The organism is Paenibacillus sp. CF384 (assembly GCF_900106745.1).
Classification (GTDB): Bacteria; Bacillota; Bacilli; order Paenibacillales; family Paenibacillaceae; genus Paenibacillus_Z.
In genome coordinates this window covers 1-57,148 of sequence record NZ_FNNV01000029.1, presented here as the reverse complement: position 1 = coordinate 57,148, position 57,148 = coordinate 1, and the positions used below count along the sequence as shown (strand labels likewise).

Genomic DNA, 57,148 nt, shown 5'->3' with positions numbered 1-57,148 from the left:
TTCCTGAATAACACTGTTCCCTGATAGCTCAGTTGGTAGAGCACTCGACTGTTAATCGAGTTGTCACAGGTTCGAGTCCTGTTCGGGGAGCCATTATGCTCTCATAGCTCAGTCGGCAGAGTGCATCCATGGTAAGGATGAGGTCACCGGTTCGATTCCGGTTGAGAGCTCCAGTGATTTTTTGCAAGAAGGCCCGTTGGTCAAGTGGTTAAGACACCTCCCTTTCACGGAGGTAACAGGGGTTCGAGTCCCCTACGGGTCACCATTTTTCTCACTATCCCGGAGGCTTAGCTCAGCTGGGAGAGCATCTGCCTTACAAGCAGAGGGTCGGCGGTTCGATCCCGTCAGCCTCCACCAGTATACTGGGGATTAGCCAAGCGGTAAGGCAACGGACTTTGACTCCGTCATCCCTAGGTTCGAATCCTAGATCCCCAGCCATTTTAGTTTGAGTCATTAGCTCAGTTGGTAGAGCACCTGACTTTTAATCAGGGTGTCGTAGGTTCGAATCCTACATGACTCACCATTTTCACCTAATGAGAATGGAATTGCATATGCGCGCGTATGGCGGAATTGGCAGACGCACCAGACTTAGGATCTGGCGGGCGACCGTGGGGGTTCAAGTCCCTCTACGCGCATCACAAACAGAAGACCCTCGTTGAGGGTCTTTTTGTGTATAACTCTGTAGATAACTATGGCATAATCGGCGAAACACTTGCTATGACTGCATTACTTATCCACAATTTCGCCGAATGTTGTGACAATTTGCACGATAATAAACGTTACTTCACAGAGTTGTGCACGGTGCGGGGATATAATTTCGATGAGCGCACGCTAACACTTGACGGATCAAGTGAGAATGATTATCATGGTATAGTACCATAATGAGAAATATTATCAGAGCAGGACAGTTTGTTCTGCAAGGAGCTGTAAATAGATGAATTCATTCATGACATCCAAACTCAATATTGGCTATGAGGAACGGCTCATTGTCGAGAATCTAAATATAATCATTCCTAAAGGTAAAATCACTGCGCTTGTGGGAGCCAATGGATCCGGTAAATCGACGATTCTAAAGACGATGGCTCGTTTGATGTCCCCTTCCGCCGGTACTGTGCTTCTGGACGGCAAATCAGTTCATAAACAATCCACGAAGGAAGTGGCGAAGCAGCTTGCAATTCTGCCCCAGAATCCTACGGCTCCGGATGGACTGACAGTGGCTGAGCTTGTCTCTTACGGGCGTTTTCCTTATCAGAAGGGTTTTGGCTCGCTCAGCAAGGAAGACCGCTCTGTAATCCAGTGGGCGGTTGAGAAGACGGGGATGACGGAATTCGCCGATCGGCCAATCGACCGTCTATCGGGTGGTCAGCGTCAACGTGCCTGGATTGCGATGGCATTGGCTCAGCAGACAGATATGCTGTTCCTTGATGAGCCTACAACATTCCTTGATATGACGCATCAGCTTGAAGTATTGGAGCTCTTGCAGCAATTGAATGAAACGGCCGGCAGAACCATTGTCATGGTCGTTCACGACTTGAATCATGCATCGCGTTATGCCCATCATATGATTGCCATCAAGAACGGTAACGTGGTTGGAGAAGGTACACCGGTTGCCGTTATGAACAAGGATGTCCTCCGTGAGGTGTTCAGCATCGAAGCGGATATCATTCTTGATCCTCGATCCGGCGTGCCGCTGTGTTTGCCGTATGCACTGGCTCGTACAGGAGTCCCAGCGGCGGTTCAGCAAGAGATTCCACAGCCGCTGAGTATGTCGGTATAGTAGCCGTTAGAGCAGCGTCACTAGCGCGATTTATCGCCGGTCATAGCAGTATGACCGGCGATTGCAAAGGTATCATATTTTTTTTGGGAAAAGGGTTGCTTTTCACAATTCAACATGATATATTATTACTTGTCGCGCTTGAGAAAAAGCGACTGAGATCATGCGGAAGTGGCTCAGCGGTAGAGCATCGCCTTGCCAAGGCGAGGGTCGCGGGTTCGATTCCCGTCTTCCGCTCCATTAGTGCCCTTAGCTCAGCTGGATAGAGCATTTGACTACGAATCAAAAGGTCGGGAGTTCGAATCTCTCAGGGCACGCCATTCTTTAATTGCAGTATTACATAACGGGATGTAGCTCAGCTTGGTAGAGCACCTGGTTTGGGACCAGGGGGTCGCATGTTCAAATCGTGTCATCCCGACCATCTTCTTCTGCGGGTGTAGTTCAATGGTAGAACTTTAGCCTTCCAAGCTAATAGCGTGGGTTCGATTCCCATCACCCGCTCCATACAATTGATAATCAAAGCCTTGGTACTCCAAGGCTTTTTATTTTTATATAGTTTCACCCTTATTCTTCCATGCTCGAAAAAGCTTCAACCGATTGTTAATTTGTAGTATGATGGTTAAAGTTAAAAACCGACAAAACGGGTTAAATAGGCTTATGTTGATGATTTTACGACCTGAAATCTGAGAGTAAGTCGTATAAATACACATGGCAAGTAGAATTCATGCGTTAAATCCGAAGATTTGCTTACGAGTGTTTTTGCTCCGTTACACACAAAGACTATGCTACGAGGTGGTTTTGCATCATGCGAAACCTGGAGGAGGATTAGGGAATGTCGGAACATGCTGGAACGACTGTCACAAGCACAAGGCCGCAATCAAACAATTTACTTCGCCGAGACGTTCGATTCTTGGGGAACATTCTTGGGGATGTACTTGTCCACCAAGGCGGTCATGAGCTGCTGGAGAATGTAGAGAAAATCCGTGAGATGAGTAAAGCGCTGCGTGCGCAATTCCTGCCAGAGCTGTATGAAGAATTCACTGCAGTCATTGATGCTTTGAATCCGGAGACGCGTCATCAGGTCATTCGTGCGTTTGCGATTTATTTTCAACTCGTTAATATTGCGGAACAGAATCACCGTATTCGCCGTAAACGCGATTACGAGCGTTCTGCCGGAGAAACGGTACAGCCCGGATCGATCGAGAGCGCCATTCAAGTGCTTAAAGATCAAGGTATTGATGTAGACAATGTTAGAAGCATTATTGAAGATATTTCTCTTGAGCTCGTCATGACGGCTCATCCAACAGAAGCTACTCGCCGCGCCGTGCTTGATATTCATCAGCGCATTGCAGAGGATGTCGTTGAGCTGGACAATCCAACGCTGACTTACCGTGAGCGTGAGAAATTGCGTGAGAAACTGCTTAATGAAGTACTTACGTTATGGCAAACCGATGAGCTTCGCGATCGTAAGCCTACGGTTATCGATGAAGTTCGTAATGGCATGTACTATTTTGACGAGACCTTGTTCGAAGTGCTTCCAAGTGTTTATGAAGAGCTTGAGCGCTGCTTGGACAAGTACTACCCTGAAGAGCGCTGGCATGTGCCTACGTATCTCCGCTTTGGATCGTGGATTGGCGGCGACCGTGACGGCAACCCTTCGGTAACGGCAAAAGTAACTTGGGAGACTTTAACGCTGCAGCGCGGACTTGTACTGGAAAAGTATGAAGAGCTGCTGAAAGAAGTTATGAGCCAGCTCAGCTTCAGCACGAATATCATTGAGGTTTCACAAGAATTGCTGGATTCCATCAAGAGTGATCGCGAGAAGATCGACACTCGCAGTGTGGATCTATGGCGTAACGATAAAGAACCTTACCGGGTTAAACTCGGCTATATGCTGGAGAAGCTCGCTAATACATCGAAGGATTCGCTTAAAGGCTCGGTTAAGCGCTATAACAGCGCGGATGAGCTGAAAGCGGATCTGTGTATCATCGACAGAAGCTTGCGTAATCATTTTGCCGATTATGTTGCGGATACGCACATTCGTAAACTGATTCGCCAAGTTGAATTGTTCGGCTTCCATCTAGCTGCACTGGACGTTCGTCAGCACAGTAAAGAGCATGAGAATGCGATGACGGAAGTGCTCGCGAACATGAACATCGTGGATAATTATGCGTCTTTGACTGAAGACGAGAAGATCGAGCTGCTGCATAAATTGCTGAACGATCCGCGTCCGCTTACTTCGCCGCATTTTGAATATTCCGAAGGCACTCGCGAGTGCTTGGATGTTTATCATACGATCTATCGTGCGCAAGCGGAGTTCGGTGTGAACTGTATCTCCAGCTACCTGATCAGCATGACGCAAGGCGCGAGCGATATGCTTGAAGTAATGGTGTTTGCCAAAGAAGTCGGTTTGTTCCGCAAGGAATCGAACGGCAACGTTCGCTGCACGCTGCAGGCAGTACCTCTATTCGAAACCATCGACGATTTGCATGCGGCACCTGGCATTATGGAGCAGCTGTTTGCACTGCCAATCTACCGACAAGCTGTTGAAGCGCGCGGGAATCTGCATGAGATCATGCTCGGATACTCCGACAGCAACAAAGACGGCGGCGTGGTTACGGCGAACTGGGAGCTGCGCGTAGCGCTTAATGCGATTACAAGTGCAGCGAAGAAATTCGACGTGAAACTGAAGTTCTTCCACGGTCGTGGCGGAGCGCTCGGACGCGGCGGTATGCCGCTGAACCGCAGTATTCTTGCACAGCCTCCGCATACGGTTGGCGGCGGTATTAAGATTACGGAGCAAGGGGAAGTATTGTCGTCCCGTTACTCGATGAAGGGTATCGCTTACCGCAGCTTGGAGCAAGCGACTTGGGCGCTGGTTACCGCTTCCCGCTTGGCGAAGTATCCGGAGCAAGAAGCCGGAGCAACAGCAGAGTGGGAAGAGATCGCACGCGGGATTTCGGAAACGGCGCTGACGAAGTATCAGGATCTGATATTCCGTGATCCGGATTTCATGACGTTCTTCAAAGAATCTACGCCTCTTCCTGAGGTTGGCGAGCTGAACATCGGTTCCCGCCCTGCCAAACGTAAAGGTAGCGACCGTTTCGAGGATCTGCGCGCTATTCCGTGGGTATTCGCTTGGACGCAAAGCCGCTACTTGCTGCCTGCATGGTATGCAGCCGGAACGGCGCTGCAAGGGTATGTCGCAGGTGACGAGAAGCGGATGAACACGCTGCGCGTCATGTACGAGAAATTCCCGTTCTTCACCACATTAATTGACAACTTGCAAATGGCGCTTGCGAAAGCCGACCTGCAAATTGCCAAAGAATATGCCTGCATGATTTCAGACACGACGATTCGGGACCGCATCTTCACTCAAATCGAGGAAGAGTATGCGATGACATCTTCGTTCATTCTGCAAATCACAGGCCAAGCGGATATTCTGGATAACGTACCTGTTATTCAAGAGTCTATCCGTCTGCGTAACCCGTACGTAGATCCGCTGAGCTACATGCAAGTGCAGCTCCTGAAGGAACTGCGCGAGAAACGTGCCAACGGCGAAGCCGATGATCCGGAGCTGCTGCGTGAAGTGCTGCTCACGATCAACGGAATTGCAGCGGGACTTCGGAACACGGGTTGATGGCGCTTGCCCGAGCCTTCGGCTTGGGCAGCATTGGTCGAGATGCTTGTCCCCCTAAGGGGGACAGTAGCATCCCTTTGCCAGATCGTGCATAACATTCATAAAAGGGGCTGGACGCCCGGACAGTTGTTGTCCGCCCGGGGTCCGGCCTTTTTTCGTTGTTATCCGGTCATCTGGTAGGGAGGCGGCTGCGCATGAAGCGGGATCCGTTGTATTGGCTGTCCTTACTTTGCGTACTGATGGGCGCTGCGAGCTATGGGCTGCTGCCGGTATTTATTAAGAAGGCGTATGAGGATGGCTTTACGCAGGGGCAAGTGACCGTTCATCAGACGGGTATAGCGATGGTGTTGTTATGGCTGATTGCACTGGTACGGTGGAAGCGGTGGCAGAATCCTCTGCAAGGTTCGTGGCTGAAGCTTGTGCTTATCGGTACATGCGGACTCGCGATGACGACGATTCTATATAATGCGGCGCTGCAGCGTTTGGACGCTTCGCTTGCGATAGTATTGCTTTTTCAGTTTACATGGATTACCATCTTGCTAGACAGCATTCAGAAACGGACATGGCCCGGCAAGCTGCGCTTGCTTGCGATTGTTATCGTTATGATCGGTACCGTGCTTGCCGCCCAGCTGCCGGAGAACGGGCTGACCAAGGTGAGTGTCACCGGTGTGCTGGCCGGATTCTTATCTGCCGTGTCTTATAGCTTGTTTATTTGGTGGACGGGGCAGCTTGAGGGGCAACAGGATACGGTTATACGCTCCGCTGTCATGGTCAGTGCGGGTTTTATACTCATTACGCTTCTCTATGGCTCTGGGGCCTTCTCAGCAGGGCGAGAAGCAGCGCTGGTTGGCTGGGGATTGCTGCTTGGTACATTGGCCCAAGTGGTACCCACTTTGCTGTTTAATATCGGGATTCCCCGCATTGGCAGCAGCTTATCTGCCTTGCTTGGCGCTGTAGAGCTGCCGGTCGTGATCTTGACGGCATGGGCTATCCTTGGAGAGCCGCTCAGCGTAGGGCGGGTAGTTGGTATCTTGCTTATTGTAGCAGGGATCGGAATAGCCGAATTGTCGACCGGTAAACGGAAGGGGAACTCGGCGCGTTTGGAGGAGAAGCATTGAAATCAGTTGAGGCGAGATTAGCCAAATTAGCTTTGAAAGGCGACCAACGGGCTTTTGCAGAGCTCGTGGAGCTTTATCAGGACAAGCTTTATCATATGTCTTATCGTATGCTGTACAACCGTCAAGAAGCAGAGGATGTCGTACAGGATGTGTTTCTGCGTGTATACAAGAATCTAGAGCGATACGATGATACGATGAAATTCTCCACCTGGATCTATCGGATCGCCACGAATTTATGTATCGACCGGTTGCGCAAGAGGAAGCCGGTATATTCCTTGGACGCAGAATCAGGTGAACACGAGGGTCTTGATGGTTACGCCATGATCCCTAGTGATAACCGCACGCCAGAGAGCGAGATGCTGCTATCGGATACACAGCGAATCATTCATCAAGCCATTGAGACGCTGCCGGCTAAGTATAAGTCGGTTATGGTGCTTCGCTACTTAGAGGAGCTGTCCTTGCAGGAAATCGGGGATGTGCTGGATATGCCGGTAACGACAGTGAAAACCCGTGTTCATCGCGGACGGGAGTTCCTTCGTAAGAAACTGGAGCATAAGTTGTAGGCAGAAGCGGATGGCGTTATAGGGAAATTTTGGTCAAGCGCGGATATTCAAAAAAAGTGAAACATCGCCGCCTTGCACACGTAACGTATATTACTGTAACTAATGAAGAAAGGAATGGCTGCTATGAATTGCAACGTCGCCGTCATGCTGATGCATGATTATTTGGATGATGAGCTGCCTCACGATGATCTGGCTGAATTGAAACTTCATATAGATTCCTGTGAATCATGCCGCGTAAGGCTTGAGCAACTGGAACGGACGGAAGCGCTGACACATTCGATGATGGACACTCGCGTCACGATTTCGCCGCACCAATCCGCGCAGCTCACGAGTCACATTATGAGCTCGCTGCCCGTGAAACGCCGCAGAATCGGTTTTGCCAACTGGATTCGGAATCATCCTGCCGTGTCGGTTGCCGCCGTATTCGCCCTTGTGATGTTCTCAAGCTTCCTCGCCATGTGGCAGCAGGATAACGATCTCACCGTACGCGGTGCGGATCTCGCACATGTTATTATTGAAGGGGATACCGTTACTGTACCGGAAGGCGCCCAAGTGAAGGGAGACCTTACGGTTGAGAACGGCAAAGCAAACGTACTCGGCGATGTAGAAGGCGATGTTACCGTGATTTCAGGTAAGTTGTATCAAGCCTCTACCGCACATATATCCGGAGAAGTGAAGCAGATTGACCAGGCGCTGGACTGGTTTTGGTACAAAGTTACGCATTCCATCAGCAGTTTGGCCTATTGATTTATGACTGCCTCCTCTTGCGGGAGGTTTTTTTGTGAAAAAAAAAGGATTTGCATCCCCGGTTCTAGAAAATAATAAAGTTAGAAATCCGATAAAAGAATTAAAATGCCCAGGCATTTGGTCTTTGGGGGTTGGCAGATGAACTATTTTGCAGATTTGACTTGGAAAGAATGGATCAAAGATCTCATTGATATTTCCGTCGTTAGCTACATTATTTATAAATTGATTCTGCTTGTCCGAGGAACAAGAGCAGTTCAGCTGTTGAAGGGGATCATTGTCCTGGTTGCGACATGGGCCATCAGCACCTGGTTCAATTTGTATACGCTCAAGTGGCTTATGAATCAAATGTTTACGTTCGGGGTCGTTACGATTCTGATTATTTTTCAGCCGGAGCTTCGCAGAGCGCTGGAGCAGCTTGGACGGGGCAGTCTGTTTAGCCGGTCCTCTGTAGTGGAGCGGGATATTAGTGATCGGATCGGCGAGATCATTAAGTCGCTTAATTATATGGCCAAACGCAAAATCGGCGCTTTGATTGTCTTTGAACGCAATACCGGGTTATCCGACTACATTGAATCCGGCATTCAAATGGAATCGATCGTGAGCTCGGAGCTGCTTATTAATATCTTCATCCCGAATACGCCGCTTCATGATGGAGCCGTTATTATTCGAGGCAGTCAAATTATGGCGGCGGGCTGCTATTTGCCGCTGTCGGAGAATCCTTTTATCAGCAAGGAATTAGGGACAAGGCATCGTGCCGCAATCGGCGTGACCGAGGTGTGCGACGCCGTGTCGATCGTCGTCTCGGAGGAGACGGGGCAGATTTCGCTTGCAGTCGGCGGTATGATTGTTCGCGACATTAAAGAAGAATCCCTGATTTCGAAGCTGTTCGAGGAGCTGAACCCGAACTCCAAAGCGCGCGAGCGTCAAGGGGCGAAGAAACCTTTCTGGAAACGGAAAGGAGGCAATCAGCATGGATAAGTGGTTAAGCCATCCGACGGCGATTAAGATTCTCTCATTGATGATCGGAATCCTGATGTGGGCGGTTGTCCATTTCGATTCGGAAAAAACGCCCAATACGGTGGCTAATCTGACGGAAACACAGGAAATTGATGCGGTTCAGGTCACGCCGATCGGGATGGATGATAAGAATTATGCGCTGCGGTTGCTAGATCCGGAAGTCGTTCATTTGACGGTACAGGGGTCGAAGTCGGATTTTCTGATCGCTTCTCGCAACAATGATTATCAAGTCACGGTCGATCTTAGCCAAGCAACGGAAGGGCGGAAGGTGCTTCCGGTTAAGGTGAATCTGCCTCGCGGACTGGATCTTATTGAAGTGCGGCCAAGCAACGTGACGGTCGTATTAGAACGTATCGTTACGAAAGAATATGAGGTAACGGTTAAGACCGATGGTGTTCCGGGTAAAGGGTACAAGGTCGGACAGCCTGTTGTCAAACCGAACAACCGCGTCCATGTGACACTGCCGAAGGATCAGATGGATTTGGTCGCGTCCGTCGGAGGCACGGTATCGGTCGAGGGTGAAGAAGAGACGGTTAACGATAAGAAGATGAAGCTTATCGCTTACGATAAGGAAGGCAATGAGCTTACAGACGCTGTCATCAGCCCGAGTGTGGTCGAAGTGGAAATTCCAATAACGAAACCGTTTAAGAAGCTGCCGCTGCAGATCGGATTTAAGGGCAAGCTTACGGACGGTTACGCGATTTCCTCCTTTAAGCAGAGTGTGGAACAGATTACGGTATACGGACCGCAGGACGTGCTGGACAAGTATGATTATTATGACGGCATTACAATTGACTTGTCGAAGCTTACAAAATCAGGTACGATGGAGCTCGATGTTCCACAATTAGAAGGAATTGCCACAGTAGATCCGCTGACAGTCACGTTCGAGTATGTGATTGTGCCTGCCGAGACGAGAGTCATGTCGCATTTGCCGGTGAAGATGATTGGTCTGTCGGAGGGCTTGAACGCCAAAGTAACTTTGCCTCCAAACGGCATGGTGGATGCGATTGTGAAAGGGGCTTCGAACGTTCTGGCTCAGCTGGAGTCTAAGGATGTTCAGCTCATTGCAGACTTAAGCGGTCTGGGACCAGGCAGCCATGATGTTCCGCTTGAGGTACATCTGCCGCGGTTTGTTGATCAAGCACCAAATACGCCGATCACGATTACGGTAGAGATAACAGACAGTACGGAGACGATTACGGATCCCGGCGGGGGAGACACCGGAGGAAATCCGGCGACGAATACGCCTGATTCCGAGGCTGTGAACGGCGGAGAAGAGGCTATAACCGGAGATGAATCTGCCGGTGAGGCTACAGGCAATAATGGCGGCGCTACGAATTCGAATGCAAACTCGAATACAGGAGCATCGGTGCCGTAGTGTGGTCGATTGTTGAATATTGGTTATTTGAGAATAGATAAAGGGGATTTAAATAAAATGGGAAAATATTTCGGAACAGACGGTGTACGCGGTGTAGCTAACCGCGAGCTCACGCCTGAGCTTGCTTATAAAATCGGTCGCTGCGGCGGCTACGTTCTTGCCGGTCAGGCCGAGAAGCCGAAGGTTGTTATCGGTCTCGATACCCGTATTTCAGGTCCAATGCTGGAGGCGTCGCTGATTGCGGGCCTGCTGTCCATTGGGGCAAGCGTTGTACGAATCGGCGTTGTATCGACGCCTGCAGTGGCTTACTTAACTCGCGTGCTGGGCGCGGATGCGGGTGTTATGATTTCCGCTTCGCATAATCCGGTTGAAGATAACGGCATTAAATTCTTTGGCGGAGACGGCTATAAGCTCTCCGATGACACTGAGCTTGAAATCGAGCGTTTGATGGATGCGGAAGTGGATGAATTGCCGCGTCCGGAAGGCGGAGATATCGGTACGGTTACGGTGGATGAAACGGCAAAACGCCAATTTATCGACTTCTTGAAGACGACGGTTACGCATTCGTTCACAGGGTTAAAGATCGTGCTCGATTGTGCGAACGGTTCCGCGCATTCCATTGCTCCGACTGTATTCCGTGAGCTTGGTGCAGATATCATTACGGTCGGCGCTGAGCCGAACGGCCTGAACATCAATGACGGCGTAGGCTCGACGCATCCGGAATATCTGCGTGAAGAAGTACTGAAGCATGGCGCAGATTTCGGACTTTCCTTCGACGGTGATGCGGATCGTTTGATCGCGATTGACGAGACAGGCGAAGAAGTCGATGGCGATTACATTCTGTGCATCTGCGGCGACGCGATGAAGCGGGCTGGCAAGCTGAAGAATGATACGGTCGTAACGACGGTGATGAGCAACATCGGCTTCTTCAAGGCAGCTGGCAAAATCGGTCTGAACACTGCACAAACGGCGGTCGGTGACCGCTACGTGATGGAAGAGATGCGCCGCGGCGGATTTAACTTGGGCGGCGAGCAGTCCGGCCATGTGATTTTCCTCGATTACAATACGACCGGTGACGGTATTCTGACTGCTTTGCAGCTGACGGATACACTTGTCGGTTCCGGTAAGAAACTTAGCGAACAGAAAACATTGATGCGCAAATATCCGCAGGTGCTGATCAACGTGCGCGTTGCAGATAAGAGCACATACAAGGATAATCCGGCGATTGCCGCGGTTATCGCTGAAGTGGAACAAGAGCTTGGCGACAACGGCCGCGTGCTTGTACGTCCTTCGGGCACAGAGTCACTTATCCGCGTTATGGCAGAAGGCCCGGATAAAGAGCAAGTTGAGGCTTACGTAGCTCGTATCGTAGACACGGTGCGTGCAGAGCTTGGTGCAGAGTAGTAAATTACGGCATTATCGTTCATAACTTTATGTGATTAGGCAACCCTAGACACACGCAATTATTGCGAGCGTCTAGGGTTGTTTTTTGAATGGGCAAGGTTCGTGGCGGTGCTAGATAGGCTATTGGAAAATATGTGCGTTTTGTAAACGGTTACCTCAATTATTTGTTGCACCTCAGCATAAAAATGAATATAGTAGGAGAAGTATCATTCAGGAATTGAAAGTGAGGATAGAGGTTGTAAGCAAGACAAAGCGCCAGAGCTTGCAAGGTTTTGTACAACTGCTGCACGGTCCATACGGAAATGGCCATGCAGGTAGTCGGGTGTATAAAGCGGCAAGCTGACGAGGTGGAGGTGTTCGGAATGTTCGGCGGGGACCTCCCGGTATTGCATTTAACCGTAAGCCGATACTCAAATAGACCGGGCGACCGGGCTGACAAAGGGTCGGTAAAATGCTCCATAGGAATTAGAAGCACCTGCGGCAACGGAGGCCGGAGTGTGTCGATTTGAGCTTGCAGATGTACACGGGCAGTGGCAGCAACCCATATAGGGGCTGTCTCTATTGCGTTGTGTTCGGACTTCTTTCTTGTTATTTTTTCAAAACGCACGGATGGTGCGCTTTCTTTCTTATTGTCTTTTTTTGATATTTCGAACCTTAGCAGGGACGATGCCGGCGAACGGAGGCGGCTTTGTGCCGACCCATTCTGTATTCATGGCAACCGTTGAAGCGGGGTAAACTACCCAATACGGAGGTCTATTCATATGTGTGGAATTGTAGGATATATTGGTAAACGGGATTCGCAGGATATTTTGATCGAGGGCTTGAAGAAGCTGGAATACCGCGGTTATGACTCGGCGGGTATTGCTGTTTTTACGAAGAATGGTCTTGAAGTGCGCAAGTCGATTGGTCGCCTTGCGAACCTGGAGCAGAAGCTAGACGGACAGCCGCTTGAAGGTTCCGTTGGTATCGGTCATACACGCTGGGCTACGCATGGTAAACCGTCTGATGCTAACTCTCATCCGCATACGGACAACACGCATAAGTTCTCTGTAGTGCACAACGGCATCATCGAGAACTATCTGGACTTGAAGGATGAGTTGATCGCAAAAGGCTGCAAGTTCGTATCCGAAACGGACACAGAGGTTATTTCCCACCTAGTTGCCGATGAGTACGATGGCGATATCGTGAAAGCCGTACAACGTGCGGTTAAACGGATGCGTGGTGCTTATGCGCTTGGTGTATTGACGGAGTATGAACCGGAACGTTTGGTTGCTGTACGTTTCGCTAGCCCGCTCGTAATCGGTATTGGCGAAGGCGAGAACTTCATCGGATCGGATATCCCGGCTATTCTGGAGCATACGCGTAATGTGTATATTCTGAATGACGGTGAAATGGCGATTCTAACGAAGAACGGTGTCGAATTGATGACGACTGAAGGCGAATTTATTTCCAAGGAAATATTCCATGTCGATTGGGACTTGGTAACGGCGGAGAAAGCCGGATTCGATCACTTCATGCTGAAAGAAATATATGAGCAGCCCAAAGCATACCGCGACACGATGATGGGCCGTATCTCGGACGATGGTCGTTCCGTCGAATTGAACGAAATCGGCATGACAGCGGATGAGATTCGTGCAATCCGTAAGATCCATATCGTAGCTTGCGGTACGGCAATGCATGCTGGTTTGGTGGGTAAAACCGTTCTCGAGAGCCTGGCTCGCATCCCCGTTGAAACGGATGTAGCGTCGGAGTATCGTTACCGTTCCCCAATCATTACGCCTGACACGCTTGTTATCGTAGTTAGCCAATCCGGTGAAACAGCTGATACGCTTGCTGCACTGCGTGAAGCTAAGCGCTGCGGCGCACGCGTTCTAGCCATTACGAATGTTGTTGGCAGCTCTGTTTCCCGCGAAGCGGATGATGTAATCATCACGCAAGCAGGACCTGAGATTGCGGTTGCTTCGACGAAAGCCTACACTTCTCAATTGATCGCGTTCTACCTGCTTGGTCTGTTCTTGGCGGATACGCTTGGAACGAAGGACAGCGAGTTTATTGCTGAAGTCGTTGCGGCGATGCACCAATTGCCTGAGCAAGTGGAAAGCATCATTGATAACGCGCCTGTGCTGAAGCAAGTGGCAGAGAGCCTTTCGAAGCATAACAACCTGTTCTTCATCGGCCGCGGCGTTGACTTTGCGGTTGCACAAGAGGGCTCGCTGAAGCTGAAAGAAATCTCCTACATTCACTCCGAGGCTTATGCTGCAGGTGAACTGAAGCACGGTACGCTTGCTCTGATCGAAGAGGGCATTCCGGTGATCTCGCTGATCACGCAAGAGGATCTGTACGAGAAAACACTTAGCAACATTAAAGAAGTGAAAGCTCGCGGCGCGCATGTACTTGGCGTAGTGAACGAAGGCTTCGAGGAAGAAGTGGCGAAATCGGTCGATGAGCTCTTCGCGATTCCGAAGACGCTGCCGCTTCTGTCGCCGGCATTGTCGGTTGTTCCGCTTCAGCTGATTGCGTACTATGCGTCGCTGGCACGTGGGAATGATGTGGATAAACCGCGTAACCTGGCGAAGTCGGTTACGGTGGAGTAGGGGTTAAGAAGTAAAATAGTTTACATTGATAGTGAACTAATAACAGTCCCGATGATCTTTATGGATCATCGGGACTTTTTTTTGTTCTGATCAAACCAGGATTTCATTCCGGGAGCCCTTTTTTTAATTCGAATAACAAAACCTGTTGACACGCACACTACTACGTGTTACTTTATAGATGTAGTCAGTAACACTGAATACCAGTAACACTGAATACCAGTAACACTGAATACCGGTGATACAGAATAGCGAGAGGTGATCGTGTTGGATAATCTGACGGAAATGCTCAAAGGGGTGCTCGAGGGCAGCGTCCTCGAAATTATAAGCCGCGAAGAAACATACGGGTACGAAATCACGAGGCGGCTGAATGCCCTAGGTTTTACGGATGTGGTGGAGGGTACGGTGTACACGATCCTGCTCCGGCTGGAGAAGAACAAGTTGGTGGAGATCACCAAGAAGCCGTCCGATATGGGACCGCCGCGAAAATTCTTTTTGATTAATGAAGCAGGGCGCGAGGAGTTACGGAAGTTCTGGGAGAAGTGGACGTTCGTCAATTCGAAAATGAGCGAGTTAAAGGAGAGAAAACAATGAACTTCTGGGATAAAATTACCGGCAACGACATGAAGAAAGAAATGAAAGCTTTTGATTCGCGAGTCCAAAAGCTGCCGGCCGATTATCAAACGGCATGGAAAGAAATCAATGCCCATCTGTGGCCGCACACGGACTTTACCGGTCGCAATCTGATGCCTATCTTTGATGGCGTGCTAGGCCTGCTCGAAGAGACGGCGGCAGACGGCCAGAGCGTGCAAGAAGTTCTAGGCGAAGATATCAAAGGCTTCTGTTCGGCGCTGGCCGGCAATGAAGGAGCCAAGTCTTATCGCGATAAGTGGCGCAAGCAGCTCAACGATAATATCTCCAAAAAATTAGGCAAATAGGAGTGATTCATATGGGAATCCGAGAAATCATCGAAGGCAAAAAAGAATGGCGGGCGCACGTGGCGCGCGTCAAAGCGCTCCCTAAGGATTATCAGATCGTGTATAAGGAGATTCAAAAATATCTGTTCAAAGTCGGACCTGTCGATCTCGTTGAAGGGGGGCTGCTCTCGGGCATCGTCGATCTATTCGAAGAAGGCGCGGTATCGGGGAAAGGCGTGCTTGAAGTAACGGGGAGCGACGTGGCGGCGTTCTGCGACGAGCTCATCAAAGATTCGAAGACATACGCGGACCTCTATCAAGAGTCGGTTGACCAGAAGAAGAACAAGAAATAAGTTGCGGCTTATAAACTATGAGGAGGGATATCCAATGGAAAAAGCAATAGAAGTGAAAGGCTTGCGAAAGTCTTACAAGGACACGGAAGTGTTAAAAGGCGTAGACTTCGAAGTGAAGCGGGGCGAGATTTTCGCTCTGCTGGGCTCAAACGGCGCGGGCAAGACAACAATCGTCAGAATTCTTACCACGCTGCTTAGGCAAGACGGAGGCACCGCCGCCGTACATGGCTTCGACGTCGCATCCAAACCCGAGAAGGTACGGCAAGCGATTAGTCTAACCGGGCAATTTGCGGCCGTGGACGAAATCTTGACCGGCAGGGAGAATTTAGTCATGATCGCCAAGCTGCGTCACCTGCCCAAACCGCGAGCTGTCGCGGATGAGCTGCTGAATCGATTCGGCTTGAATGACGCCGCGGATCGCAAGGCGTCCACCTATTCGGGAGGCATGCGCCGCAGGCTCGATATCGCGATGAGCCTGATCGGCAACCCGCAGCTTATCTTCCTCGACGAGCCGACCACGGGACTGGATCCCGAGGCGCGCATCGAGACTTGGAAGATCGTCAAGGGTCTGGCGGAGGGCGGCACGACGGTGTTTCTGACGACGCAGTACTTGGATGAAGCTGAACAGCTTGCCGATCAAATTGCGATTTTGCATAAGGGTACAATAATCGCGAATGGCACGCTGGATGAGCTGAAGAAGCTGTTCCCGCCCGCCAAGAAGGAGTACGTGGAGAAACAGCCTTCTTTGGAAGAGATCTTCCTCGCAATCATAGGTTATAAGGAGGGTGCTTAACGATGAGTGAACATTTCTTTAGCGACATGAGTGTTATGCTCGGACGATCCATGCGCCATATTATGCGCAGCATGGACACTATCATTACGGTGTGCATTACGCCGATCGCTATGATGCTGCTGTTCGTCTATGTGCTCGGCGGAGCTATCCAGGCCGGTACGGACAACTACGTGAACTACCTCTTGCCCGGCATCTTGCTGATGGCGATCGCAAGCGGAGTATCTTATACGGCTTACCGCCTCTTCCAGGATAAGCAGCGGGGTATAATCGAGCGATTCCATTCCATGCCGATCGCACGTTCCGCCGTGCTGTGGGGACACGTACTGACCTCTCTGGTATCTAACGCCCTATCGGTTGTCGTGATCATTCTCGTCGCGCTCATCATGGGTTTCCGTTCATCGGCGGGGGTACTGGAATGGCTTGCCGTAGCCGGCATACTCATGCTGTTCACTTTGGCTCTGACTTGGGTCGCGACGATTGCCGGACTGGCCGCGAATTCGATGGAAGGCGCTACCGCGTTCTCCTATCCGCTGATCTTCCTGCCGTTTATCAGCTCGGCGTTCGTTCCGACCGAATCGATGCCGGCGGTCGTACGCGCCTTCGCTGACAATCAGCCGGTGACCTCGATCGTAGAGACCATTCGCGCGTTATTATCGAATCAACCGGTCGGCGATGAGATCTGGGTCGCTCTAGCATGGTGCTTAGGGATACTGGTAGTCGCTTATTTCTTCGCGGTGCGCGCATACAAGAAGAGAAGTTAAACGAAGAAAACAAATACCGCAATAGAAACCATGATCTAAGCAAGCGCATGTATTACATCTTAGCCGTGGCGGCTGCGCGGGAGGAATGATTTGAACATGCTGCATCCACTACTCAAGAGGTCTCACGAGTGGGAACCCGTACTGATTGGTGAATCTGGTGATTTCGTCTACCGTCGGAATGACAATCTTGCTTACGCGAAGATTACGCCACCTGCGGGTGTCGCTGACCTAGCAGGTGAACGTGATCGCCTTCTTTGGCTCAGAGACCAAGGTGTCGCATGCCCTGAGGCAGTGGAATGGAACGAGGGGGAGGAAGGGGCCAGCTTGGTGATGACAGCGATTCCTGGAATCTCCGCAGCAAATCTATCGGGAGCTGATCTGCTCCATGCATGGCCGTCAATGGTACAGCAGCTTGCTATTCTTCACACGCTGCCGGTTGATCAGTGCCCATTTGAGCGAAGCTTGTCGCAGATGTTCGGACGCGCTGTAGAAGTGGTGTCGCGCGGTGCCGTAAATAGCGACTTCTTGCCCGACGAGGATAAACACATGCCACATGATGAACTTCTGGAGCGTGTACATAGAGAACTGCCGGTTCGGCTAGATCAAGAACGCACTGATCTGGTAGTCTGCCACGGTGATCCTTGCATGCCCAACTTCATTATTGACGCCGTTAGCTTTCAATGCACTGGCTTGATCGACATGGGACGCCTCGGGACAGCGGATCGCTATGCAGACTTAGCGCTGATGGTTGCCAATGCAGGGGAGAGTTGGACAGAGCGAGAAGAGGCCGAGCGCGCGTTCGTTCTCCTCTTCGAGATTTTAGAGATCAAAACTCCAGATCGCGAACGCCTAGATTTTTATCTTCGTCTGGATCCATTGACCTGGAGCTAAGTAGGCTAATGAAATGTGGGATTTATAGTGAATTATTGTTACTGCTTAAGTCGTAGAGGATTGCAAGGAATAGAACGATGTTAAAGTAACTTTTCAGGCTGTCGAGAAAATCTCGACAGCCACTTTTTTGTTGATGCAACTTTCAATAACTCTAGCAATATTGAACGCTTAGCTAGTTTATACGAAGCGCAATTCGGTAACTCTAGTAGTAATACCAAAATGCTATGAAAGGAGCGCTAACCATTGAAATGTATCAATTGCAATTCGATTGATATTGGTAAGATTGGTCCTCATCAATATTTCTGTTGGAATTGTTGTATCGAAATGAGTCTCGTCGGCGAGAAGCTCGATGTGTATCAGGTCGAAAAGGATGGATCGCTTAGTTCGTTAAATGATTTGTTCATGGAACAAGAGGTTGTTAATCCTGAAAACACAGAAACTAAAGTATAAGATCGTTTTGTAATGGAAGTATCCCACAAGAAAAGGCCGAGGAATCGTATCCTTGGTCTTTTTTGTCATGTCCAGCCAATTGCAGCTAACCTATTGAATTAACGTTATCAATATTCAAGAAATCTTCTGTTTTCCGGGCAAGCAATCGTTTATATTCAGTAATGAATCGCGTTTTTTATTCTTTGACGGCGCCGACCACGATGCCGGTGATGAAATATTTTTGCATGAATGGGTACACGATCAGGATCGGGAAAGCGCCGATACAAATTTGCGCGGCTTTTACGGAGCGTTGGGCGATATTGGCGAGCGCCTCCGGGTTGCGGGTTACGCGGGTCAGATCCTGCTGGACGATGACCGTTTGCAGGAAAGTGGCGAGCGGATATTTGGAAGATTCGGTGAGGTAGAGAAGTCCTGTGAACCACTCGTTCCAATGAAAGACCATGCTGAACAGGGACAGCGTGGCGATGGAGGGCATCGATAAGGGCAGGTGGACGGAGACCATGGTCCGAAAGTGGCCGGCTCCGTCGATCAAGGAAGCTTCCTCCAGTTCATGGGGAACGTTCCGGAAGAAGTTGAGCATGAGCACGATCAGCCACACGTTTACGGCGGACGGGAGCACCAGCGCCCAAATCGAGTTCATCAGCCCGAGTTTCTGCATGACGATATAGGAAGGGACGAGACCGCCGCTGAACAGCATCGTGAAGACGAAGAACCAGGCGTATGCCGACCTGCCTTTAAAGCCTTTATCCTTGGATAGCGGATAGGCGCACAAGAATACAAGCGCCATGCACAGAGTCGTTCCGAGCATCGTTCTCACAACCGCCATCCATAACGAGTCGAGGAACAGCTGGTTGTTTATCGTTGCCGCGTAAGCGTCCAAAGTGAAGTCGATCGGCCACAAACCTATCAGATTCGCTTCGGCAGGAGCTTTGCCGCTGAAGGATACGGCTAGAATGTGCAGCAGCGGAAGCAGGCACAGGGCGGACAGAACCGCAAGAAACAGATAATTGAAGGTGTTAAAAAGTTGCCGGGTTGCCGAAGTATAGTTCACAGATGACCCCCACTCTAGAAAATGCGATAGCCGGCAAATGTATAGGCCAACCTGTAACCGATTACGATCAGGGCGAATCCAATGAACGATTTTAGCAGGCCGACGGCTGTGCCGAAGCTCATTTTTCCGCCTACAATGGCCATGCGGTAGACGAAGGTATCGATGACATCGCCTTTGTCGTATACGAGTGGATTATACAAGTTGAAAATTTGGTCGAAGCCGGTGTTCAAAATGGTGCCGAGCGATAAGGTGCCGACGACGATGAAGATGGGGATCAGCGAAGGAATCGTAATGTACAGCGTCTGTTTCCAGCGGCTCGCTCCGTCCATGAGGGCGGCCTCGTATAGAGTCGGTTTGATGCCCGCCAACGCGGCGAGGAAGATGATGGCGCCGAATCCGCATTCCTTCCAGACGTCGCTGATCACGATCGTTACCCGGAACCAATTCCCTTCGCCGAGGAAGAAGATCGGTTCGATGCCGAACACGGCACCGATTATGCGGTTAACCAATCCGCCTTCGATCGACAGCAGGTCGATTAGGATACCTCCAAGGATGACCCAAGGCAGAAAATGCGGCAGGTAAACCATCGTCTGCACGGTTCGTTTGAACGTGACTTGTCGCACTTCGTTCAGCAGCAAGGCGAAGAGGAAGGGAGCGACCAGGCCGAAAACCCATCTCAACAGTGAAATGACGACGGTGTTCCATATGACTTGTTTGCTGTCGGGTCTCTCGAATAGGCTCCGAAAATGCTCCAAGCCGACCCATGGCGAGTGGATGAACCCCGTCCATGGTTTGAAGTCTTGGAATGCAATGACAAGACCGGCCATCGGTAGGTACTGAAACAGGAGGACGAAGATGACGCCGGGGAGCAGCATCAGGTGAAAAGGCCACGACCTTCTGAAATTCAAACGTTGCTTGGTGAACTTCACGGTGGCCGGGGTAGGTGAAGACATCGTATACCTCCTGATAGAGCTGTAAATGAGAGGCGTGTATGTAAATGATTGTATCAACCTCCTATATTGGAGCAACAGAATAATGTCTGAAGATACATAGCGTTTTCTTAACCAGCGGACAAGCAGAGAACTGGAGGAGGGGAAAGATTGAAGCCGTTCGAATCGAATATTTTTACGAAAATCATGGTCATCATCGTTCTGCTGCTCATCCCGATATTGCTCCTGTACGGGTATTCGAACAAAGTGTCGGTGCGGGTGGTGCAGAATGAAATCAATACGTCTTACGACAACCAAATGACGTTCTTCCTCAGCCAGGTCGACGCTCACGTCGAGCAGCTCGCGAAGAATACGGTGACGCTAAGCCGGGATCCGACCGTCCGCGAATATTCGTACCTTCATCTGCTGACGGACTGGTACGACTCCAACCAGACGCAAATCACGATCCTGGATAAACTGTTCTTGCAAAGCGTATCCGACAATTGGTCGCCGCAGTATGTCCTCTACAATCCGAATTCGCAAAGGTTCCTGACGACCGAATCGAGCGGTTCGTTCGACGACACCAAGATGCAGAACGTTCGCGAAGGGTGGCAATATCGGGTGCGCCAAGCAGACGGGGTCTCCTTAATGGAAGACCGGCGAGAATTTGTCTGGTATGGGGTATCTCCCGTGAATGCCTATTCGAATCCCAGCCAGGCCGATCTCATTATCGAAAGCGCATTCGCGGAAATCAATATGGTCAAGATGCTGGACCGCTACAAATCGGGCGGTAAAGGCGATCCGTTCTTCTACGATCCGCAGCACGGCACGATCGAGAGCCGATCCGCCAATGAAGCGGTGATTGGGAAGCTTACCCGGCAACTCGAAGGTACCGATCTCGGAACGTTCCGCAGCGCAACGATGGATCTCGGCGGCAGGGAATACTTGGTCAAAGTGATGCAATCCAAGATGCTCGGCTGGTATTTGGTCGACTATGTGCCGATCGACGCGATCACTGATCCGATTATCAGCAGCCGTAACTTGTTCTACGCGTCGACCGCGCTGCTGCTGGTCATGAGTCTGCTCGCGGCATTCTTGCTTTACCGCCATGTTCGGGTACCGCTGCGCGAGCTTATGATCCATGTTCAGAAGATTAAGAGGGGAGATTTCTCGTCGCGTATCGTGTACAAGCCCAAGAATGAGTTCGTGTTTCTGATTCAGCGGTTCAATGAGATGTCGGATCAAATGCAGCAGCTGATCGAAACGGTATTCGAAGAGAAAATCCGTTCCCGCGACGCGCGGCTCAAGCAGCTCCAATCCCAGATTAATCCCCATTTCCTATACAACTGCTTGTTCTTCATCAAGAACATGGTGCGGATCGGCGATGAAGAAGCGGTGGTTCGCATGTCGATGAGTCTCGCGGAATACTACCGGTATTCCACTCGTCTGGATATTCCGGACGTCCGATTAGAAGAAGAGGTCGCACTGGTCAACAACTATTTGACAATCCAGCAGCTGCGGATGAAACGCATCCGATTCGAGATCGACATTCCGGCGAACATGTCCGGGCTGACCATGCCCCGGCTATTGCTGCAGCCGGTTGTGGAGAACGCGTTGATTCACGGAATCGAAATGCAAGAGGACGGGGGCTGGATCGGAATCCGCGGCGAGTCGGATGAGGAAGAGTATCGGATCATCGTGGAGGACAACGGAACGGGCTTGGACGAGGAGCAGATGCGGAGCATCCGGGACAAGATAGGCGTTCCGATGGACGAGACGACGGGTTTCGGGCTGTGGAACGTGCATCAGCGGCTCGGTTTCCGGTTCGGTGAAGGCGCCGGATTAAGGCTGTCCAATTCCGATAAGGGCGGGCTTAAAGTCGAATTGGTTTGGAAAAGGGAGAAAGGCTTCGAATAGGAGAGGTGACGGACGATGTATCAACTCATGCTGGTAGACGACGAAGATGCAGTAATCGAAGGGTTGGCCATTACCATTCCGTGGGATCAATTGGGGATCGAAACGGTATATAAAGCAAATTCGGGCAGGGAAGCGCTGAAGCTGCTGGAGAAACATTCGATCGATATCGTAATCACCGATATTCGCATGCCGGGCATCAGCGGCCTGGAGCTGATCGAGACGATCCGCGCGAAATGGAAGGGCACGAAGTGTATCCTGCTCTCCGGTTTCGCGGAATTCGAATACGCCAAACAAGCGCTGGAGAACGAAACTGAGGATTATTTGCTGAAACCCGTCGAGGATGAGGATCTCATTCGGGTCGTTCGCCGCGTTCAGGATAAGCTGAAGCGGGAGTGGGAGGAGGCGAGCTCTCGCCGTCGAACGCTGCAAACGGTCCGGGATCATCTTCCGCTGCTTCGGACGCAGCTTCTGAAGGAGCTGCTGACGCGCAGTCATTGGGAGGAGCGCAATCTAGCGGACCGTCTGGCGTTGCTCGAGCTGCCCTTCACTCCCGGGGACAGGTGCGCGCTCGTGCTCGTTCGTCTGGAGGAACACTTCTACGACTATAACAATCGGAGTTTCTCGCTGTTTCAATATGCGATCGGGAATATCGCCGAAGAACTATTCGCGGGTCACTTCGGCTTGTGGCACTGCATGGACGATCACGATTACCTCGTGCTGCTCGTGCAAGCCCCCGCGGCGGCGGAGAACGCAGCGGAAGCGCAGGCGATTCTGGAGCGGCTTGCGGCGCAGCTTCAGAAGAGCGTCAAGCTTTATTTGAAGGGCACCGTTTCGGTGATGGTCGGTCAATGGACGAACGCATTCCCGCAAGGCTTGCGGCTCGCCTATGAAGATGCGGTCGGGGTGCTGCTGCGTCGGGCCGGCAACGAGAGCGAGATGTTCGTGACCGGCAGCGTACCTGGGCAGCTCATCGAAGTGATGGCTCTGCACACCTTGTATGAACCGCCGCTTCTGATGCATCTGCTCGAAGCCGGACGCTGGGACGAAGCCAAAGCCAAATTGTCCGCCGTTTTCCGCGAGCTGGACGAGAGGTTCGGGGAATCCGCCGAGCACATCCGGGAAGCTTACTATACGATTGCTGCCTCCTTCTCGTACGTCGCCCACAAACATCAACGGTTGCTGGCGGACATTGCGGGTTCGGCGGAAGACGATAGCCGCGAAGGATATGCGCTGCGGACGGTACGTCAACTTCGCGAATGGGCGTTCAGAACGATGGAGAAAGTGCGGGAAGACACGATTCGGGAAGTGAAGGACGCACGAGCCGATGTCGTCAGAATGATCCAGCAATATGTTGAACGTCACCTCGACGGCGATGTTTCCCTGCAAGCGGTTGCCGATTACGTTCACTTTCATCCGGTCTATCTATCCAAGGTGTACAAGATGGAAACGGGAGAAGCGTTCACCGAATACCTGTATCGACTGCGGATGAATAAAGCGGCGTTCTGGCTGAAGTCGGGCACCTACAAGGTGTATGAAATTTCCGAGATGCTCGGCTATCAGAACACGCCTTATTTTATCAAGAAGTTCAAGAAATACTTCGGCAAGACGCCTCAAGAATATAGAGAAAGCTAATCGGCGACTGTTAGAAAAGTTAAAATACCGTTATCGATGTTGAGGATATCTTCTATCGATCCCACAAGGCATCGCTTACATTAAGAGTACCCCCAACATCTTCAGGGAGGAAAAATCAGTATGAAAGTGGCATCCCGCAAAATCATTCTGCTGTTGATTGTGCTGCTCATGACAACGGTTGTCAGTGCATGCAGAAATTCCTCGAACAACGAAGACGCGACAAGCGGAGCCAGTCCGGGGGCCAGCCAAGGAGAGGCTGCCGAACCGGAAGGGCTGACGATGGATGGCGAGAAATATTCACCCGCAGTGACGATGACTACCGCAAGAGGGGTGGGTCCGAGCGTGTCCTTCGTGGAAGGTGAATCGATCGAAGACAACGTCCATACCCGCTGGGTCGAAGAGAATCTGGGCATCAAAATCAAGTATCTATGGACAACGTCAAATGCCAACGACGCATTCAAGACGAAGCTGCGGCTCACCTTGTCGGCGAACGAACCGCTGCCTGACGTGCTCACCGTTCCTACGGACGTGGCACATGAACTGATCGATTCGGGCAAATTCCAGCCGGTAGGAGAGCTGTTCGACAACTATGCCGGAGAGGTATGGAAAGCGGCCATGGACGAAGTACCCGCGGAGTGGTACCCCTATATCCGCGAAGGCAAGAAATACGGGATTCCGAATTTGGATTACAAGATGAGCAACAACAACGTCATGTGGATCCGCGAGGATTGGCTGACCAAGTTGAATTTGCAGCCGCCAAAGACCATCGAGGAATTGGAGAAGGTGATGGAGGCCTTCCGCAACGACGACCCGGACGGTAACGGAGTCAAGGATACGGTGCCGCTGGTGCTGGCACTCAAGACGATTGCCCACTCTTGGGTCAATACCGGCTGGATCTTCGGCGCTTATGGCGCTTTGCCGGAGGCTTGGGTAAAAGACGATTCAGGCAAACTGGTCTATGGTTCCACGCTGCCGGGAACCAAGCAAGGGCTGGGCAAGATTCAGGAATGGATGAAAGCCGGCTACATTCACAAAGAAGCCGCGCTGCATGATGAAACCAAAGCCTATCAATTGTTCACGGCCGGCACCTCGGGAATCATGGTCGCACCGACTTGGGCTGATGCTTGGCCGCTTAAAGAAACGGTAACGAACGTGCCGGGCGCCAAAATAAAAGCGTATCCGCTGCCTGTCGGTCCGGGTGGAAAAGCCGGACAGCTGAGCGGACCTACCCACTATATGGTCACGCTGATCAGTAAGGACATGAAAAATCCTGAAATCTATTTCCGGTACATGAACTACTTCTACGACAACTACGCTAACCCATCGGAGGATAGCCCCTTCGTCGACGGCTTGGCCGAAGGCTACGATTATGTCATCAAAGACGGAACGCCGACGAGCGACCGGGCTGCGGTGGAGGAAGTGACGGGACACAAATTCATTAGGGTCCAAGATTACTTGCTTTCCGAACCGGCGCCGCGCATCCCGTCTTTGCAGATCAACGCGATCTCCAAGCTGCATGCCGGCGGGAAGCCGGAAACGCCGTTCGAGAGGAAAATGGCGAGCATCTACACGCCGGAAGGCGGCCAGACGGTTCAGATCGCGCTCGATCAAGCCGAATTCGCCCACAACAACGAATTTGTCGGCAATCCGACGCCTACCATGAACGCGAAACGGGAACTGCTCACGAAGCTCGAGAAAGACATCTTCGGCCGAATCCATTACGGACGCGAACCGCTCGATGCATTCGACAAGTTCGTGGAGGAGTGGAAGAGACTCGGCGGAGATCAGATTACGCAGGAAGTCAACGACTGGTATCAATCGGTTCAAGGCAACTAAAAGGCATCGCCCGAGAGAGCTGATCAACCGGATAATCGAGGAGGAGAACACCATGTATTTCGGAGCTTGCTATTATCCCGAGCATTGGCCGGAGGAACGCTGGGAGACGGACGTAAAGCTGATGCGCGAGGCGGGGTTCAATCTTCTTCGCATCGGGGAATTCGCTTGGACGAGGCTAGAAAGAACGGAGGGGAATTTCACTTTCGAATGGCTGGACCGCATTATCGGTATGTTGGGCGAGGCCGGAATCCAGGTCATCTTGGGAACGCCGACGGCCAGCCCTCCGAAATGGATCATGGACAGGCATCCCGATATGTACAAACGGGATATGTACGGCCATGTCCGGGGATTCGGCACGCGCATGCATTACTGTTTCAACAATGCGGAATATCCGCGGTACGTCCGCAGCCTGGTCGGAGCCATGGCGGAACGATATCGGAACAATCCGCATGTAATCGGATGGCAGATCGATAATGAGTTCGGCTGTGTAGATACGACGTGGTGTTATTGCGACACGTGCAAATCGGCTTTTCAAGGTTGGCTGCAAGATAAATACGGGTCGGTGGACGCGGTGAACGAAGCGTGGGGCACGGTTGTCTGGAACAACGCGTACAACGCGTTCGAAGAGATCGAGACGCCGAAGCTGACGGTTTATCCGCTGCACAATCCCGGATACCAGCTTGATTTCCGGCGATTCTCCTCCGATGCCGTGCGCAAATTCATGAATATCCAAGTTGATCTGATCCGCGGCATTGCGCCGCATCAGAAGATTACGCATAACATGATGGGCATTTTTAACGAGATCGACTATTACGAGCTGGCAAGTACGCTGGATGTGTCCGCTCTTGATGTGTATCCGAATTTTCCCGAAGGAGAGCCGGTTAATCCCTATACGCCCGCGCTTCATCACGATGCCACTCGGGGGTTCAAGGGGAGCAATTATTGGGTTCTGGAATTCCAAGCCGGGACGCCGGGTGCTCATATTCTCAAGACGCCGGTTCGACCGGGAGATTTGCGGAGATGGTCTTACCAAGCGGTCGCGCACGGCGCGGATGCCCTGCTCTATTTCCGCTGGCGCACGGCCGTATTCGGTACCGAGCAGTATTGGCACGGCATTCTGCAGCACAGCGGCGTTCCCGGCCGCAAGTATGCGGAGGTGAAGCGGGTCGGCGAAGAGTTGGCGCGGCTCGCCCCTTATCTAGAGGGAAGCGTGATCCGCCATGACGCGGCAATCGTGCGCGATTTCCAGAACGAATGGGCATTCGAGATCCAGCCGCACAATCCGGGTTACAAGTACATGCGTCAGGTGAAAAATTATCATCGTTATTTCTTCGAGAAGCATAACGGCGTTGATATCATCTCGCCGGAAGCCGATTTCGGCGCGTACCGGCTGCTGATTCTACCGCATCTGGCAATCGTGGACGAACGAATAGCCGACAAAGTTTATCGTTATGTGGAGAATGGCGGCACCGTATTGCTAGACTTCCGTTCCGGCACGAAGCTGCCCGACAATCGGATGCGCTCCGAAGTGACGCCTGGTCCGTTCAGAGAGCTGCTGGGCATCGAAATCGACGACTACGGTATCATCCCGGAGGGCGAAGAACAGCAGGTTCGATTTGCAGGAGATGCTGAGGGGAATGCGGAGAATACGGAGTATGCTGCTCGGGTCTGGTTTGACGTGATTGAGAACCGCGGGGCGGAAGTCGTGGCGACCTTCGAGTCCGATTATTTTGCGGGAGCACCTGCCGTTACCGGCAAGGCGTATGGCAAAGGCAAAGCCTACTACGCGGGAACGGAGCTTGACCGTTCGGCATTGCATCGCTTGCTTGACCGGCTTTGCCAAGAGAGCGGGGCGGTTCCGGAGTGGACGGCCGCGCATCCGGAAGTGGAAGTGGCCATCCGGAGGCAAGGCGGAAGTAATCGTTATTTCGTGATTAATCACTCGGCATCTTCGGTTGCGATCGAACCGCCGCCCGGCTGCATGGATCTATTGGAAGGCCTGCCGTCGCCGGAACGGTTCACGCTTGAGCCGGGAGGCGTCAAGGTGCTGGGCAAGGATTCTGTAACAGACAAAACAACGAGGCAAAGGGAGAGCGATAAAGGATGAGTTTGCTTAACGATATTTACAACCTCAAGGAAGGCATTCGCACCAAACGGGTATCGAGCTACGACCGCACGGGAGGCAATGCAGATTACGTGACCATTCATGCCGGCGATACGGCGGTGCTGGCAGACATTCCCGGCGCGGGCATCATTAAGCATATTTGGTTCACGCTGAACACGGAAGACAAGATGATTCGCCGCAATGCGGTGCTGCGCATGTATTGGGACGGAGAAACCGAGCCGAGCGTAGAGGCGCCTCTGGGCGACTTCTTCGGCCAAGGCTGGGGCGAGGAATACAACTTCATCTCGTTGCCGTTAGCTGCGGCGCCGGCCAAAGGCAAAGCTTTGAACTGCTACTTCCCGATGCCGTTCGGCAGCGGCGCGCGGATTACGCTGCAGAACGAGTCCGACGAACCGATCAAGGCGTTCTTTTACTACATCGACTATGAGGAGCACCGGGAAGTGCCGGCCTCGATGGGCCGCTTCCACGCCTGGTGGAATCGCGAGCTGACCGAGGTGCATCCGGAAGCCGGGGAGAACGAGTGGAGCATGATCGCGCCTGAAGGCAAGAATCGGGGCGACGCGAACAACTACTTGTTCGCCGATATCGAAGGCAAAGGCCACTTCGTCGGCGTCAATTATTACGTGGATAGTCCGGGCCCGATGTGGTACGGCGAAGGCGATGACATGTGGCTCGTCGACGGCGAAGATTGGCCGGGCTCGCTGCACGGCACGGGAACGGAAGATTTCTTCAACAGCTCCTGGTGCCCTAACGAAGTCTACATGCATCCGTATTTCGGCTACGCCCGCGTGCCGGATAAGCTGGGTTGGATGGGCCGGACGCATTGCTACCGGTTCTTGCTGGAGGAGCCGGTCTACTTCGACAAGTCGCTGCGCGCGAGCATCGAGCACGGGCACGACAATAACTTGACGCTTGATCTGAGCACCGTCTCGTATTGGTACCAGATGGAACCGCATAAGCCATTCCCGGCGCTCCCGGCGAAAGAAAAGCGGCGGAACATGCCGGAAATTAGGCCGAAGGACGTTCACCTCTGGCGCCATGAATGGCGGCAGGCGCTCGGCGGCGGTACCCGGCTGTGGGGCCATGAACCGAAGGAAAACAAGCCCGAAGACGGCCAATAGGACGGAACCTGCGATCGGAGCGGGAATCATTACCGCCTGAGTGAAGACTTGCACGGTACACCAATCCAACACTGTTATATACCGATGTATGTCGATATATCGCTTCGCAGCGGCTTTTAAAGTAAGCGCTTACATTTTAAATGTTAGTTTAAATCAAGAAAGAGGGAGGGAACGCGCATGAACCGAACGGCCATCGCCTCCGCGCCGAGAACGTCATTGCTCAAGTTTTTGTGGAGACACCGTGCGCTCTATCTCATGCTCATTCCGGGTATCGCCTACCTGTTGCTGTTCAAATACGTTCCGCTGTTCGGCAGCGTGATCGCGTTCAAGGACTACAACATATTCAAGGGCTTCTGGGGCAGCGAATGGGTGGGGATGAAGTACTTCGAACAATTCCTGAACTATCCGCAATTCACGAGGCTGCTGTGGAATACGATCATCATCAGCTTCTATCAGTTGATCTTCGCCTTCCCGGCACCGATCCTACTCGCGGTCATGCTTAACGAGATTCGCAACATCGCGTTCAAGCGGAGCGTTCAGACGATCCTGTATTTGCCGCACTTCTTGTCGTGGGTCATCATCGGCGGGCTAGGGTACATGCTGCTGTCTCCGCAGATCGGCCTTGTCAATCAATGGATCACGTCGACGGGCGCGGAGCCGATTCACTTTATCCAAGATTCCGATTACTTCCGGTCGATTATCGTCGCCTCGGGTATCTGGAAAGAGATGGGCTGGAACGCGATCATCTTCCTCGCTGCGCTTGCGGGCATCAGTCCTTCGCTCTATGAAGCGGCGAACATAGACGGAGCCGGACGCTGGAACCAGTTCAGACATATTACGCTACCCGGATTGCTGCCCGCGATTATGCTCATTCTGCTGCTCAAGATCGGACATACGCTCGACTTAGGCTTCGAGCAAATCTATATTTTCCTGAATCCGATCACGTACGAGACAGGGGACGTGCTGGATACGTACGCTTACCGCGAAGGCATCGTGCAAGGACATTACAGCTTCACGACCGCGATTGGATTGTTCAAGGCCGTCGTCGGATTCATTCTGCTCATCGTCGCGAACCGCGCAAGCAAGGCAACGACAGGGCAAGGTATTTTCTAGAGAAGGAGCATGCCGGTTATGAAAATTCGTAGATCCGCTGGGGAGCGTCTATTCGACATCTCGAACATCATCTTCCTCGCCTTGGCCTGCGTGACGGTCATCGTTCCGATCCTGCACGTTCTCGCCAGCTCGTTCAGCTCGACCCAAGCGTTAATCCATGCGAAGGTCAGCCTTTGGCCAGTCGATTTCAACGTCGACAACTACAAGGCGGTATTGAACAATGATTCGTTCTGGCGGTCGTTCGGCATCTCGGTATTCATCGTCGTTGTCGGCACTTTGATCAATATGGCCGTAACCGTGCTAATGGCGTATCCGCTGTCCAAGAGCTACCTCCGCGGCCGCAACGTCATCATGCTCATGATCGTGTTCACGATGATCTTCTACCCGCCGATGATTCCTGTCTATCTCGTCGTGAAGTGGCTCGGCATCATTAACACGGTATGGGCGATGATCCTCCCGGTTGCGCTGGCACAATTCAATCTGCTGATCTGCTTGACGTTCTTCCGTTCGCTCCCAGAGGAATTGTTTGAGGCGGCGCGCGTGGACGGGATGTCGGAGACGCGCATGGTATGGCGAATCGCCGTGCCGCTGTCGAAGCCGATCATGATGACGTTAGGGCTATTCTACGCCGTCTATCACTGGAACAACTATTATTCGGCTCTCTTATATGTGACCAAGGCATCGCTAAGGCCGCTGCAGCTGTACCTGTACAACATCATTGCCAAGTCGGAGATGAACGAAATGCTGGCCAACGTGGCCGAGACGGCGACGACGTTAAGTCCGCAAGGGCTGCAGATGGCAACGATCATCGTCGCGACCGTTCCGATCGTCATCATCTATCCTTTCATCCAGAAGCACTTCATTAAGGGTGCATTGATCGGCTCCATTAAAGAATAGCTCCTTCTTACCGGTGTTTATGGCTTAGCCATGCACATAGATCATTATCATTCTTAGGAGGTCAAAGAAGAGATGAGAAAGAAACAATGGATTGGACTTATCGGTACAGCATCGCTTGCTTTAACGATGGTAGCTTGCGGCAGCAATAATAACGGCAATGAAGGCGCGACGAAGGCTGACAGCAACGTTACGCCTGCTGAATCGACGAATGCTTCAAATGCTGAATCGGCAAACACCACGCCAGCCGAAGCGCCGAAGGAGACGCCTAAGATTAAGCTGGTTGTATCCGATCACAGTATTGCAACGCCTAAGGAAGACGATCCGCGGCTGAAATACTTGGAAGAGAAGACGGGCGTCGATCTGGACGTCGAATTCCTGCCTCATGGCACCTACCAAGATCAGTTGAAATTGAAGTTCGCTTCGGGCGAGTTCCCGGACGTCTATCAATCGTGGTCCGGACCGGAACAAGATCTGATTGATGGCGATAAGATCTTGCCGCTAAACGATCTGATCGAGCAATTCGGTCCGAATCTGAAGAAGAATATTCCACAAGCCGCATGGGATGCCGTAACGCAAAAGGGACAAATTCTCGCCATTCCGCAGCCTGCGGACACGATGGCCGGGCAAGTGATGTTCATCCGTAAGGACTGGCTCGATAAACTGAGTTTGCCGGTGCCTACGACGTCCGACGAGCTGTTGAACGTGCTGCGCGCGTTCCGCGATAACGACTTGAACGGCAACGGAGAGAAGGACGAGATTCCATTCTCGATGCGCGAGAACTTCAGCTGGGGGGAGAATATATTCGGCATGTGGGGCATTGGCTCCGCATGGACGGAGTATTTCTACAACAACGAAGTCATCATGGGCAATATTCATCCGAATATGCTGAAGTCGCTCGAGTTCTTCCAGACGATGAACAAGGAAAAGCTGATCGATTCCGAATTTCTGACGAACAACCGCTCCGTGTGGGAGCAGAAGATCAAGGCTGGTCTTGTTGGGGTATGGGATCATACGGCGGCGCTCATCCCGCAATGGAACATCGATTTAATGACTTCGATCCCAGACCAGAAGCCGGAGGTTATCGCGATTCCTACTCCTCGCGGCACGGGCTATGAAGGTCCTGTCGGCTCGCGCTGGAGTCCGATCGGCAAGACGTTCATCGTCTCCAAGGCCGCAAAAAACCCAGAAGCGATCATCAAGTACTTCGATTGGCTCATCAGCGATGAAGGTCAGATCTTTACCTCTCTTGGCATCGAAGGCGATACGTACTTCAAGGCTACGGCCGATGGCCGCATTACATTCGACGCGAAGAAGACAGCGGAGATCAGCTGGCTGGAAACGGAGTTCAGAATCCATGGCTACAATCCGGAAGTGACGAAGATCAAGCTTGCCGATGATGCGATGTTCGAGAAGCTGGACGCTGCTTACAAGATCGCGAACAGCGAAGGCTACGCTAATGAAGCGGTTGGAATGCCGCCGATTGCCGACGAGCGCAACATGACAACGATGTTCCGTGAAGCTGCAGCGAAAGTAATTCTCGGCAAAGCGCCGCTCAGCGAATACGAGAAGTTCATGGAGGCGTGGAGAAACCAAGGGGGCGACGACTTGATTAAGGAACGGACGGACTGGTATAACGCGAACCGCAAGTAAATCGGTGGAGGAATTAGGAATGATCAGCGATGCGATTGCCAGAAGAATTGCGGACTTGGAGCGGCATTCCCCGCCGCTCACATCCAGGGAAGACTTGGAGCTGTATTGGGATGATGCGTTGAAGACTTCCGCAAGCCATCCGTTACATGCGTCTCGTACAAGAGTAGAAACACCTTTCGTTGATATGGTCGTCTATAAAGTCGCGTACCATGGCTTCGATAATACGCCGATTTACGGATGGTACCTTCTGCCTCGCAGGCAAGCGGAGTCGGGGGAGCAGCTGCCTTGCGTCGTGCTTCTCCACGGTTATACGGGCAGCAGAGGGTATCCGGAGGATTATGCCGCTTATCTACTGATGGGCGTCGCGGTTTTTGCGATCGACATAAGGGGGCAGAACGGGGAGACAGGCAACCTTCTGGCTCAAGATCACGGCATGGCCAAAGGGTGGATCACCCAAGGCATTCTACATCGCGATACGTGTTATTACAAGGCGATTACGATCGACACGCTTAAAGCGATCGACTGGGCAAGTGTGCAACCGGAGATCGATCCGGCTCGAATCTGCGTGCAAGGGTGCAGCCAAGGCGGTGGATTGGCGCTAATGGCGGCGGCTTTGTCCGATAAACCGGCTATCGCGGTCGCTCATATTCCGAACATGTGCCAAATGGATTTCGGCATGCTGCACTCTAATAGCTCACTGACGGAAGCAGCGGTATTCTGTGAGAGGTTCCCGGAGCATCTCGATACGGTACTAGAGACGCTAAGTTACTACGATATTATGAATTTGGCGCACAAGATCCGAATTCCGGTATTCGTTAGCGCTGGCTTGAAGGATCTGACAACGATGCCGGAAACGATATACGCCTCCTACAACCGGATCGCTTCCGACAAAAGGATCGTGCCGTCGCCGTTCTCAGGGCATACGGTCACCGGAGACCAGAACCGCAAAGCGATGCAGTTCATCGCGGAGCGATTGGTGCGTAACTAATGATTATCCTGCAATGATTCCTGAAATAATTAATCTCATAAGGTAAAGAAGAGAAGGACGAAACCGATGCGTCCTTCTCTTCTTTATCCTTCCTATTCTAATGAGTCATATACCATTGAATTCTTCGGTTCATCGCAGCATTATCCAATAGCATGAAGGGAAGCAGATCAGGCTTATAATTGCCTTCAATGATCCAAATTCGCTGCTTCTTATCGATGCCGATATCGAAGCCAACCTGTCTTAGATGAGGGTACCGCCGTCCGAGACGTTTAGCAGCGAGTACTGCAATACGCTCGGCTTTGACGCTCAAACCCTGGTCGTAGATACAAGCTTCCTTCATCGCAGCTTTCACTGGAATAATGCGACTGGCCACATTGGTGATCAGATACCCTTTCGCGGCAACCTTCGCATACGAACCCGTTACTCTCCAAGGGGAGTAGGCGCCTTTTGTACGCTGCACCATGATTCGAATGTCGAATGGTCTGCCTTGAATTTGAGCAAGCCGGAGTCTTATTTGGATGATATAACGACTCGACCTTGTGATAGAACCGAGCTTGTTGTACAGCTGGCGGATACCTGCTGCGGTAATCGTTTTTTTCTCGCGATGAATATGATACACCTTAGCTTCTTTACCTGTACGAATAAAACGGATTTGGTGGCCGTATCGACCATCTCGCGGTTTCAGCACGACGCTCTGATAGCGACGAAGCATCTCCGATAACGTTACAGGTCTGTTTAACAGCCATGTTTGCGGGAGTCTGCCGGCAAGTATTGGCGATTCCTTTAGGATGCGGTACTGTAACCATTTGTCCCGAACAATCGACTTTGCCACGGGCCTCTCCTCGTTTCTGCAGCTCGTTCTTCTTTACTCTATTCCGGTTGTGCCGGCTTGGATAACGCTACCCAATCTTTCTCGCTCCTATCAACATATATAGTAGATGAGAGGCAAGGAGATAGCGTGCGAGAAAAGGAGAGGGACGATATGGGTTTAAGATGCGGACTCGTGCATGATTCGATCACTTTGGCAACTGGTGAAACAGCAACCCTTACTTACAGGCAGCTTGGACTAGACGTTTATGGTGTTTTATTAAATGTAACCTATGATCCGTTTTATGTTGTGGCTAGTGTTAGTAGTGACCGCCTTAAGGTTATGATAACCGGGGATTTCATCAAACATGGCAGCACAACCGTCGTTGTGAAGGCAAATGATCGTGAGCATGGAAGTGGAATCTTGATTTGTATTCCGATCGTGGAGAGAAAGACTTAAGAACGTTTAAAAGACCGCCTTTTGAGCGGTCTTTTTCGATTCAAGGATCTGATATGAATTGCAGGTATGGGAATATAGTGGTAAATGCTTGAACCTCTACAACCGATAAACAAGGTATGTGAAATCGATATCATATACTACGAATAGAATAGGACGTGTCAAATGGTCAGAAAGTTTATCGGTTTGTTGGTTGTCTTCTGCTTGCTTGTAACTACCCCGCTTGTTGCGAATGCTGCTTCTGTTAGTAAGTCGATTCAACTGGTAGTGAATAATAAACAGATTGCAGGCGTACATCCGGTCGTAAAATCAGGCGTTATGTATGTACCATTTCGTAAATTATTCGATGCTATGGGATATAAGTCGGCCAAGTATGATCCGGGTACAGGGGAAGTCTCTGGGAACGTTAACGGCGCAGACATTCGATTCTGGTCCGGCGATAATGTTATGGAGGTTGACGATGGCAGTTACTACTTGGACCATGAAATTCCTGTCTTTAACGGACAAGTGTACATCCCTCTTCGCCAGTTTGGACAAATTGCGAAGTACTCGGTTTATTATGATCAACCGAAGCTCACTGTGAATTTAAAGTCATACGGCTACGGTCAAGAGACCGCTGTGAAAGAGCTCGTTACGAAGTATTACGAAACCTTTAGCCCCAAATTACTGACATCTGACAATCTAACATTGGGCTATATGAATCTAGATTATGATTACGAAGCGAATCAAGCAGTCAGCGAAATCCCGGTCCGCGACTTCAAAGTGAACATCGATCGGATCGAATATACTTCTGACCATGAAGCAACGCTTCAAGTCACTTATATCAAGCGTACGGAAGAATTGAACCGCGAAGATGTGTTTGGATACAACCTTCGCTATGAAGCAGGACAATGGAGAATCGCGCACGAGGGCATGATGTATAGCAACATGGAATCTCCGGAGGACATCGACCAGAAAGTCGAAGCCATCATGAAGAACCGTTTTAACGAGCAGAGTGCGGTTTTGTCGGATCTAAGAACTTATTATACAGCGTATAACGCAGAGGATTTCAAACGAACGCTGCAATACACAGCTCCTTCGTTTATCAAACATTGGAACGATTATGTCATGGGTCCAGAAACATGGGAAGACAGTCTGAAAGCGATTTTTGATCATAGCGAAGAAAGGTACAAGTTATCCGATGAACGAGTCATCTTCCTTGGCAAGAAGGAGGCTGTCGTCCAAGGGATGCTCAGTTGGAGCGATGTTACAGAAGACATTAAGGATGGCGACGATATATTCGAAGCGCTTATTTATTTGGAATATGCCAACGGTCACTGGAATTATAAAGAAGATATTAGCCTCGATCAGGACTTCGATCGTCGCGATGAGGTTGTCCTGTTCAAGTGATAGGAATAGCGAAAAGAGCAGAAGTGAACTTCTGCTCTTTTTTACAATTATTTCTTCACCACAGGCACCCAGAATTCGCCGTAAAACGTGCCGTCGCCGTTATCTTTGCGATAAGTCGCATTGGGACCGCCGATGTAAGCATAATCCGTGATTTGGGCCAGGACTTCGCCAAAAGCGCGGTAAGTCAGCTGATCAAACAAGGTTTCTTTGTCGCCATTTCCTGAAACGACGATGTATTCGCTCTCTGGAAACTCGATGGTGCGCGTGGCGTCAGCCACTGATTTTCTGGCTTCCACCGCGAAATAATTCCACGGTTTTCCTTGATAGACCTCATTGACTGACCATTCGCGATCGTCCTTTGCGGCGTCTTTGAGTTTATTGAAACGTCCGTCAGCCTTAAGTTTGCCCCAAAACTCGGCTTTTTCTTGCTGCATCGCCGGCATGTCTTGGAAATTCGACTGGATGGAAAAACCATATGCGGTCAAAGTAAAAGATTTTTTGTGATCAAGCGTGTAAGCTGTCATGTGAATGCTCCTTTTTCAAGAGATTAGCCTTCGACTTTTTTAACACGAAGCCACATTTCGCCGTAGAATTTACCGTTCTCATCTGCTTTGACGAAGGTGGAGTTACCGGGACCAACGTATTTGTAGTCCGTGATTTCTTCCAACATGCCGCTGAAAACTTTGCCTGTGATTTCATCAGCAAGACGGTCTTTGTCAGCGCCTGTGCCAGGCACGACGAGGTAGTCGCCAGCTAGGAATTCAAGGACAATCGCGCCTTCCACTTCGAACTCGCCCATCACGCCGAATCCGCGCCAAGCCTTGCGGTCGATGGCGAAGTTGATTTGATATTCTTGGCCGTCTGCGAGCGCGAGAAGTTCAGCAAGCTTGCCGTTTTCGGTGATTTCAGCTTTTTTCGCTGCCGTTTTGGCTGCATTGCCTGCCCAGTCGTTGTAGTCTTCTAGTGTAACACCGAAAGCAGTCATTTTGTAGTTTTCTGAGATGGTTTGGATGGAATGGTTAGTCATATTGTATCTCTCCTTCGTGGAATGTAGTTGGTTACAAGATTGATTCTAGATGCTGAATGTATCAAAAAATGATACCTTTTATGGATGCGTTTCTGATACAATAAAAGCATGAAAAAAACAGAACGAGTGAACCTAATCATGCGCTATATCAATAACCGTGCGCATTTTACGATTGCCGAGATCCAGCGGGAATTCAAGATCTCCCGCGCGACGGCGATTCGCGACATTAACGAGATTCAGGCATTAGGTTTTCCGCTGACGACCGAGCTTGGACGCGGCGGCGGCTACAACGTGCTCCAAAACCATTATCTGCCCGCAGCGCGCTTCACGCCGGATGAGCTGAAGGCGATTTTTATCAGCTTTATCGCCTCTAAAAATTCACAGCTGCCTTATCTGCAGAATCGCCGTTCCATTACGGAGAAACTTATCGGCATCGCTTCGCAATCCCAACAAGACGAGCTAATCGAGCTGAATAACATCTTGCTTTTTGAGAATACCAATCCCGCTAATCCGAATTTGCTCGAGCTCGATGATGCGGCGCCTGCGGAGCTGAACCAGCTGATTTCGCTTGCTGTGCGGGATAAGCATTTGCGCGTGACGTATGAGCTGAGTGTTGGCTGGCCGCAGCTGCTGGATGTATATCTGCTGCATATCTTTAATGCGAACGCACAGTGGCTGGTCGAGGTTTATGATTTGGATATGGACGAGTTTCGTTATTTGCCTGTCGATATGCTGCGGGATTCGGTAATCTCGGAGCAGGAGATGAAGTTATCTGAGCAAGAGATTCTAAGTAAGAAGCTGCTTCGTGCACGCCAATCCAATCTTGTTGTGAAGCTGGATACGACCGGGATTCAACGCTTTAAGCGCATGCACCCGCCGGGGATCATTTTGTCCTTTACCGGGATGTTCCAGTCGAGCGGGATGTTCAATGTGCAGTTGGATGTGACCGATGCTGAAATGCTGGCGTATTATGCGGACTGGCTGCTCTTTCTGGGGAAAGGCGCCGAGTTTGAGCGGATTCCTGATGAACTGCGCGTGATGCTGGAAGCGCGTTTGGCGAATTTAAGATTCTCTTGAGTTGTTATCCGAGGTTGTATAAAGATCTTCAAGTCCCGATGATGAGTTAATCCTTATCGGGGCTTTTCGTGCGTCTGATGACAGGCGAAAAAGTTGAAAACCTTCGGCAACTTTTACGTATACCTATTGCACATATGTTTTTGATGGTCAGAAACTTGCGATGGTGTATAGGAGGGCGAATCAAGTTGGAATCATTATGGTTGGAGTATGCCTGGGCTTTACTCATTCTTATCGGTTTGGAAGGGTTGTTGTCGGCTGACAATGCGCTCGTGTTGGCGGTTATTGCCAAGCAGTTGCCGGAGGAACAGAAGAAACGAGCGATCAATTACGGAATCATTATGGCATTTGTCTTTCGCTTTGCCGCTCTGTTCGCGATATCCTTTATTGCGAATGTCTGGCAGGTGCAGGCAATCGGCGCCGCCTATCTTCTATACCTAGGCTTAAAGCACATTATTCAAGAGCGATTTGGCAAAAAGAAAGAAGATACGCACAAGGAAGAGAAGCAAGGAGCAGGGACAGGCTTCTGGCCAACTGTCGGCAAGATCGCGCTGGCCGATCTCGCTTTTGCGATTGATTCCATTCTCGCTGCGGTTGCGCTCGCGCTTGGTTTACCGGATTCTCCGCTGAGGGAGTTCGGCGGCATGGACGGGGGGCAATTCATAGTTGTGGTGCTTGGCGGAGTTGCCGGACTGGTTCTAATTAAATACGCTGCTGCTTGGTTTGTGCAGCTGCTCGCACAACGACCGGCCCTCGAGACAACTGCTTATGCGATTGTGGCTTGGGTAGGAGTAAAGCTTGCCGTGATTACGCTTGCTCATGAGGATATCGGCGTGTTGGATCATCATTTTCCTCATAGCACGGGATGGACGGTAGTCTTCTATGCTGTCTTGGTTGCAGTGGCCGTTCTTGGTTGGTTTGCGCCCAGCAACAAAGTTTCAAAGGCGAGCACTTCTTAATCGGTCATATGGTCACATAGTAAGGAACCGCTGCTGCCGAGAGAGGCTGCCAATGACAGCTGTATAGGAAGGAGGAGGAATGGAGTTATGCGTCATTCACCAAACGTTTCGAAGGAACTTCTGGAATTCTGCTTAAAGGAGCAGTATGAATGGACTCCGGCGACACTTGAGTTTCTTCCGCTTGGACTTGATTACAGCTCTGCCGTGTATCTTGTGGTGAGCGAGCAGGAAACCGATTATTATCTGCTTAAAGTTACGTCTAGACCTTTATACGAACCGCAATATCGGGTTCCTCGATATCTTGGCGAGCAGGGGATTACAGCTGTTGTAGCTCCCATTTCGACCAAGAGCGGTGCCTTATGGACCTGTCTGGAGGATTGGACAGTCGTGGTCTACCCCTTTATCAAGGGGGATTCAAGCTTCGATGGGATGTCGGCAGAGCAGTGGAATAAGCTAGGGACTACCTTACAACACATTCACCGGATTCCTTTACCGCCTGAAGGATTGCAATCGCTCCGACAGGAGACCTTTGATACAACGGAATATGCGCGATGGATTCGCACCTTTGAGGATCAACTTGGACGCTTCGAAGGCGGAAGTCCATTGGATCGTACACTACATGCTTCTTGGGTAGCGCATAGGATGACGATACACGCGAAGCTGGCCGAATTGGTGGAGCTGGCTGGGACGCTTCAATCACGTAAGATCCCGCATGTCATCTGTCACGCGGATCTTCATCCGGCTAATGTGATTCGGGATCAGGCGGGGGAAGTGTTTGTAATCGATTGGGACGAGGTGATGCTCGCTCCCAAAGAGCGTGATTTCATCTTTGTCAGTCATCCGCATGACCAAGCATTTTTCCAAGGGTACGGAGCCGTAGAGGTGGATGAACAGGTGCTCTCCTATTACCGCTTAGAGAGGGTCCTTCAGGACCTGATAGAGTGTGCTCGGAACGTATGGATGATGGATGAGTTAGGGGAAGAAACGAAGGCTGAAGCTCTCAAGTTGTTTCAAGCTGTCTTGGCGGCGGAGGAAACTGCTAAGTAGACCTAATGTAGTTAAAAAAGAACCTCCGGGACACCATCGTCCCAGAGGTTCTTCTTGTCTTCACCAAGTTATTCAACAGGTACCAAGCTGTCCAAAATCTCCTGAAGGCTCAGCTCGCAGGCTGCCATGGACGTATCCGCGACGCCATAATACATCTTGACGACATCGCCTTCCACAAGCGCTCCGCAGGCGAAGACGACGTCTCCGAAGAAGCCTTTCTTCTCATAGTCCGCGTCCGGCTCAAGGATCGGTTTGCCTGAGCGGGCGATTACTTTGGACGGGTCGTTCAAATCAAGAAGCACTGCTCCCATGCAATAGCGATGCTCTAGCGTCGCGCCATGGTACAGCTCCAGCCAGCCGCGTTCCGTTCTAAACGGTACGCAGCCGCCGCCGATGCGGCCGCTGTCCCACATGCCCTGGCGAAGACCGATCAGATGCTTGTGATTGCCCCAGTACAGCAGGTTGTCCGACTCGGCGATCCACATTTCCGGGTTGCCGGTGCTCTTGGTCGTCGGGCGGTGAAGTGCATAATATTTGCCGTTTACTTTCTCCGGGAAAATAAGCACGTCTTTGTTATCCGGCCCGAAAATCATGCCGTGGTAAGTGACGTTCACGAAGTCGGTCGTGGAAATCATCGACTCGCCGACGCCGACCGGGCTTACGGCTGAATAGTAAATGTAATACGTGTCGCCGATCTGCGTAATGCGCGGATCCTCAATACCGAACGTCTCTAGCGAGTTCGACGGATAATGGAACGGCTTCTCATCGACAGTGAAGTTATGGCCATCCTTGCTGCGTGCGATCCGCAGGTAAGAAATTGAAGTTAAATACTCGAAAGTTGCACTATGCAACTTGTTCCGGATGACGCGCGGGTCCGAGAAATCGTAGCGCTCGTCATCTAACCGAAGCTCGATCAGGTCCAGATCGTTCGTGGCCGTATTGTAAACCGGCGCCAGCACAGTGCCCGGAACGGGACTAATTGGACGTTCAGCCACGCGCAGCAGCATTATAATTTCATTATTGTAAGACGCGATGCCGGCGTTGAACGCGCCGATGACCTCGAAATTGTCCCGGTGCGGTTTCACGTCGAGCGGCGTAATTAATGGATTCTCTTCATAGCGGTATACATTCATAAACAATCGATAACTCCCTTATCAAGCAAATTCGTGTTCAAACCGCGCAAACGGATCCGTGATGGTTATCCGCTGCGCATCGGCGTCGCTTATACCGGCGTACAAGACGGCTGTTCCATCCCCTTGGCGGACAAGACCGCCGCTGAAGACAACATCCTGCAGGTCCGGACGCTTCGACGGGCCGGGCAGAAAGGCAGCGCGAACCGCGATCAGTTCGATATCCGAGAAGGTTCCGTCAGCTGGATCGAAGACGAACGCCATCGGGTAATAGTGACGATCCCCTTGATCGTCGAACGAGGCAATGTGGCCGAGTACGCCAACCAGGCCGTTCTTGAGCAGGTGGGCTTCATTGGCGCCGCCCCACTCGTCATCGGTGAATTGTCCGTCAAGCAGCGGTGCATCGTTGATCCGATCGACGGTTAGCTCATCCAGCGAGGCGATATGGACGTAGCCGATTTTGCCGCGGCCGCCTTTGGCGCCTTGCGGACGCGTGAATACGCCGATGGAACCGTCCGCAAGCTCGACGAGACGGATATCCTTCATGCCATCAGGTCCTTTGAAGAAAGGCTGCAGTGCGGCGATGTTCTTGCCGCGGTAGAAGACGGTCCGCCATTTCAGTGCATCCGGCTTCATGGGATCCGGGAATATCTCCACGCCGCCGAGCACGAGATCCCCGGCAATGCGCGTGAAGAAAGGATCTTGCAAGCGGAATGACGGCGCGCCGTCTCTAGGCGACCAGCTTCCGCCCTGCTGCGTGAAGAACAGGATATCCGAATGCTCGCTGTCGCGCGACTCTACGCGTCCCGCAATGACTTGTTCGCCTTCGTCCGTGAAGGGAGCGGTAATATTGTAAACGTCCTTGTCGTCAATACCAGCGCCGGCAAAGACGATCTTCTGCGCATCGCGCACCGAGGCTTCCGAGGATTGGAACGCTCGTAGAAGCTCTTCGCATGTTTTAATAGCTGTTTTGTTCAAACTCAAGCTCTCCGACTCCTCTCGCCTAATAATTGCTATTTCAAGTTAAATTGCATACCCTCTTGGAATTTCTTGCCGAAGAAGATAAACAGGATGATGATTGGGATCGTCAGCAGCACGGATGCGGCGTAGAGCGGCCCCGGGTAGGTGCCGTATGGGCCGAACATTTGCGATAGCAGCACGTTCAGCGTTAGCTTATTATCGCTGCGCACGATGATCATATCCCATAGGAGCTCTGTCCAGCGCTCCATAATGAGGAACAGGAAGATGACGGTCGTGATCGACCTGGACATCGGAAGCATGATGCGGTACATAATTTTGAAATCATTGGCACCGTCCAGCTTGGCTGCTTCGATGAACACCGACGGAACCGCCTTGAAAAAGTTCGTGTACATGAAGATAGCCCATAGGCTGACGGCTTTGGGGAGTATCATCCCCAGATAGGTGTCGTACAGGCCGACTTTCTGAACGATCAGAAAAGTCGGAATGAGCAGAATGATCGCCGGAAAGAACATATGGAACAAGACGAAGTTGTTAATCGTGTCCCGCCCGCGGAAATTCAGCTTGGACAGCGCGTACGCTACCATAATGCCCGACAGCATCATCAGCGCTGTTGATGCGATCGATACGAACACGCTATTGAAGAACGAGCTCACCCAAGGACGCGATATACCCGTCTCGCCGCCGGAGAACAGCCAAACGTACGATTTCGTAGAAAATGAAGTCGGTACGAGCTTCCGGTCGATCTGGCTCCAATCCGCGAATGAATTAAGCACCATATACAGATACGGGTAGACCATGAAGAGCAGAAGAATGGCAGCCAGCACATAGCGGAACGCCAGCTTGCTTGTACGGTTTCGGTTAGACCCAACCATTGCGTTTCCCCCACAGTTCCAGCAGTTTGCGAATGATGAAGATAGAGATGAAGGTTGCGATCGACGCAAGCAGCGCGACAGCGGATGCGTAGCCGGCCTTCAGGTTTTTGAATGCTTGATTGAAAATCTCCATCTGCCACGTGTTCGTGGCGAAATTCGGTCCGCCGCCGGTTAATTGATACACTTCCGTAAAAATGCCGAAAGTGACGCCGAACGATAAAATGAGCGTCGTATAGAACGCCGGGTAGAGCAGCGGCAGCGTAATGCGCCAGAATCGCTGTCGATCCGTAACGCCGTCTATAGCGGCGGCTTCGTAGATCTCATTATCGATGCTGTTCAGACCAGACGTTAAGATCAGGGCATAGTACCCTGTGAATTTCCATGCTAATATCATCCCGACGACAAACAGCGCCGACATTGGAGTGCCGAGCCAGTCAATTTGAATGCCCAGCTTCCGCAGAAACGTATTGAGCGGACTCGAATAGGAAAGCAGTCCTTTCACGATTAGAGACGACACAACTCCCGATGACAGGTAAGGCAGGAAGAAACCGATTAGAAACAGGCTCTTGAGCCGTGGCAGGCTGTGCACGACAACCGCGACGCACAGTGCGAGAATCGTCACGAGCGGAACGAAAATCATCATGAATTTGTAAGTTACCCAGAACGAGGCGTGCACGGCGGGCGACTTCAGCGCGTCGGTGAAATTCTTAAGTCCGATAAGATTGTAGTCCGGCGCGATCAAATCCCAGTCCGTAAAGGACAGGTAGAAAGACCAGATCAGCGGGCCGAAGAAGAATATCAACGAATAAATGAGGTAGGGGCTGGTAAATAACCAGCCCAAACGATTGTTTCTTTGATCCATTAGGTCAACTCCCTCTATTGAAGAGCGGCTTCAATGGCTTTTTTCATATTCGCCCAGCCTTCGGCCGGTGCGATTTCACCGCGTACCACTTTGTTGAAAGCTTCTTGTCCGATAAGCGTCTGTAGGTCGTTATATTTTGCATTATCCATCGGCGGCACCGCATTCGGTACATTTTCCGCGTAAGGCTTCAGTTCTGGATTCGCATCGAGTACGGTTTTGAACGATTCATTGCTAGTCAAGTCGTCACGTGCTGGTGGAAGTTTCGTTTGCTCCAGCCATTTCACGTCGTTCTTCGGATCGGAGTAGACCCACTTAATGAAGTCAACAGCTGCTTTCTGCTCCGCTTCCGAAGCTTGGGCGAAGATGACAAGGCCTTTCGTATCTGCGAACGTTTTGCTTGTAGCCGGGTCTACGCCATCAGGCACTATAGGCATGGTCAACGCGTAAGTTTCGTTCAGTTTAAGCTCAGGGAACTTCTCTTCCCACATGCTGAACGTCCAAGGACCGATATCGGTAAAGACGCCAACGCCGGTTTCAAAAGGATCGGTAACGGTTTGCGACAGAATGCCTTTTTCCTTGCGCAGGTTGTCCACGAACGTCAATACTTCTGTGCCTGCTTTGTCGTCGCCAACAAATTTGCTGCCTTCGACGAAGTGGTTGCCGCCTGACGCTGCGTTGTACAGCATGAAGAAGTCGAACCAACGTTTCCAAGCAGTCGGATCAGCCAAATCCGGCTTCGCCCATACGTATTTATCCGGGAATTTCGCTTTCAGCTTCTTAGTCGCGTCCAGCATTTCACTGTAAGTTTTCGGCACTTCGTTCACGCCGGCTTGCTTCAAGATATCGATACGCCAGCCGAACAGCATCGGGTTAGAGTAGATCGGCAGCACGTATTGGTGGCCATCGGAGAACTTCCAAGGCTCGATTGTGTTTGACATGTTACGGCCTTTGATGATGTCTTCGAATCCCGGCATCGATTCTAATGGAACTAATGCTTTGCTGTTAGCCAGCTGAGCCGCGAAACCGCGGTTTATATTCTCCGAAATCGTCGGCGCGCTCTTACCGGCAATAGCCGATTGAATGCTTGCTTCTGATGTAGGTGATTCTTTAATAGCGCTAACGTTGATTTTTACTTTGTCATTGACTTTCGCATAAGCCTTGGCTAAGTCAGTCCAGTAAGCTTGCTGAGTCGGGTTGGGAGCAGCCCAGAACTCGATTGTGGTAACGCCATTACCAGAATCAGCGCCTTGATTTTGGTTATCGTCGCTTTTGCTGCCGCAGGCAGCGAGCATCGAACCGGCTACTGCGGTGATAAGTAGGGTAGAAGCGAGCTTTTTCATTACGTGAAATTCCTCCTTTGATGTGTAAACAAAATAAGTAATGAGGTTTGTCATGACTAAAGTAACGTTACATTATTTTTGTAAGCGCTTGTGTCATCAATTATTGATTATTTGTAACGCAAAGTCAAGTGATTAATTTGATTTCCAGATGCTCTGTCAAAGGACAAGATATTTACAATGCAATTTTGTAACGTTACAATAGAAGAAAGTGCTGCGCGGTAGGGATGTCTAATCATTTGTTATGCTGCGTCGAAAGGGTGTCTTGGCCATGAAACCGAAAGTAACGATGCAGAATATAGCCGACGAGCTTAATCTATCCAAAAACTCCGTCTCGCAAGCCTTGACCGGAAAAGACGGCGTCAGCGAAGATACGCGCAAGCTGATTATCGAGACGGCCCAGCGAATGGGCTATGTATACAGCAAGGGCAAGAAGGAGATGAGCAATCTCCCGATGAGCGGCAAATTCGCGCTGATTGCCTCGGATTTTGCCTTTAGCATGCACAGCTTCTTTGGCCAAATTTATTTGAGCGTGGAGAGAGAAGTAAAGCAGCAGGGCTATGAGCTGGTCATTCAATCGATCGGCCAAGGTGCCGTTCAGGAACTCCTTATGCCGCCAATCGTGCAGAACCGATCGGTAGATGGCATGATTATCTTGTCCCATATTACGACTGATTATATTAATGCCCTTCTGGATACAGGCATACCTGCCGTTCTGATCGACCATCATCACCCGCAAATCAAGGCAGACAGTATACTTACAAACAATCGTTTCGGTGCCTATGAAGCGGTCAGCCATTTGATTAAGTTGGGGCACTCCGACATCGGATTTGTAGGCGATATTGCGTTCTCGCCGAGCTATTACGAGCGATTAGATGGCTACCGTATGGCGATGTATGAATATGGGCTTCCTATAAGGGAAGAATGGGTTCATACCTCGGCGATTGAAGAAGGTTCGTTCATTTGTTCCTATATACAAGAGTTGAATGAGCGGCCGACGGCTTGGTTTTGCGTCAATGACGGCCTTGGCTTCTTCCTAAACGCCGCGGTGCAGCAGCAAGGACTGTCGGTGCCGGAGGATGTGTCTATCGTAAGTTTCGATAACGGCTATCTGTCCCGCATCTCCACGCCGCCATCCACGACGGTGGAGGTTGACCTGAAGCTTTACGCTGTCAAAGCTGTGGATCGGCTGATAGAGCGCATTAATAATCCAGACGCTCCCTACACGGAGCTGCTCCTGCCGACGCGATTGATTGTGCGTGGGTCAAGCGGTGTGGTCCGCGCGGAGTGAGAGGTGAACGTGATGAACGATAACAACACTCAAACGATTACACTCGGAATGGGCTGCTTCTGGGGTCCCGACGCTTTGTTCGGACAACTGGCGGGTATCACGAGAACGCGTGTAGGTTATACCGGAGGAACGACCGATAACCCAGCGACGCGGCATGCGGGAGATCACACCGAAATGGTCGAAATCGAATTCGATCCGGCTGTCGTGAAGTTGGAAACGATTCTGGATCTGTACTGGAACAGCCATAAGCCGGCGAATATCAATAACTACAGAGATCGTTTGTACAATTCCTTGATTTTGTATCGTGACCAGGCACAGCTAAGTGTCATTCAAGAGGTGATGCAGAAGAGAGGGGAACAAGGGAGTGGCGTGCCGGACACCGAGTTAACTCCCTTTAGCGTTTTCTACCCGGCGGAGGATCGTAATCAGAAGTATTATTTGAAACGGTATCCGGACGCTGTAGACAAGCTGCGAACGCTCTTCAAGACCGAGGATGACCTGACGAATGCGACGTTAGCTGCCCGATTAAACGGCATTGCGAAAGGCTTCGCCAACATGGATACCATTATCCAAGACATCCGGACATGGCAGATCAGCAGCGAGGAACAAGAGGAGATCATTCAGCTCATTAAGCAAATTAAATGGTAAATGTTTGCCCCCTTAAAAGGCCTGTACAATTCGCCAGCGAATGGCTAACGAACTGTACAGGCCTTATTTGGTCGGATTACTCGTCTCCGATATTCTAACGGATCGTAGGGGCCTTATTTTGGAAAAACCGGTTATAAATCACCTCTAAATGGTGAAATTGGACCTCTACGGTTCGTTAGATTTTTTTTGAAGCTATTTGGAGGCAAATAAGACCTCCACGATTCGTTAGAGTTCTCAGCGGATGGCTAACGAACCTATTGTGTAAGAAAGCTCGCGCCAGTTGAAAGCAGTTCGCCAATAGTTCGCCATTTCTTTCACAAAATCAAGCGGTACCCCGTAATTCCATCCCGTTCCCGGAATTTCGTCAGGTCAGCGTGTAAGTGACAAACGCAGATGAAGGTCGTCTAGTTCAGCCTGCGAGGTTTCAATGTGGAAAGGCTGGATGGCTTCTATGCTCGAGTCAAGATTAATGGACTTCGTCATGTTAATTCCTCCTAAGTGTTATTGAAAGGTGTCCTCACAGCATGCGTCGTAGATAGAACTTCACGCCAACCAGAACCGCCAGCAGGAGCAACAAGCCGACGAACCGCTTGTCCGCTCTCCTTCGGCGAAGACAGAGCAGCGCTTCAATCCCCGTCACGGCCATGGCCGTGTACAGGATCGTATGAATTACCGGTACCAGCAGCAGGTAGGCTGCATACAGTCCGCCCAGTTGAATAGCCAAGAGCAGCAAAGGTAGAGTGAGCAGCGGAGCGCCCAACTTTACCTTGAGAGAGCAGCCCTTCCGGTAAGCCCACAGCTGGAATATGCCGTGGCCGAAGAAAAGTACAGCATAAATGACAACGTGGTAGGTGCTCATATAATGCCGAGGCGCTTCAAAGCTTCCAACGTGACCGTCTTGGCCGTCGACCCGCTGCTGTCTACGTTACTGGCGAACACCCAGTCGGTCTTCCCGAGCTCAACGTAACCCACATACCAGCCGAGGCCATTGTCGGACAGCCGCGTCCCCGTCTTGCCATGTACCGTGTAGTTGTCCTGGTCGTTATCGATCATCATGCGCTTGACGGTCTTCTGCGTTTGCTCTTGGAAGGGCAGTGTCTCTTCCACCAGGTCTTCTATGAAGTCGACTTGCTCCTCCGCCGAGATCTTCAGCGAGCTGCTCAGCCAGAAGGTGTCGATGCCCCCGCTAATATCCATATTGCCGTAGTGAATGCGCTCCACATAACTCTTCATCCGCTCGGTTCCGATGTCCCTGGCCATCGCTTGGTAGTACCAGATTGCGGATGCCCGCATGGCCGAGGCCAGTGAATGGTCTCGGTTCCATACCTCGAACGGACGAATGATACCGTCCCACCTCTTCACGTCATACTCGTCCCGAACCGCTCCTACCTCGAGACCGATGAGAGCGTTCGGCACCTTGAACGACGACTCCGGCGTGAACCGCTGCCGGCTGCGCTCGGCATTGCAGACATAGACTCGGTCCGTTCGCAAGTTCTTGATGATCAAGGTGCCCTGCACGTCATGGAACAGCTCTTGGCAGCCGAGCTTCGTCTCTGAGGGGGCAGCATGTACAGGCCATGCGGTAATGCCTATTGCTCCGATGAACAGTAAGATGACGAGCGCCATTACGACGTGGCTCAACTTGTTCCAAGTTCTCAAATTGAATTCCTCCTTTGGCTTCTTCATAATGGAATAACAGGAAGGCTCATGTCGACAACACTGAGTATAGAGGAATTAACGGCGTGGCTGCATCGCCGTTTACAGTGACTGTACCCATACAGTTGGCAGAGAGGAGTGCATGTGGAGATGCTGTATGAAGCGATTGTGGAACAGCTTTTGCAAGAGATGAGGGCCGGGAAGCGGAGGCCGGGGGATAAGCTGCCGTCGATCCGGGAAGGGGCGGAAGCATTCGGCTGCAGCCGAAATACGATGATTCGGGCGTACAGGGAGCTTGAGCACAACCACCGGATCTATGCCGTGCCGCAGAGCGGCTATTATGTCGCGCATCGCCGTCAAGGCGGGGAAGAGGCAAGAAGCTCAGCTGAGGTGAAGGACGCCATCGATTTCGAATGGGCGGGTCCGGACCGAAACGCCATGCCTTACCGGGATTTCCAGCACTGCATGAACGAGGCCATCGAGAGGTACCGCGAGGATATGTTCACGTATTCGGAGGGACAAGGTCTTGCTTCGCTGCGATTCCAGCTGGCCCGGCATCTAAGGGAACTTCAGGTGTTCACCATCCCGGAGCATATTTATGTGGTGACCGGCTCTCAGCAGGCGCTGCATCTGCTGGTGGGACTGCCTTTTCCGAACGGCAAGAAGAATATCGTCTTGGAACAGCCCGTGCATACCGGAATGATCGAATCGCTGCGGGGCTATGATGGCGAAGTGTACGGCATCCCGTACGAGGAAGGCGGTATGGATTTAGAGCGGTTGGAAACGTTGTTTCGGGGAGGGGACGTCAAGTTTTTGTACACCGTTTCGCGTTTCCACAACCCAACCGGGCACAGCCACACGAACGAAGCCCGCAAGCGCATGGTGGAGCTGGCTCAGCGGTATGACGTGTACATCGTCGAGGATGATTATATGGGGGACCTGGATGACGATTCGAAGAACGATCCCATGTTCGCGTACGATCCGTCCGGGAGGGTGATCTACGTGAAAAGCTTCTCCAAAGTCATGCTCCCGGGCTTGCGCCTTGGGCTGGCCGTGCTGCCGGATGGACTGCGGAAGGAATTTCTGCGGGCGAAGGCTGCAGCCGATGTGCATTCACCGCTGCTGATGCAGGGTGCTCTTGAGGTGTACCTCGAGAGCGGGATGTTCGCCGCCCACATCGGCCGGATGCGGAAGATTTACCGCCGTAAGGCGGTGCTGCTTCAGGAAGCGTACCGCAAGTATCTGCCGCCGGGAACCGCCTATACCAGATCGACTTCCGGCTTCTATACCACGATCGGGCTGCCGGCACCGCTCCGGGCGCAGCCGACGGCCGAATACTTGCTGCAGCTCGGCGTGCGGGTCAATCCTGCTCCGCACATGTACCTGCCGGAGTTCCGGCAAGACGGTATCCTAAGGCTGAGCGTCTCGCAGGTAGAGGAACGACTTATCCAGCCCGGCATCCGGGCAATTGGTGAAGGCATTCGAGAGCTGCTTCGGCAACGCACGGAAGTAAGGTTCGTGAATCAAGGATAGGCATAGTAGGAGATTCACAGAGAGTGAATCAAATCTTAACCCAATTCGACAAAACTCATCGTATTCTCGCAGATAGTATGACACTCTTTTTTCACCGGACATCATAAGATGTAGGTACGCATTAGTTCCTACTTTCTCTATGAACAACATTGGGGGGATGGGCCGGTGGACGAGCAGTTTCTGAAGAGGTTGCATACATTAAATCGTCGTGACGAGTTAAGGTCGAAACTATTAATTGATGGTGCTAAATTCACACTGGAACGAAACAAGAAGATGGGTTGGTTTGCGAGATATTTGAAAAATAAAAAGAAAGCCGCTACCCCAGCCAAGTACTAACGGGGATGGCTGTATATGGTTCAAATATAGAAACCCCGAAACGGCGGCTCATGCCGTGTTTCGGGGTTTTCTCATGCGACTTTCGTTTAAGCGCGTCCCATCAGCTTAATCGACCGTTTGATCAATTTCGCCATGCCGACGCGGAGGTTGACGGTGGAGGAAACTTCGAGGCCATAGCGCCCATTGAGGATACAGTGGCGGATATCGTCGATGGTCAGGCAATCGTCCCGCAGGATGTTGCGCACGACGCCGAATTGGACGGGGAGATGCGAATCGCTGCCGGCTACGATCGGTTTGCCAAGGCGTGCGGCGAAGATTTCAAGCTCCCGCCTTGTCCCTGTCTCACGTCCATTGAGATCGAGAAAGTCCAGTCGGCTCAGCAGCTCCACAGGCAGATGCGTAAGCGGGGTTGAGATCCGGGTCGGATGAGCACCGATCTTAATGACGTTGTATTGCTCGGCTTTATCGAACAATTCTTGTCCCGTTGGGAAATTGTCCTTGCTCGTCCGGTGTTGAAAGAACTGCTGAATCGCCCGGATGTCCGAACGTTCGCCCACTAACAGAATATGCCCTACCTCCTTGATGTCCACCTCAATGCCGCAAAAAACCTTAAAGCCGTTCACATCATAGTAGTGATGCTTGTAAGGAAATTCACGATCAAGCGTATCGTAAATCTCGTGAAAGTTACGGGTGTTGAAATGCTCGGTGAGTGCGGTGGCATGAAGTCCGGCTTTACGCGCCGCAGCGATCATTTGATGAAAATAAGGCAGGGAGAAATCTCTCTTCTTACTCAGCTTGGTATGGGTATGAAAATCAATAATCATCAGGATTCCTTCTTTCCGTGTCCATGAATGGTAGTGTCTGCAGCCTCAGCATTAAAGCGGCAAAATGGTTCCGAGCCATGCGGCAAGAGCTGCATAGCCTGCGGTTAACCCGCTGAACAAATAGTCGCGAGTCTGAATGCGCATCTTCGCGAGCTTCAGTTTTCTCGCGCTGCCGCTCTCGAGCGCATAGTTAAAGCCGCGCAGCTCAAGCGCTTCTACTGTCGTACGTACTCGTTTGGCTGTATTCAGCAGAGTAGGGTAGAAAGCGAGCACGCATAGCTTGCAGAAAAAATAGCCGACTCTCCAAGAGAGCAGCCCTTTGTTCTTCGGCGGCATGCCGCGGAGCCGGTAGGAGGCGAATACTTCTTGATATTGCTCGACGAGGAGCGGGATCATTCGGTAGCCATATGAAATGCCAAAGCTAAATACGGTCGGCGCCTTCAAGGCGAGCAGCGCGTCGCTAAGTTTCTCGGGATCCATGCTGGAGAAGACGGCGATGCTGGCCAGTGCCATCGTAAGCAGCTTCAGCGTCAGCGTCGCCAGCGCGATAAAGGCATCCAAGTCACCGCCGAGAAATAGGGCGAGAATGACGACATAGACAATGTTCATGAAGGTGCTGAATGCGAGAAGACCGAGAATAAGGCTGCTGACGCGGGACGTCAATGCCAGCCCAAGTGCCAGCACAAGAAAGGCAACCAGTACCGTCTTGTTATAAGTAAACCAAGGAATGATGGAGAATATCGCGTACCAGATGATCAGCATGCGAGGATCCATACGGCCGAGAAGGGTTTGCTTATTGCCGTAGGCCGTCCGCATGAGCGTCATTTTTAATTGTTCCAGCGTGAGCCGGGACATCCATCTCTCAATGAGTGACACCGATGTGCGCCTCCTCTCTGGTATTCGCGTTGCCATCCGGGTTGCCATCCGCCGCGAATGCTGCGACGAACCGATCAATCGTTAACCTAGGCTGCAGGAAGCCGAGTGCGTGAGACAGCTCGACCGTCTGCGGCGGCCGGAGTCCGAAGCGGGCCAGCGCATCGCGGTCGGAGAAGAGCTCGGCCGGCGACAGGTCAGCGGCGATTCGGCCTTGGTGCAGCACGATGACGCGATCGGCCCACTCGGCGACGAGCTGCATATCGTGAGTGGCGGTCACGATGGATTCGACCTCGCTGCCGATTTGTTCCAGCAGAGCGATCATTTCCTTGCGGCTCACAACATCGAGGCTTGCCGTCGGCTCGTCGAGCAAGAGCACCTTCGGTTTCATGGACAATCCGATGGCTAGAGAAACACGGCGCTGTTGACCGCCGCTCAGCAGACGCGCATCGCGTGACTGCAGCTCTCTTAGATGGAGTCTGTCAATCAATAGATCGGCGAATGCATCGGCATCAGGAAGACGGCGAGCACGACCAAAGTACGAAATCTCGTCTCGGACGTTATCGCTGATGAACATGCTCTCGGGCTTCTGATAGATATAAGCCGCACGGCCAGCCGCATCCTCGGGCCGTTTGACGGTATGCCCGAACAGGCTCACTTCGCCTCCTGATGGTTTAATGAGGCCGGTCATCATTCGCAGCAGCGTGGACTTGCCGGCTCCATTGCCGCCGACCAGCGCAACGCGTTCGCCGGGCTGTATCGTCAAATTCAGCGACCGGAACACCGTATGCGGAATCTTGTTCATGGTCGGATAGGAGAACGTAATGTCGGAGAGTTGAACGGCCGAAGCAGCTTCAACCTTATGCAGAGTCGGCGTTGCAAGAGCAGCAGCAGGTTCGGAGGAAACTGAAGCTGATGATCTCCTCTTGAGTGCTTCGATGCCTTCCTCAAGCGTTACCGGATACAAGCTCGTGTCCAGACGTAAGCCAAGTCGTTCCCCGATCTGCGTCACTTGCGGCGGGAAAATCTGATGAGCGCGCAGTTCCTCCACGCAAGACAACGCTTCTGCCGTCGGTTTCTTCCACACGACGCGGCCATCCGCTACGAGGATGACGGAATCGCAATAGTTGGCAATCCATTCCGTATGGTGTTCGATGACCACGATCGTCTTCCCCTCGTTCTCGTTCAGTTTCCGCAGCGTGGCGTATACGGTCTCCGCGTGGAAAGGATCCAGCTCCGCCGCAGGTTCGTCGACGATGAGGATCTCGGGATCCAGGGACAGCACGGCGGCAAGTGCGGCAATATGCTTCTGCCCGCCGCTCAGCTGCCAGATATAGCGGTCGCTGAGATGAGCGATACCGAGCTTCTCCATCGTCCGAGTCGCTTGCATCTCGTAATCGAGGTGTCCGAAATTCATAGGCGCGAATTCAACCTCTTGACGAACGGTCGGACGTACAAGCTGGTTCTCGAAGTCTTGGCTGACGTACCCGACTTTATAGGCGAGGCTGGATACGCTCGCTTGCCGCGTATCCAGCCCGGCCACATGAACCGATCCTTCCATATCCCCCGTGTAGTAGTGCGGAATTAGTCCGGTTAATGCTTTGCATAACGATGATTTGCCGCTGCCATTGCTGCCGATAATAGCGACGAATTCCCCTTGCTCGACTTGAACATTCAAGCCGGTTAAGGAAGGAGCTTCGGCTCCCGGATAGCAGAACACAAGCTGCTGGACGTTGATGACGGATCGGGAATCAGCCATGCGTAGTCCTTGCTCCCGCAGAAGGATTGCCCTTATTCGTACGGCGCATGATCAAGAAGATAAGAATGGCGACCAGCGCCGCAAGACCGATGCCGCCCCAGATGAAGCCCTTGCCGAATTGATCGACGAAGTCCGGTGCCCACTCGCCCGGATCATCCATCGCTGCGCTCATAAGGGAGAAAGCAGCGGAGAGGCCAATGACGATGATGCCCGTAATCATGACCGCAATGCCGGCACCGACAAGGGAGACGTCTTGCGGCTTACGTGGGCGAATGCCCATGAGAGGCTCGATTTTGCCATGCATTCTTGGAACCATATACAGCGCCGGGATGATCCCGAACAGTACGCCGGAGACGAGCCATTCGATGCTGTTCTCGATCAGTTCAAGCACGATAATACTTTGCGGGAGACCTTCGACAGCCTCGAATTCCTCAACACCGAAAGCCACCTTCATGACATCGAGCGCACCGCTAAGCGCTTGGTCAATGCCGATACCGATCAAGCCTGCTACGATGATTTGTTTGCGATTGGATGGATCCCGAACGAGCAAGCCTGCAACGCACAAGCCGAGGAATAAGGTGAGGAAACCATCGATTTCACCAAGCCCGCCGAAGTCGCCCATGAGCAAATCCCCAAAAACAAGCTCCCCGAATGCCGCTCCGAGCGCCGCGTATAACGGGTTAAACAGCATGACGAGCACGAGAGCGACGAAACCGAAATAAGGAATTCCAATTTCGACCGGCCCGATCTCCACGTCGGGAATCAGTTCTGTCACGAGGTCGGACAGACCGAATACCGCCATAGATAATACAAACACCATCAATTTTTGAGCCTGCTTCATGAGAATGTTTCCTCCTTATTAAAGTGGACTATCTCATTTATACAGATGGATTGTTTGCGAGAGATTATGTAATGATTGTCATTTTGTAAAAAAAGTTTCATAAATTTAAATTCATTAAAATTAATTTACATTGCGATCATTGCTCTCAAAATGTGCACGGTGTTATGATGAATAGCATAAATACGGCGCATGAAAGGAAAGGAACGTTAGCCTCATGAAGCCATGGCTTGCTAATCAGGACAGCTTCACCCCCAGTGAAAGGAAGCTTGCCGACTATATCGTGAAATACGAGTATCGGCTTTCATTTCAGACGGAGAGGGATATCGCAGATTTGCTGCAAGTCAGCATCGCGACTGTATCCCGTTTCTGGCGAAAGATCGGCTATGCTAATTTTAAGGCGTATAAGTTGGAGCTCGCGGACAAAGTCGACGCGTTCCCGACGCCGGCGGAGAAGCTGAGGAGTATGTTGGAAGATCCGGTAGAGGATATCGTGGTCAAGATGCTTTCTCGGGAAATCGGGTATGTGCAGCAGACGCTGCAGCGATTGGATCGCGTTGCTTTCGATCATGCCGTTCAGACGCTTGGCAAGGCGAAGCGGGTTTACGTGTATGGCTCCGGCCCTTCGGCTAGTTTGTGCGAACTGCTGCGGTTTCGGTTGAATCGTTTCGGAAAAACGGTCATCGTACTGCCGAGGTCCGGCTCCGAACTGTTCGAAGCGCTTGTCCATGCGACGGCGGAGGATGCTTTCGTCGTATTCGGCTTCTTCCGGCAATCTCCGGAGATCAAGGTTATTCAGGAAGTGGTTCGCGGGTTGGGCAGTGAGATGGTGCTGTTTACGGATTTGACGTCATCGGCCATGATCGATGCGACGACGTGCGTGCTTTATGTGGATCGCGGAGAGTCCGGGCAATTTCATTCCTTAACCGCTCCGGTTGCACTGCTGGATGCGTTAATTGTAGCGATGGCACAGCAGGAACAAGCATCGGTGGACCAGCTCAACAAGCTGTATGAGCTGCGCAAGAGATATTCGGATATTTTGCCTCATTAATTGTCTATTACGCTAATTACTTAACTGGCTGATCTATTGCAATAGATCAGCTTCTGCCTGTTGAGCAACTGCTTCTCAGTACCACAATAGTTAGCAATAGCGAAACATTTGCATTCTGCATGTCACACTCTGTACCTCGTATGCTGCAACTCACCTCTCACCCCTCGCAGCTGGCACAATGTATCTCACACTCCGCCACTCGCACTACGCAACTCTTACTTCACATGAAGCACTCCACATCTCGCACTCTGCCTCTCGCATTCCGCAACTTGTACTCCAATGTCGCACTCCGCATCTTGCACTCCATATCTCGAATTCCATATCTCACACTCCACAATTTGATCTCGCATTCCGCATCTCACAATCCACATCCCGCAATTCGCAACTCGCAACTCGCATTCTGCATCTCGCACTCTGCCTCTCACACTCTGCCTCTCACACTCTGTATCTCGCACTCCGCCTCTCACACCGCGACACTCATACTTCACATGAAGCACATCTCACACTCTACATCTCACACTCTGCGAAACTCTAACGAACCGTGGGGGCCTTATTTGGCTGAATTTCGAGACTTCGAAATTCTAACGAACCGTAGGGGTCTTATATGGGGAATAGCGGCTTCAAATGCCCCATTTCGGTCGAATAAGGCGATGTAAAATAGTTTGTGTACCAAGATTTGGAGCCTTAACAGGCAGCAAAAAAGTAGGGTATTCTCGGGGTTACCACACGCACCAAGAAGGA

At 51.5% G+C, this 57,148-nt stretch carries 51 protein-coding genes and 11 tRNA genes; 45 read left to right on the top strand and 17 right to left on the bottom strand.

All coding sequences use genetic code 11. The features are described from left to right. The first annotated feature begins 17 nt into the window (after positions 1–17). The 27 genes from BLW29_RS29680 (at position 18) to BLW29_RS31960 (ending at position 18,397) form a co-directional block, all read left to right on the top strand. A tRNA-Asn gene (locus tag BLW29_RS29680) sits at positions 18–93 on the top strand. A gap of 4 nt (positions 94–97) precedes the next feature. Continuing rightward, a tRNA-Thr gene (locus BLW29_RS29675) sits at positions 98–173 on the top strand. A 17-nt stretch (positions 174–190) separates the two neighbouring features. Next, a tRNA-Glu gene (locus tag BLW29_RS29670) sits at positions 191–265 on the top strand. Between the two features lie 16 nt (positions 266–281). Continuing rightward, positions 282–357, top strand: a tRNA-Val gene (locus BLW29_RS29665). Positions 358–363: 6 nt separating this feature from the next. Continuing rightward, a tRNA-Gln gene (locus BLW29_RS29660) sits at positions 364–438 on the top strand. Positions 439–447: 9 nt separating this feature from the next. Further along, positions 448–523, top strand: a tRNA-Lys gene (locus BLW29_RS29655). Between the two features lie 32 nt (positions 524–555). Then, positions 556–635, top strand: a tRNA-Leu gene (locus tag BLW29_RS29650). Between the two features lie 299 nt (positions 636–934). Continuing rightward, positions 935–1,777 (top strand): ABC transporter ATP-binding protein, encoded by an 843-nt coding sequence (locus tag BLW29_RS29645; protein WP_090986488.1) that lies wholly within the window; start codon positions 935–937, stop codon positions 1,775–1,777. Between the two features lie 162 nt (positions 1,778–1,939). Then, positions 1,940–2,014: transfer RNA gene (locus tag BLW29_RS29640), tRNA-Gly, on the top strand. 3 nt (positions 2,015–2,017) lie between these two features. After that, positions 2,018–2,094 (top strand) — tRNA-Arg (locus BLW29_RS29635). 24 nt (positions 2,095–2,118) lie between these two features. Further along, positions 2,119–2,195 (top strand) — tRNA-Pro (locus BLW29_RS29630). Between the two features lie 9 nt (positions 2,196–2,204). Continuing rightward, positions 2,205–2,278: transfer RNA gene (locus tag BLW29_RS29625), tRNA-Gly, on the top strand. A gap of 328 nt (positions 2,279–2,606) precedes the next feature. Continuing rightward, positions 2,607–5,414 (top strand): phosphoenolpyruvate carboxylase, encoded by a 2,808-nt coding sequence (gene ppc, locus BLW29_RS29620; RefSeq protein WP_090986486.1) that lies wholly within the window; start codon positions 2,607–2,609, stop codon positions 5,412–5,414. Positions 5,415–5,608: 194 nt separating this feature from the next. Then, complete coding sequence (locus BLW29_RS29615; RefSeq protein WP_090986484.1) at positions 5,609–6,532, top strand: EamA family transporter; 924 nt, start codon at positions 5,609–5,611, stop codon at positions 6,530–6,532. Further along, on the top strand, positions 6,529–7,095 hold the full coding sequence (gene sigW / locus BLW29_RS29610; RefSeq protein ID WP_090986482.1) for an RNA polymerase sigma factor SigW: 567 nt from the start codon (positions 6,529–6,531) through the stop codon (positions 7,093–7,095). The genes BLW29_RS29615 and sigW overlap by 4 nt, the downstream gene beginning before the upstream one ends. Before the next feature lie 123 nt (positions 7,096–7,218). Beyond that, complete coding sequence (locus BLW29_RS29605; RefSeq protein WP_090986480.1) at positions 7,219–7,842, top strand: anti-sigma factor family protein; 624 nt, start codon at positions 7,219–7,221, stop codon at positions 7,840–7,842. Positions 7,843–7,980: 138 nt separating this feature from the next. Continuing rightward, a complete protein-coding gene (gene cdaA, locus BLW29_RS29600; RefSeq protein ID WP_090986478.1) occupies positions 7,981–8,820 on the top strand; it encodes a diadenylate cyclase CdaA in 840 nt (279 codons plus the stop codon). Beyond that, positions 8,813–10,237 (top strand): CdaR family protein, encoded by a 1,425-nt coding sequence (locus tag BLW29_RS29595; RefSeq protein WP_090986477.1) that lies wholly within the window; start codon positions 8,813–8,815, stop codon positions 10,235–10,237. The genes cdaA and BLW29_RS29595 overlap by 8 nt, the downstream gene beginning before the upstream one ends. Positions 10,238–10,294: 57 nt before the next feature. Next, positions 10,295–11,641, top strand: a complete 1,347-nt coding sequence (gene glmM / locus BLW29_RS29590; protein WP_090986475.1) for a phosphoglucosamine mutase — start codon at positions 10,295–10,297, stop codon at positions 11,639–11,641. 761 nt (positions 11,642–12,402) lie between these two features. Beyond that, the gene (glmS, locus tag BLW29_RS29585) at positions 12,403–14,235 is read left to right on the top strand and encodes a glutamine--fructose-6-phosphate transaminase (isomerizing) (RefSeq protein WP_090986473.1); all 1,833 of its coding nucleotides are present in this window, start codon (positions 12,403–12,405) and stop codon (positions 14,233–14,235) included. A 282-nt stretch (positions 14,236–14,517) separates the two neighbouring features. Next, positions 14,518–14,826: a PadR family transcriptional regulator gene (locus BLW29_RS29580; RefSeq protein WP_305728493.1), complete on the top strand. Its 309-nt coding sequence runs from the start codon at positions 14,518–14,520 to the stop codon at positions 14,824–14,826. After that, positions 14,823–15,170: a DUF1048 domain-containing protein gene (locus BLW29_RS29575; RefSeq protein WP_090986469.1), complete on the top strand. Its 348-nt coding sequence runs from the start codon at positions 14,823–14,825 to the stop codon at positions 15,168–15,170. Before BLW29_RS29580 ends, BLW29_RS29575 begins: the two co-directional genes overlap by 4 nt. Before the next feature lie 11 nt (positions 15,171–15,181). Then, positions 15,182–15,502 (top strand): DUF1048 domain-containing protein, encoded by a 321-nt coding sequence (locus BLW29_RS29570; protein WP_090986467.1) that lies wholly within the window; start codon positions 15,182–15,184, stop codon positions 15,500–15,502. Between the two features lie 34 nt (positions 15,503–15,536). Continuing rightward, positions 15,537–16,295 carry an ABC transporter ATP-binding protein gene (locus BLW29_RS29565; protein WP_090986465.1) on the top strand — a complete coding sequence of 253 codons (759 nt, stop codon included), beginning with the start codon at positions 15,537–15,539 and terminating at the stop codon, positions 16,293–16,295. A gap of 2 nt (positions 16,296–16,297) precedes the next feature. Continuing rightward, complete coding sequence (locus BLW29_RS29560) at positions 16,298–17,056, top strand: ABC transporter permease (protein ID WP_090986463.1); 759 nt, start codon at positions 16,298–16,300, stop codon at positions 17,054–17,056. A gap of 96 nt (positions 17,057–17,152) precedes the next feature. Further along, positions 17,153–17,947, top strand: a complete 795-nt coding sequence (locus tag BLW29_RS29555) for an APH(3'') family aminoglycoside O-phosphotransferase (RefSeq protein WP_090986461.1) — start codon at positions 17,153–17,155, stop codon at positions 17,945–17,947. A 243-nt stretch (positions 17,948–18,190) separates the two neighbouring features. Beyond that, positions 18,191–18,397, top strand: coding sequence for a hypothetical protein (locus BLW29_RS31960; RefSeq protein WP_090986459.1), 207 nt, complete (start codon positions 18,191–18,193; stop codon positions 18,395–18,397). Between the two features lie 175 nt (positions 18,398–18,572). Here BLW29_RS31960 and BLW29_RS29545 read toward each other — a convergent pair whose 3' ends face one another. Continuing rightward, positions 18,573–19,448, bottom strand: a complete 876-nt coding sequence (locus tag BLW29_RS29545; RefSeq protein WP_090986457.1) for a carbohydrate ABC transporter permease — start codon at positions 19,446–19,448, stop codon at positions 18,573–18,575. A gap of 14 nt (positions 19,449–19,462) precedes the next feature. Then, on the bottom strand, positions 19,463–20,401 hold the full coding sequence (locus tag BLW29_RS29540) for an ABC transporter permease (protein WP_090986455.1): 939 nt from the start codon (positions 20,399–20,401) through the stop codon (positions 19,463–19,465). Between the two features lie 147 nt (positions 20,402–20,548). Between BLW29_RS29540 and BLW29_RS29535 the strand changes: the two genes are divergently transcribed. From BLW29_RS29535 to BLW29_RS29495, 9 genes are all read left to right on the top strand, one after another. Continuing rightward, positions 20,549–22,294 (top strand): sensor histidine kinase, encoded by a 1,746-nt coding sequence (locus tag BLW29_RS29535; protein ID WP_090986453.1) that lies wholly within the window; start codon positions 20,549–20,551, stop codon positions 22,292–22,294. 15 nt (positions 22,295–22,309) lie between these two features. Beyond that, complete coding sequence (locus tag BLW29_RS29530) at positions 22,310–23,926, top strand: response regulator (protein WP_090986452.1); 1,617 nt, start codon at positions 22,310–22,312, stop codon at positions 23,924–23,926. 120 nt (positions 23,927–24,046) lie between these two features. Continuing rightward, positions 24,047–25,762, top strand: coding sequence for an extracellular solute-binding protein (locus tag BLW29_RS29525; RefSeq protein ID WP_090986450.1), 1,716 nt, complete (start codon positions 24,047–24,049; stop codon positions 25,760–25,762). A gap of 52 nt (positions 25,763–25,814) precedes the next feature. Then, positions 25,815–27,869: a beta-galactosidase gene (locus tag BLW29_RS29520; protein WP_177186860.1), complete on the top strand. Its 2,055-nt coding sequence runs from the start codon at positions 25,815–25,817 to the stop codon at positions 27,867–27,869. Beyond that, positions 27,866–29,008: a glycoside hydrolase family 172 protein gene (locus BLW29_RS29515; protein ID WP_090986446.1), complete on the top strand. Its 1,143-nt coding sequence runs from the start codon at positions 27,866–27,868 to the stop codon at positions 29,006–29,008. Before BLW29_RS29520 ends, BLW29_RS29515 begins: the two co-directional genes overlap by 4 nt. Positions 29,009–29,185: 177 nt before the next feature. Further along, positions 29,186–30,121 carry an ABC transporter permease gene (locus tag BLW29_RS29510; protein ID WP_090986443.1) on the top strand — a complete coding sequence of 312 codons (936 nt, stop codon included), beginning with the start codon at positions 29,186–29,188 and terminating at the stop codon, positions 30,119–30,121. A gap of 18 nt (positions 30,122–30,139) precedes the next feature. Then, a complete protein-coding gene (locus BLW29_RS29505) occupies positions 30,140–31,018 on the top strand; it encodes a carbohydrate ABC transporter permease (RefSeq protein WP_090986441.1) in 879 nt (292 codons plus the stop codon). Between the two features lie 72 nt (positions 31,019–31,090). Beyond that, entirely contained in the window at positions 31,091–32,668 is a 1,578-nt protein-coding gene (locus BLW29_RS29500) for an extracellular solute-binding protein (protein ID WP_090986439.1), read from the top strand. Between the two features lie 19 nt (positions 32,669–32,687). Beyond that, positions 32,688–33,656: an acetylxylan esterase gene (locus BLW29_RS29495; RefSeq protein WP_090986437.1), complete on the top strand. Its 969-nt coding sequence runs from the start codon at positions 32,688–32,690 to the stop codon at positions 33,654–33,656. A gap of 97 nt (positions 33,657–33,753) precedes the next feature. Here BLW29_RS29495 and BLW29_RS29490 read toward each other — a convergent pair whose 3' ends face one another. Further along, positions 33,754–34,488 carry a YheC/YheD family protein gene (locus BLW29_RS29490; RefSeq protein WP_090986436.1) on the bottom strand — a complete coding sequence of 245 codons (735 nt, stop codon included), beginning with the start codon at positions 34,486–34,488 and terminating at the stop codon, positions 33,754–33,756. A 150-nt stretch (positions 34,489–34,638) separates the two neighbouring features. Here BLW29_RS29490 and BLW29_RS29485 point away from each other — a divergent pair, with 150 nt between their 5' ends. Both BLW29_RS29485 and BLW29_RS29480 read left to right on the top strand, forming a co-directional pair. Continuing rightward, entirely contained in the window at positions 34,639–34,923 is a 285-nt protein-coding gene (locus tag BLW29_RS29485) for a hypothetical protein (protein ID WP_090986435.1), read from the top strand. 162 nt (positions 34,924–35,085) lie between these two features. After that, the gene (locus BLW29_RS29480) at positions 35,086–36,309 is read left to right on the top strand and encodes a copper amine oxidase N-terminal domain-containing protein (protein ID WP_090986433.1); all 1,224 of its coding nucleotides are present in this window, start codon (positions 35,086–35,088) and stop codon (positions 36,307–36,309) included. A gap of 47 nt (positions 36,310–36,356) precedes the next feature. On the opposite strand, the gene BLW29_RS29475 is transcribed toward BLW29_RS29480, so the two are convergent. Together BLW29_RS29475 and BLW29_RS29470 are read right to left on the bottom strand one after the other, a co-directional pair. After that, positions 36,357–36,833 carry a GyrI-like domain-containing protein gene (locus BLW29_RS29475; RefSeq protein WP_090986431.1) on the bottom strand — a complete coding sequence of 159 codons (477 nt, stop codon included), beginning with the start codon at positions 36,831–36,833 and terminating at the stop codon, positions 36,357–36,359. A gap of 23 nt (positions 36,834–36,856) precedes the next feature. Continuing rightward, the gene (locus tag BLW29_RS29470) at positions 36,857–37,336 is read right to left on the bottom strand and encodes a hypothetical protein (RefSeq protein ID WP_090986429.1); all 480 of its coding nucleotides are present in this window, start codon (positions 37,334–37,336) and stop codon (positions 36,857–36,859) included. A 108-nt stretch (positions 37,337–37,444) separates the two neighbouring features. On the opposite strand from BLW29_RS29470, the gene BLW29_RS29465 reads away from it, so the two are divergent. From BLW29_RS29465 to BLW29_RS29455, 3 genes are all read left to right on the top strand, one after another. After that, on the top strand, positions 37,445–38,413 hold the full coding sequence (locus BLW29_RS29465) for a helix-turn-helix transcriptional regulator (RefSeq protein ID WP_256209051.1): 969 nt from the start codon (positions 37,445–37,447) through the stop codon (positions 38,411–38,413). Between the two features lie 185 nt (positions 38,414–38,598). After that, positions 38,599–39,369: a TerC family protein gene (locus BLW29_RS29460; RefSeq protein ID WP_090986425.1), complete on the top strand. Its 771-nt coding sequence runs from the start codon at positions 38,599–38,601 to the stop codon at positions 39,367–39,369. 87 nt (positions 39,370–39,456) lie between these two features. After that, positions 39,457–40,416: a phosphotransferase enzyme family protein gene (locus BLW29_RS29455; RefSeq protein ID WP_090986423.1), complete on the top strand. Its 960-nt coding sequence runs from the start codon at positions 39,457–39,459 to the stop codon at positions 40,414–40,416. 68 nt (positions 40,417–40,484) lie between these two features. Here the strand turns inward: BLW29_RS29455 and BLW29_RS29450 are convergent, their stop codons facing one another. From BLW29_RS29450 to BLW29_RS29430, 5 genes are read right to left on the bottom strand one after another with little or no spacing between them, the layout of a single operon-like run. Continuing rightward, positions 40,485–41,549 (bottom strand): BtaManbiosPhlase, encoded by a 1,065-nt coding sequence (locus BLW29_RS29450; RefSeq protein WP_090986421.1) that lies wholly within the window; start codon positions 41,547–41,549, stop codon positions 40,485–40,487. Between the two features lie 21 nt (positions 41,550–41,570). Beyond that, positions 41,571–42,530 carry an MTP-1 family protein gene (locus BLW29_RS29445; protein ID WP_090986419.1) on the bottom strand — a complete coding sequence of 320 codons (960 nt, stop codon included), beginning with the start codon at positions 42,528–42,530 and terminating at the stop codon, positions 41,571–41,573. Between the two features lie 29 nt (positions 42,531–42,559). After that, positions 42,560–43,399, bottom strand: a complete 840-nt coding sequence (locus tag BLW29_RS29440; RefSeq protein WP_090986417.1) for a carbohydrate ABC transporter permease — start codon at positions 43,397–43,399, stop codon at positions 42,560–42,562. Continuing rightward, a complete protein-coding gene (locus tag BLW29_RS29435; RefSeq protein ID WP_090986416.1) occupies positions 43,386–44,261 on the bottom strand; it encodes a carbohydrate ABC transporter permease in 876 nt (291 codons plus the stop codon). The genes BLW29_RS29440 and BLW29_RS29435 overlap by 14 nt, the downstream gene beginning before the upstream one ends. A gap of 14 nt (positions 44,262–44,275) precedes the next feature. Next, positions 44,276–45,601, bottom strand: coding sequence for an ABC transporter substrate-binding protein (locus BLW29_RS29430; protein WP_090986414.1), 1,326 nt, complete (start codon positions 45,599–45,601; stop codon positions 44,276–44,278). Positions 45,602–45,869: 268 nt separating this feature from the next. On the opposite strand from BLW29_RS29430, the gene BLW29_RS29425 reads away from it, so the two are divergent. Together BLW29_RS29425 and BLW29_RS29420 are read left to right on the top strand one after the other, a co-directional pair. Next, on the top strand, positions 45,870–46,889 hold the full coding sequence (locus BLW29_RS29425; protein ID WP_090986412.1) for a LacI family DNA-binding transcriptional regulator: 1,020 nt from the start codon (positions 45,870–45,872) through the stop codon (positions 46,887–46,889). Between the two features lie 12 nt (positions 46,890–46,901). After that, positions 46,902–47,537 carry a peptide-methionine (S)-S-oxide reductase MsrA gene (locus tag BLW29_RS29420; RefSeq protein WP_256209050.1) on the top strand — a complete coding sequence of 212 codons (636 nt, stop codon included), beginning with the start codon at positions 46,902–46,904 and terminating at the stop codon, positions 47,535–47,537. A 234-nt stretch (positions 47,538–47,771) separates the two neighbouring features. Here BLW29_RS29420 and BLW29_RS32205 read toward each other — a convergent pair whose 3' ends face one another. The 3 genes from BLW29_RS32205 to blaOXA all read right to left on the bottom strand — a co-directional run bounded on the left by BLW29_RS32205 (position 47,772) and on the right by blaOXA (position 49,163). Continuing rightward, the gene (locus BLW29_RS32205; protein WP_218147146.1) at positions 47,772–47,897 is read right to left on the bottom strand and encodes an epoxide hydrolase N-terminal domain-containing protein; all 126 of its coding nucleotides are present in this window, start codon (positions 47,895–47,897) and stop codon (positions 47,772–47,774) included. A gap of 157 nt (positions 47,898–48,054) precedes the next feature. Next, positions 48,055–48,396: a hypothetical protein gene (locus BLW29_RS29415; protein ID WP_090986408.1), complete on the bottom strand. Its 342-nt coding sequence runs from the start codon at positions 48,394–48,396 to the stop codon at positions 48,055–48,057. Then, on the bottom strand, positions 48,393–49,163 hold the full coding sequence (blaOXA, locus tag BLW29_RS29410) for a class D beta-lactamase (protein WP_090986492.1): 771 nt from the start codon (positions 49,161–49,163) through the stop codon (positions 48,393–48,395). Before blaOXA ends, BLW29_RS29415 begins: the two co-directional genes overlap by 4 nt. Positions 49,164–49,343: 180 nt before the next feature. On the opposite strand from blaOXA, the gene BLW29_RS29405 reads away from it, so the two are divergent. Continuing rightward, the gene (locus BLW29_RS29405) at positions 49,344–50,726 is read left to right on the top strand and encodes an aminotransferase-like domain-containing protein (protein ID WP_090986406.1); all 1,383 of its coding nucleotides are present in this window, start codon (positions 49,344–49,346) and stop codon (positions 50,724–50,726) included. Positions 50,727–51,148: 422 nt separating this feature from the next. Here BLW29_RS29405 and BLW29_RS29400 read toward each other — a convergent pair whose 3' ends face one another. The 4 genes from BLW29_RS29400 to BLW29_RS29385 are packed head-to-tail and all read right to left on the bottom strand — an operon-like array spanning position 51,149 to position 55,359. Then, positions 51,149–51,886, bottom strand: a complete 738-nt coding sequence (locus BLW29_RS29400) for a PHP domain-containing protein (protein WP_090986404.1) — start codon at positions 51,884–51,886, stop codon at positions 51,149–51,151. 51 nt (positions 51,887–51,937) lie between these two features. Beyond that, a complete protein-coding gene (locus tag BLW29_RS29395) occupies positions 51,938–52,762 on the bottom strand; it encodes an energy-coupling factor transporter transmembrane component T family protein (protein WP_256209049.1) in 825 nt (274 codons plus the stop codon). Continuing rightward, a complete protein-coding gene (locus BLW29_RS29390) occupies positions 52,749–54,518 on the bottom strand; it encodes an ABC transporter ATP-binding protein (protein ID WP_090986402.1) in 1,770 nt (589 codons plus the stop codon). The genes BLW29_RS29395 and BLW29_RS29390 overlap by 14 nt, the downstream gene beginning before the upstream one ends. Next, positions 54,511–55,359 carry a DUF8171 family membrane protein gene (locus tag BLW29_RS29385; RefSeq protein ID WP_090986400.1) on the bottom strand — a complete coding sequence of 283 codons (849 nt, stop codon included), beginning with the start codon at positions 55,357–55,359 and terminating at the stop codon, positions 54,511–54,513. Before BLW29_RS29385 ends, BLW29_RS29390 begins: the two co-directional genes overlap by 8 nt. A 214-nt stretch (positions 55,360–55,573) precedes the next feature. On the opposite strand from BLW29_RS29385, the gene BLW29_RS29380 reads away from it, so the two are divergent. Further along, positions 55,574–56,407 (top strand): MurR/RpiR family transcriptional regulator, encoded by an 834-nt coding sequence (locus tag BLW29_RS29380; RefSeq protein ID WP_090986399.1) that lies wholly within the window; start codon positions 55,574–55,576, stop codon positions 56,405–56,407. Positions 56,408–57,148 lie beyond the last annotated feature (741 nt).

Bases quoted from the DNA above. Each gene is read 5' to 3' on its own strand.
- BLW29_RS29405 (WP_090986406.1), top strand. From the start codon at position 49,344: ATGCTGTATGAAGCGATTGTGGAACAGCTTTTGCAAGAGATGAGGGCC.
- BLW29_RS29525 (WP_090986450.1), top strand. From the start codon at position 24,047: ATGAAAGTGGCATCCCGCAAAATCATTCTGCTGTTGATTGTGCTGCTC.
- BLW29_RS29540 (WP_090986455.1), bottom strand. From the start codon at position 20,401: ATGTCTTCACCTACCCCGGCCACCGTGAAGTTCACCAAGCAACGTTTG.
- BLW29_RS29435 (WP_090986416.1), bottom strand. From the start codon at position 44,261: ATGGATCAAAGAAACAATCGTTTGGGCTGGTTATTTACCAGCCCCTAC.
- BLW29_RS29615 (WP_090986484.1), top strand. From the start codon at position 5,609: ATGAAGCGGGATCCGTTGTATTGGCTGTCCTTACTTTGCGTACTGATG.
- BLW29_RS29500 (WP_090986439.1), top strand. From the start codon at position 31,091: ATGAGAAAGAAACAATGGATTGGACTTATCGGTACAGCATCGCTTGCT.
- BLW29_RS29470 (WP_090986429.1), bottom strand. From the start codon at position 37,336: ATGACTAACCATTCCATCCAAACCATCTCAGAAAACTACAAAATGACT.
- BLW29_RS29415 (WP_090986408.1), bottom strand. From the start codon at position 48,396: ATGAGCACCTACCACGTTGTCATTTATGCTGTACTTTTCTTCGGCCAC.
- BLW29_RS29520 (WP_177186860.1), top strand. From the start codon at position 25,815: ATGTATTTCGGAGCTTGCTATTATCCCGAGCATTGGCCGGAGGAACGC.
- BLW29_RS29570 (WP_090986467.1), top strand. From the start codon at position 15,182: ATGGGAATCCGAGAAATCATCGAAGGCAAAAAAGAATGGCGGGCGCAC.
- BLW29_RS29420 (WP_256209050.1), top strand. From the start codon at position 46,902: ATGAACGATAACAACACTCAAACGATTACACTCGGAATGGGCTGCTTC.
- BLW29_RS29575 (WP_090986469.1), top strand. From the start codon at position 14,823: ATGAACTTCTGGGATAAAATTACCGGCAACGACATGAAGAAAGAAATG.
- cdaA (WP_090986478.1), top strand. From the start codon at position 7,981: ATGAACTATTTTGCAGATTTGACTTGGAAAGAATGGATCAAAGATCTC.
- BLW29_RS29645 (WP_090986488.1), top strand. From the start codon at position 935: ATGAATTCATTCATGACATCCAAACTCAATATTGGCTATGAGGAACGG.
- BLW29_RS29515 (WP_090986446.1), top strand. From the start codon at position 27,866: ATGAGTTTGCTTAACGATATTTACAACCTCAAGGAAGGCATTCGCACC.
- BLW29_RS29565 (WP_090986465.1), top strand. From the start codon at position 15,537: ATGGAAAAAGCAATAGAAGTGAAAGGCTTGCGAAAGTCTTACAAGGAC.
- glmM (WP_090986475.1), top strand. From the start codon at position 10,295: ATGGGAAAATATTTCGGAACAGACGGTGTACGCGGTGTAGCTAACCGC.
- BLW29_RS29440 (WP_090986417.1), bottom strand. From the start codon at position 43,399: ATGGTTGGGTCTAACCGAAACCGTACAAGCAAGCTGGCGTTCCGCTAT.
- BLW29_RS29425 (WP_090986412.1), top strand. From the start codon at position 45,870: ATGAAACCGAAAGTAACGATGCAGAATATAGCCGACGAGCTTAATCTA.
- BLW29_RS29450 (WP_090986421.1), bottom strand. From the start codon at position 41,549: ATGAATGTATACCGCTATGAAGAGAATCCATTAATTACGCCGCTCGAC.
- BLW29_RS29510 (WP_090986443.1), top strand. From the start codon at position 29,186: ATGAACCGAACGGCCATCGCCTCCGCGCCGAGAACGTCATTGCTCAAG.
- BLW29_RS29595 (WP_090986477.1), top strand. From the start codon at position 8,813: ATGGATAAGTGGTTAAGCCATCCGACGGCGATTAAGATTCTCTCATTG.
- BLW29_RS29560 (WP_090986463.1), top strand. From the start codon at position 16,298: ATGAGTGAACATTTCTTTAGCGACATGAGTGTTATGCTCGGACGATCC.
- ppc (WP_090986486.1), top strand. From the start codon at position 2,607: ATGTCGGAACATGCTGGAACGACTGTCACAAGCACAAGGCCGCAATCA.
- BLW29_RS29495 (WP_090986437.1), top strand. From the start codon at position 32,688: ATGATCAGCGATGCGATTGCCAGAAGAATTGCGGACTTGGAGCGGCAT.
- BLW29_RS29465 (WP_256209051.1), top strand. From the start codon at position 37,445: ATGAAAAAAACAGAACGAGTGAACCTAATCATGCGCTATATCAATAAC.
- BLW29_RS29480 (WP_090986433.1), top strand. From the start codon at position 35,086: ATGGTCAGAAAGTTTATCGGTTTGTTGGTTGTCTTCTGCTTGCTTGTA.
- BLW29_RS29430 (WP_090986414.1), bottom strand. From the start codon at position 45,601: ATGAAAAAGCTCGCTTCTACCCTACTTATCACCGCAGTAGCCGGTTCG.
- glmS (WP_090986473.1), top strand. From the start codon at position 12,403: ATGTGTGGAATTGTAGGATATATTGGTAAACGGGATTCGCAGGATATT.
- blaOXA (WP_090986492.1), bottom strand. From the start codon at position 49,163: ATGGCGCTCGTCATCTTACTGTTCATCGGAGCAATAGGCATTACCGCA.
- BLW29_RS29475 (WP_090986431.1), bottom strand. From the start codon at position 36,833: ATGACAGCTTACACGCTTGATCACAAAAAATCTTTTACTTTGACCGCA.
- BLW29_RS29505 (WP_090986441.1), top strand. From the start codon at position 30,140: ATGAAAATTCGTAGATCCGCTGGGGAGCGTCTATTCGACATCTCGAAC.
- BLW29_RS29555 (WP_090986461.1), top strand. From the start codon at position 17,153: ATGCTGCATCCACTACTCAAGAGGTCTCACGAGTGGGAACCCGTACTG.
- BLW29_RS29385 (WP_090986400.1), bottom strand. From the start codon at position 55,359: ATGAAGCAGGCTCAAAAATTGATGGTGTTTGTATTATCTATGGCGGTA.
- BLW29_RS29390 (WP_090986402.1), bottom strand. From the start codon at position 54,518: ATGGCTGATTCCCGATCCGTCATCAACGTCCAGCAGCTTGTGTTCTGC.
- BLW29_RS29605 (WP_090986480.1), top strand. From the start codon at position 7,219: ATGAATTGCAACGTCGCCGTCATGCTGATGCATGATTATTTGGATGAT.
- BLW29_RS29455 (WP_090986423.1), top strand. From the start codon at position 39,457: ATGCGTCATTCACCAAACGTTTCGAAGGAACTTCTGGAATTCTGCTTA.
- BLW29_RS29580 (WP_305728493.1), top strand. From the start codon at position 14,518: ATGCTCAAAGGGGTGCTCGAGGGCAGCGTCCTCGAAATTATAAGCCGC.
- BLW29_RS29530 (WP_090986452.1), top strand. From the start codon at position 22,310: ATGTATCAACTCATGCTGGTAGACGACGAAGATGCAGTAATCGAAGGG.
- BLW29_RS29380 (WP_090986399.1), top strand. From the start codon at position 55,574: ATGAAGCCATGGCTTGCTAATCAGGACAGCTTCACCCCCAGTGAAAGG.
- BLW29_RS29400 (WP_090986404.1), bottom strand. From the start codon at position 51,886: ATGATTATTGATTTTCATACCCATACCAAGCTGAGTAAGAAGAGAGAT.
- BLW29_RS29485 (WP_090986435.1), top strand. From the start codon at position 34,639: ATGGGTTTAAGATGCGGACTCGTGCATGATTCGATCACTTTGGCAACT.